The organism is Sphingomonas sp. P3_C6, from assembly GCF_056402595.1.
Genome location: NZ_JBFUHB010000002.1, coordinates 284,281 through 327,394, shown reverse-complemented (window position 1 = coordinate 327,394; position 43,114 = coordinate 284,281). Strand labels below are relative to the sequence as shown.

Below are 43,114 nucleotides of genomic sequence, written 5' to 3'. Positions count from 1 at the left end.
GGCGCAGCCGGGCGCCCCATCCATGATCTGTTCGATCCCGGTGATGAACCCGCTATGGCCAAGGTCAACGCCGCGCTCGAAGGCAAGACCGACAAGCAGAAAAACCCTCACCCACCAGGCTCGCTCGCGTTCGCCTCGTGGATCTGCGCGCGCCTCGGCGGCTGGACCGGCTATTATGGAAAACCCGGACCCGTCGTCATACTCGAAGGCCTCTTACGCCTTCAGACGATGCTACAAGGATACGCACTACACCATGTGTGAATCTCGTAGGGCGAAGGCCGGGGTCCAGTTGGGGGACGCTGGTAACTGGTGCCCCGCATTACAACGACAGCCTTCCCAACTGGGCCCCGGCCTTCGCCGGGGAACAAGTAGAGCATATGCTCGAAGGGATAACCGCCGAACACGTCCGGGTGACGTGGCGCTTGGATGGGAGCAGCACGCGCTACTCCGCGATGACAGCCTCGACCTTGCCCTTGGGTTTCTTGAGTAGCAGCACGAGCGGCACGACCGCGATCGAGATCCACGCCATCAGGTAGAAATCGTCGATATAGGCGATCATTGCCGCCTGCTGGTTGATCATGCCGTCGGCGAAGCCGAACACGCTGTCCGACAGGACACCGAACCGGTCGATCGAGCTGAGGTCGATCGCCGGGATCGTCTGGGAGGTCACGTGGCTGGCGAGATCGGCATGGCTGGTCTGGATGTTGCGGGCGAGCAGCACCGTCACCATCGAGATGCCCGCCGACTGGCCGATGCTGCGCATCAGGTTGAGCAGGCTGGCACCGTCCGTGCGGAATTCGTGGCTCAGCGTCGCGAAGGCGAGCGAGTTGAGCGGCATGAATACAAGTCCCATGCCGAGACCCTGGACGAAGCCGCTGATGATCACGGGCCAGAAATCCATCTCCAGCGTCCAACTCGCCATCTGGCGCAGCGAGAAGGAGAAGATGATCAGCCCGACCGTGATGAGGATGCGGGTGTCGATCTTGCCCATCATGCGGCCGGCGAACCACATGGTCATCAAGACGCCGACGCCGCGCGGCGCCATCATCATGCCGGTATCGACCACCGGATAGCCGAACAATTGCTGTAGCATCGGTGGCAGCAGCGCCATCGGCGCCATGGTCGAAATACCGATCACGATCATGAAGATCATGCCCATCACCAGGTTGCGGTTGGTGAACAGGGCACGCTCGAACAGCGGTTTCTCGGCCGTCGCGAGATGGACGACGCCCATCCATAACGCCGCGGCCGCGATCATCGCCTCGATGGTGATCTCCCAGCTCGAGAACCAGTCGGCCTGCTGGCCGCGGTCGAGCATGAGCTGGAAGCTGGCGACGGCGATCGAGATCATCGCAAAGCCGGTAATGTCGAAGGATCGCGTGCGCCTTGGCCGGGACGGCAGCAGGAACCACAGGATCGCGAAGGTGAGGGCACCGACGGGCACGTTCACATAGAACACCCAGCGCCAGTTATAGCTCTCGGTCAGCCAGCCGCCGATCACCGGGCCCATGATCGGGCCGACCATCACGCCCATGCCCCAGACGGACATGGCCTTGGCTGCGTCTTCCGGCCGGTTGATGTCGAGCATCGCCGTTTGCGACAGCGGGCCGATAAAGGCGGCGGTGACGCCCTGGAAGATGCGGAATGCGACCATTTCCTCCAGGCTGACGGCGGTGCCGCACAGCATCGAGGCGATGATGAAGCCGCCGACCGCGAACAGGAACAGGTTGCGCGAGCCGAACCGGTCGGCGAGCCACCCGGTCGCAGGGATCGCGATGGCCGATGCAACGATATAGCTGGTCAGCACCCAGGTGACGGTATCCATCGTCGCGCCGAGGCTGGTCTGCATGTGCGGCAGCGCGACGTTGGCGATCGTGGTGTCGAGGATCTGCATGATCATCGCACCCATGATGCCGACGGTCAGCAGGCCCCGGTTCCTGACCGGGAGCGAGGCCTGACCGGGGACGGGATCAGGCACAACGATTCTTCGTGTCGATCGAGATGTCGCTGCTGAGTCCGGCGATCATCGGGCGCGCCGGCGTGCCGTCGACCGCGATGCGGACCGGAACGCGCTGGGTGACCTTTACCCAGTTGCCATTGGCATTCTGCGCCGGCAGCACCGAGAATTCGGAACCGGTACCAGCGCCGATGCTGGCGACATGACCCCTTACCTTCAGGCCGGGATAGGCGTCGAACCTGATCTCGGCGCATTGGCCGACGGCCATATGGTTGAGGTCGGTTTCCTTGAAATTGGCTTCGATCCATGCCGCGTGGCTCGCGACGAGGCTCAGCACCGGCACGCCGCTCGGCATGATGTTGCCGACCTGCAGGCGGCTCGTCTGACTCACCACGCCATCCTCGGGCGCGTAGACCGTGGTGCGGGACAGATCGAGGGCCGCCTTGGCACGCTGCGCCATGGCGGCCTGGACTGCCGCCGGGACGCCCGAAGCGCCACCGCCGCTGCCGACCTGCTCACGCGCCTTGGCCGCGCTCGCCCGAGCCGTGGCAAGGCGGGCCTGGGCGGCAGAGACTTGCTGGGCCGCGGCGTCAAGGCTGGCGCGGGTGGTGAAGCCCTGCTTCATCAGCGCGGCCTGACGATCATAGGTCGCCTGGGCGAGCTTGATATCGGCATTGGCGCTCTGGATATCGGCACTGGCGCTGCCCGCGTCCGTGGCCAGCGTGTCGATCTGCACGCGCGCGGCGGCGATGGCGGCATCGGCCTGGGCCAGCGCAATGCGGAAAGGCTCCGGATCGATGCGGAACAGCACGTCGCCGGCCTTCACCCGTTGGTTCTCACGGACGTTGACCGAGACGATGCGGCCGGTGACATCCGGGCTGATCGAGACCATGTCCTGCTGGACATAGGCATTGTCGGTCGAGACGTAACGACCCGAGGTCAGCCAGAAATAACCGCCGAGCGCGACGAGCAGCAGCGGCACGCTGAGCATCAGTACGATGCGGCCCCAGGCGCGCTTCTTCTTCGCGGGCGGCGCGGAGACTTCCTCGGGGGTGATGGCGATGGTGTCGGCCTTGGTCCGGTCGATCTTGGGGTCTGCATCAGCCATGGGTGGCCTCGTCACTTTCGAACTGGGTGTTGAGATTGGTGCGGATGGTGGCGAGCGAGGCCATCAGCTGGGTGCGCTGGGCCTCGTCGAGACCGTAGAGCGCTGCTTCGACCATATCCTCGGCGAGCGCGCGAAGCTGATCGAGGATCGGGAGCGCCTTAGGCGTCAGGAAGATCTGCCAGGCGCGACGATCGGCCGGGTCAGGCCGGCGCTCGACCAGATTTGCTTCCTCGAGGCGGTCGATCATACGGGAGAGGGTGATCGGCTCGACCTCGAGCAGGTCGGCCATGCCACCCTGGTTGATGCCCTCGTGACGCTTTAGCGTGGTAAGCGTGCGCCACTGAGTCCGCGTCACGCCGATCAGGCGCGCGCGTTCGTCGAAACGCCGGCGCATCAGCCGCGAAACATCGCTAATCATGAAGCCCACGGAGTCACTCATGGGCGCGCATATAATAAGCATGCTTATATAATCCTAGCCCCGGCTGAGTGATAATTTTGCATTGCAGCATGCAGGAGCGGACATGCAGGAAGAAATGACCGGAGGATGCCAGTGCGGCCGGGTGCGCTACCAGGCGACGATCGGTGACCGCGATGCCTATCTCTGCCATTGCCGGATGTGCCAGCGCGCAACGGGCGGCGTGTCGATTGCGTTCAAGAGCCTGCCAAAAGCCCATGTGCGGTGGGAGAGGGAGCCTGACCGATATGCGTCTTCGCCGATTGCCGTGCGCGGCTTTTGCGCCGCATGTGGCACGCCGCTGACCTATGAAGCGCATGACAATGACCATATGGATCTGACCATCGGGAGCTTCGACGATCCTTACGGCTTCGTGCCGACCGAGCACTCTGGTGCGGAGAGCTGGCACCAAGCGTGGCTTGACACGACGGGCCTGCCCGCCGAACGGACTGACCAGAACCACCGCCTCGTGCAACGCTGGATGGACGCCATTGGCAAGCTCCCCGATTGAACCGAATTTCTTCGACAGCTTCGACGGCCAGCGCATGGCGTGGCGGGAGATGGGAGAGGGGCGGCCGGTCATATTGATCCACGGCTTCTTCTCCGACGCCTTCACCAACTGGATCCGCTACGGCCATGCCGAGAAGGTGGCGGCCAGGGGATTCCGGGTGATCATGCCCGATCTTCGTGCGCATGGATCCAGCGCAAAGCCCCACGATGCGGCAAGTTATCCGCCCGACGTGCTGGCGCAGGACCAGTTCGCGCTGATCGCGCATCTCGGTCTCACCGATTACGATCTGGGCGGTTATTCGCTGGGTGCACGCACCACGGTCCGCATGCTGATGAAGGGCGCCACGCCGGGCAAAGTCATTTTGTCGGGCATGGGCCTGTCGGGCCTGGTCGGCACTGCGCGGCGCGGCGACCATTTCCGCCATATCCTGACCAATCTCGGCAAGCATGAACGCGGCACGCCGGAGTGGCTGGCCGAGGCGTTCCTGAAGACCACCAAGGGCGATCCGGTCGCGCTGCTCCGGATCATCGACACCTTCGTCAACACCGATCAGGCCGATGTCGTGGCGATCAAGGCGCCGGTACTGGTCCTGACGGGGGACGAGGACAATGACAATGGATCGGCGGCCGAGCTGGCGGCGATCCTGCCCAACGCGATGCTGCGAACTACGCCGGGTGGGCATATGAGCGCCGTGACCAAGCCCGAACTGGGCCAGGAGATTGCAGACTTCCTCGCCGCTTGACCGCGGAGCGGGGGCGTCACAACGTGGCGCATCACCCGATTTTATCGAGGACCCCGCATGATCCGCACTGGAATCTCAACTTTCGCCCTGATGCTGTCGCTGGCGACACCAGCGCTTGCCCAGACCGAGAAGCCCGCCACCACGACGCTCACCGCGGCCGACGCCGACGCATTCGTGGCGAAGACCGAGAAGGACCTGTCCGATTTCTCGGTCACCGCGAACCAGGTCGGCTGGGTCAATGCGACCTATATCACCGACGATACCGATGCGATCGCCGCGCGGGTCAACGCGCAACAGACCGAATTGCAGGTAAAGGCGGCGCTAGAAGCGGCGAAGTTCGACAAGGTCGCCGGCCTTTCGCCCGACACGCGGCGCAAGCTCGATCTGCTCCGGAACGCCATCACCCTGCCGGCGCCGACACGACCGGGCGCTGCCGACACGCTGGCGACCCTGGTGACCGGCATGTCCTCCTCTTACGGCAAGGGCAAGGGCACGCTCGACGGCAAGCCGATCAACGGCAGCGATATCGAGGCCGCGATGGGCACCGAGCGCGACCCGGCCAAGCTGAAAGAGATGTGGGTAAGCTGGCACGACAATGTCGGCGCGCCGATGCGCGGCGACTATCAGCGGATGGTGTCGATCGCCAATGAGGGGGCGGTCGGGCTTGGTTACAAGGACACCGGGGCATTGTGGCGCTCGGGCTATGACATGGACCCGGCTGCCTTCGCCAAACTGACCGACACGCTGTGGAAGCAGGTCGAGCCGCTCTACCAGTCGCTTCACAGCTATGTCCGATGGAAGCTCAACGAGAAATATGGCGATGCGGTCCAGGCCAAAACCGGTCCGATCCGTGCCGACCTGCTCGGCAATATGTGGGCGCAGGAATGGGGTAATATCTATGACATCGTCGCACCGAAGGGGGCAGGCGATCTCGGCTTCGACACGGGCGAACTGCTCAAGGAAAAGGGCTATGATCCGGTCAAGATGGTGAAGACCGGTGAGGGTTTCTATTCCTCGGTCGGCTTCGCGCCGCTGCCCGAGACCTTCTGGACCAGATCGCAGATCGTGAAACCTGCCGACCGCGAGGTGATCTGCCATGCCTCGGCCTGGGACATCGACAACAAGGACGATATCCGCATCAAGATGTGCACCAAGGTGAATGGCGACGACTTCGTCACCATCCATCACGAGCTTGGTCATAATTATTACCAGCGGGCGTACAACAAGCAGCCCTTTCTCTACATGAACGGCGCGAATGACGGCTTCCACGAAGCGATCGGCGACTTCGTCGCGCTGTCGATCACGCCGGATTATCTCGTGCAGATCGGGCTGCTCGACCAGTCCAAGGTGCCGAGCGCCGACAAGGACATCGGCCTGTTGCTGAAGCAGGCGATGGACAAGGTCGCGTTCCTGCCGTTCGGCCTGCTGATCGACAAATGGCGCTGGGGCGTATTTTCCGGACAGATCAAGCCGGCGGATTACGAGGCATCATGGAACGCGCTGCGCTTGCAATATCAGGGGATCGTGCCGCCGGTCGATCGCGACGAGACGAAGTTCGATCCGGGCGCGAAATATCACGTGCCGGCGAGCGTGCCGTACACGCGCTATTTCCTGGCGCGATTGCTCCAGTTCCAATTCTACAAGGCGGCGTGCGACAAGGCCGGTTGGAAGGGCCCGCTGCACCGCTGTTCCTTCTACGGAAACAAGGAAGTGGGGGCGAAGCTGAATGAGATGCTCGAGATGGGGCAGTCCAAGCCATGGCCCGACGCGCTCCAAGCGTTCACGGGCACCCGTGAGATGTCGGGTGAAGCAATGGTCGAGTATTTTGCGCCGCTGAAGGCGTGGCTGGACGAGCAGAACAAGGGCAAGCCGACCGGGTGGTAAGCGTTTTCCCTTTCGCAGCGGGAGGGAGGGGCCGCGAAGAGGCGGAAGGGTGAGGGTGACTTTTGCTGCCACTCTCACCCTGGTAACCCTCATCCGGCGCTTCGCGCCACCTTCTCCCGACGGGAGAAGGATTTAGGCGGGGATGCGGTTGGGGATCGTGCCTTCGTCCGCGATCCCGGCTTCGAAGGAGGCGGAGGAGTCGGTGCCATCCGCCTGATGCGCGCCATCACGATGCAGCAGTGTATCCAGATCGGTCGGAATCCGATCGCGGAATGCGTACAGCGCTGCGGTCGCGGCAGCGCCGACTGCGGCGACGCCACCGACGATAGCAGCGGTGCCCCAATGGCTGGCGGACTTCTTGGCGGAGGTGCCGTTCTTGCCGCGAACCGGCGTTTTGCGCGTGGCCGGCTTGGCAGCGGTCTTGCTGGCCACGGTCTTGCTTGCCGCAGTGGGTTTGCGGGCCGCAGCGGGTTTGCGCGGGGCGGTCGGCGTCTTTGCGGCGGTAGCCATGTGCATGCTCCTCAAGAATATTGAGCAGCCGTAACGCACGAGACGCAAAGGGTTTCCAAGGGGCGGCCGACATCCAGCCCATGCCGGCCTGCAAAGCGCGATTTAGCGGAAAGGCGGCTCGTTGAACGCGCGCAGTTTCCGCGAGTGCAGCTTGGCCCCTTCGCGCCGCAATTCCTCGCAGGCCTGGATGCCGATGCGCATATGCTCGCTGATCGCACGCTCATAGAAGCGGTTGGCCTGCCCAGGCAATTTGAGCTCGCCGTGAAGCGGTTTGTCCGACACGCAGAGCAAGGTGCCGTAGGGGACCCGGAAGCGATAGCCCTGGGCAGCGATTGTCGCCGATTCCATGTCGATGCCCACCGCGCGCGACAGGGAGAAGCGCAAAGCAGAGCGGGCGTAGCGCAGTTCCCAGTTGCGGTCGTCGGTCGTGACGATGGTCCCGGTGCGCAGGCGGCGCTTCAGTTCCTCGCCCGACTGGCCGGACACGATTTCGGCCGCGCGGGCGAGCGCGAGCTGGACTTCGGCGATGGCGGGCACCGGGATTTCCGGCKGCAGGACATCGTCGAGCACATGGTCGTCGCGCAGATAGGCGTGCGCCAGGACATAGTCGCCGATGCGCTGGCTCGGGCGCAGGCCGCCGCAATGGCCGATCATCATCCAGGCCTCGGGCCGCACGACGGCGAGGTGATCGGTGATCGTCTTCGCGTTGGACGGACCGACCCCGATATTGACCAGCGTGATGCCGGTACGGTCGTCGGCCATCAGATGATAGGCAGGCATCTGGTGCCGGCGCCACGCGCTGCTGTCGGCCAGCATTGCCTCGACATCGTCGCCGGCGCGCATGATCGTGCCTCCGGCGCCAGACACGCCGGTGAAGCGGCTGCCCTCGCCGAGTTGTGCGCATGCCCAGCGGACGAACTCATCCACGTAACGGTGATAGTTGGTGAACAGCACATAGCGCTGGACATGCTCCGGCGGTGTGCCGGTGTAATGACGCAGGCGAGCGAGCGAGAAATCGGTGCGCAGCCCATCGAACAGGGCTAGTGGGCGCGTGCCGTCCGCGTCGGTATAGAGGCCGTCGGCGATCTCGTCACCGATATAGGCAAGCTCGGTGGCCGGGAAATGGCGCGCCAGATCGAGCGCCGAGACCTCATCCAGGCTCATCGCGTGGCCGGCGTCGAGCACATAGGGGAAGGGGATTTCCTGCCGGCCCGGTACAGCCTCGACCAGCACGTCGTAATCCTCGATCAGCAGGGTGAGCTGTTCGGTCAGATAATCGGCGAAGATGGACGGCTTGGTCACGCTGATGCGATACTCGCCCGGTGTCACGAGGCGGCCGAAGGAACGGAGTGGTGTCGGGCGATCATTGTCGCCGCGATAGCGCAGTCTGATCTCGGGATAGGCGAAGCTGCCATCATGACGCGCTTCGCTGGGTGGGACCGAACCATCGGTGAGATAGGCTGTGAGTGCCGCCTGCAGCCGCTCGACCGATGCGCGGTAGAGGGTATCCAGCTGGGCGACGATATCGGAGGCAGTCGTCATCCTCCGTGGCTAAAGCACGCGCATGACGCTGGCAAGACAGGCCCCAGGCAGGGAAATGCCCGAGGCAGGCAATGAACGAGGCGCCGCTGAAGGCGCCCCGTTCATGTAGGATCAGGATTTGTCGTCGTCGTCGCGCAGTTTGCTGATGCCATAAGCGGCACCCGCGACGGCGGCCGTGGCGCCCGCCGCGATGGCGGCGGCAGCGGCGGGATGTTCCTTCACCGCCTCAACCGTCGATTCGACTGCCGCCCCGATCGCATCCTGCGCACGTTCGAGAAAGGACTTTTCTTCCGCATTCGATGCGGTGGTATTGGTCTGGTCGGTCATGGCATGCCTCCTTGGTCGATCGCTACCCCGCAACGCCGGGGATTCCCGCGAGTTCCCGGCGGGGAGGCGGATCGTTGCCCAACCGCGCCCCGCCGAGTTTTTGACCGAGGCTCGGGCCTCAGAGTTCGTTCAGCATGTGCTCGGCGGTCGACACGTTGAATTCGCCGGGCGCCTCGACATTGAGCTGCTCGACGACGCCATCATTGACGACCATCGAATAACGCTGGCCGCGCTTGCCCAGGCCGAACTTCGACCCGTCCATGGTCAGGCCGACCGCCTCGGCGAAAGTGCCGTTGCCGTCCGCGAGCATGGTCACGGCCTCGGCATCGTTCGCCTTGCTCCAGGCACCCATCACGAACGGGTCGTTGACCGCCGTGCAGGCGATCTCGTCGATGCCCTTGGCCTTCAGTTCGGCGGCCTTGTCGAGATAGCCGGGGAGGTGCTTGGCCGAGCAGGTCGGTGTGAACGCGCCGGGTACGGAGAACAGGGCGACCTTGCGGCCGGCGAAATACTCGTCCGAGCTGACCTGCTCGGGGCCATTGGCGGTCGCCTTGACGAGGGTGGTGCTGGGCAGCCGATCGCCGACGCTGATGGTCATGTTGGAATCCTCCTGGGGCCGCCTTGGGCGCCTTGTTGTCATATTGCCGCGAGACTGCGGCGGAGCCTACCTCGTGCAGGCGCGATGGGATTTCAAGCATGGCGAGCGCGGTTGAGCGCGCTATGGTGACCGGCGATGGATAAAGCGGCGAATCTCACCGGTCAGCTCCTGCTCGCAATGCCGGGCATCGGGGATCCGCGCTTCGAGCGCGCGGTGATCGCCATCTGCGCGCATGATCCCAAGGGAGCAATCGGCATCGGGATCGGCCAGACGATTCGCGGGCTCGGCCTGCACGAAGTGCTGGCGCAGTTCGGCATCGAACCGGGTGTCGCTCCCGACGCGCCGGTCCATTCGGGCGGGCCGGTCGAGCAGCGCCGTGGCTTCGTGCTCCATTCCAACGACTGGAGCGGTCAGGATACGATCGACGTGGCTGGGCGCTGGGCGCTATCGGGGACGATCGACGCCCTGACGGCGATCGCCGACGGATCGGGGCCAAGCCGCTGGCTGGTTGCGCTCGGTTATGCCGGCTGGGGCGAGGGGCAGCTCGACGAAGAGCTGACGCGGCACGGCTGGTTCAACGTGTCGGGGGATATCGAGCAGTTCTACGACACGGAGGCGGCGACACGCTGGGAATTGGGTTTCGCCGAGGCGGGCATCGACCCGCGGCTTCTTGCGAGCAGCACCGGAACCGCCTGAACCACGGGTCATGTCAGTGGTGGGTATTGGGGATTGCGACCACCGAAAGCGAGAAACCTCCACCTTGTGAAACGGGTAGGCGCCAGTGTTCGATGTGGCGAGTCGTGGCTGGCGCCACTCAACGCTCGGGGCGCGGCGTGATCCACAAGGATAATCGAGTCGGCGTCGTTTTCATGACGCCCGGCGGCCCAGCTGGAAATCTGGCGGCAAACATATAAAGACATCTTTATATTTGATTTGCCCGCGTTCGGGCCTTATGTGGCGGCCATCCATTCGTATATCCGGAGACACCTACGTGGCCACCGCACTCGCCGACCGCGCTCAAGACTATGTCATTGCAGACATCAGCCTCGCCGATTTCGGCCGCAAGGAAATCAACATCGCCGAGACCGAGATGCCCGGCCTCATGTCGCTGCGCGAGGAATTCGGCGCGTCGCAGCCGCTGAAGGGCGCGCGCATCACCGGATCGCTCCACATGACGATTCAGACCGCGGTGCTGATCGAGACGCTGACCGCGCTCGGCGCCGACGTCCGCTGGGCGACCTGCAACATCTTCTCGACCCAGGACCATGCCGCCGCCGCTATCGCGGCGACTGGCGTGCCCGTGTTCGCGGTGAAGGGCGAGAGCCTGGCCGAATATTGGGACTATGTCGGCGACATCTTCAACTGGGGTGCGGGCACCGACGGCACCACCGCCAACATCATCCTCGATGATGGCGGCGATGCGACGATGTTCGCACTGTGGGGCGCCAAGCTCGAGGCTGGGCACACGCTGGGCGAGCCCGAGAATGACGAGGAAGTCGAGTTCCAGCGCGCGCTGAAGGCGTTCGTGGCGAAGTATCCGGGCTACCTGACCGAGACCGTCAAGAACCTGAAGGGCGTTTCGGAAGAGACCACCACCGGCGTTCACCGCCTGTACGAGATCGCGAAGAAGGGCGAACTGCCGTTCCCGGCGATCAACGTGAACGACAGCGTGACCAAGTCGAAGTTCGACAACCTCTATGGCTGCAAGGAGTCGCTGGTCGACGCGATCCGTCGCGCCACCGACGTGATGCTCGCCGGCAAGGTCGCGACCGTGGCCGGCTTCGGCGACGTGGGCAAGGGCTCGGCCCAGTCGCTCCGCAACGGCGGCGCGCGCGTGTTGGTGACTGAAGTCGATCCGATCTGCGCGCTGCAGGCGGCGATGGAGGGCTTCGAAGTCGTGACGATGGAAGAGGCGGTTGGCCGCTCGGACATCTTCGTGACGGCGACCGGCAATGCCGACGTCATCACCGCCGATCACATGAAGGCGATGAAGCCGATGTCGATCGTGTGCAATATCGGCCACTTCGACAGCGAAATCCAGATCGCGGCGCTCAGCAACTATGAGTGGACCGAAGTGAAGCCGGGCACCGACCTGGTGAAGTTCCCGGACGGCAAGCAGATCATCGTGCTGGCCAAGGGCCGCCTGGTGAACCTGGGCTGCGCGACCGGCCATCCCAGCTTCGTGATGTCGGCGAGCTTCACCAACCAGACGCTGGCGCAGATTGAGCTCTTCACCAAGGGTGAGAACTACAAGAACGACGTGTATGTTCTGCCGAAGCATCTCGACGAGAAGGTCGCGGCGCTTCACCTCGACAAGCTGGGCGTGAAGCTGTCCAAGCTCACCGACAAGCAGGCAGGCTATATCGGCGTCCCGGTCGAGGGGCCGTTCAAGCCGGACCATTATCGCTACTGATCGGTCGAGAGATCGAAAACGGAAGGGGGCCGCGGAGCGATCCGCGGCCCCTTTTTGATTCTCAGCCGGGGGCGAGCGGACCGAGCGCTGCCTTGAGGTCGTCGAGCCAGGGATCGTAGGATTTCCATAAATCGACGGCGTCACGGTTGAGCGGCCGGCGAACCTGCTCGGAACTGGCGGTGCGCACCGGGCGTGCATTCTCGTGAAAGCGCAGGCACGCCGGATCGAAGGGAAGCCCGAGATAATCGACAAGGCGGCGGATTTCCGCCTCAGGCTCGGCCAGCAGATCCTCATGCTGCACCCGGTGGATCAGGCCGGGCAGTACCTCGTCGAAATGCGCGGTCAGTCGGACATAGTCGCGATAATAGCTGCCGAGATCGGTCAGCGAATAGGCGAAATTCTGGCCGCGCGCGAAATGTTGTTTGAAGTTGGAGAAGCAGCACGCCATCGGCTCGCGCCGCGCATCCACGATCCTGGCATTGGGCAGGATCAGGTGGATAAACCCGATATACAGCCAGTTGTTCGGCAGCTTGTCGATGAAGAATGGCCGAGCGGTCTTGCGGTGATGCGCAGCCGCCTGAAGATATTTCCTGCCGAGATCGGCAAAGGCTGCGGGGGGCAGCGAGCCGGTGACGGCGGGGTAAGTGGCCTGATCGTCGCGCCAGCGATCTGCGATCAGGCCGAGCGCGAGCTGCGGAATGTCGGGCAGTTCCGACGTGCCTTCGATCTGCGGATGGCTCGACAATATCTGTTCGATCAGCGTCGATCCTGCACGTGGCATGCCGATGACGAAGATCGGATCTGGCGCCGGGTCGCCGCTGCCCGCGCGGGCAGCGAAGAAATGCCGGTCGAACAGGGCGATCGACTGGTCCACCTCGGTCGCAAGTCCCTCCCTGTCGTGCGGCGCCCCGCGCAGGCGGAGCGCATTCCCGGCGGCGTAATGATCGAAGGATAGTGCCCATTGACGGGAATCTTCAAAGGCCTTGCCCAGAGCGAAATGGAGGTGAAGGCATTGCGCATCCTTTCCCGCCAGGCGATCGAGCGCGCACTGCATTGCCGCGATATCGTCCGCGCCAAGCTGGTTCGCCTTCATATTGGACAGCGACCACCAGCCTTCAGCCAGATCGGGGTCGAGCGTCGTCGCCCGGCGATAGCTATGGATCGCGTCCTGTTGCCGGCCCATCGTCTTGAGCAAATGACCATACCACATCCACACATTGGGACTTGTGCCGGAGCGCTGTAGGAGTGCCTCGTAACAGGCTGCAGCGGCATCATATTCGCCCGTCTGGACAAGGACGGTCACCTTGGACACGGCGGCGCGCAAATGGTCCGGCTCCCGCGCGATTGCTGCATCCAGTAGCGCGATGCATTCGTCCCGACGTTTCTGCTGGAACAGGACCATCGCCAGGTTGACCTGGGCATCGACATAGGCCGGCGCGAGTGCGCAGGCGTAGCGTAGGCGTTTCTCCGCTTCTTCGTTGATCCCGATCCGTGCGGCGATATCGGCGAGCATCACATTTGCGATTACGTCTTCCGGGGCATTTGCCAGCCTGGAGCGTAGCAGCCCCTCCGCTTCGGCGAGGCGGCCGGCGGACAGCGCCTGTGCTGCGTTTCTGATCGTCGGCAGCCTGAGCGATGCATCGATCGATGCCTTTTCCGTCGCTTCGGCATCCGGGATCCGGCCGAGTGCCCGGAGTGCGGCGCCATAGAGGCTCAGGGCATCGGGCTGACCGGGAGAGATACCGAGGATTTCCGCAGCCTGCTCCGCGGCACCTCCCGGATTGGTCGCCAGGAGACGCCTGCCATTGGCCAGTGCCACTGTCAGCGAGCCTGTCCTTGTCATGATACGCGCCCTTGAGGTGCCGAAAGATCGAGCGGACGAGCCCGAATCCAGCGCGAGGCCAGAAGCTTTTCGCCACGCACGACCGGCAACCCGGCATGGAGCGACATCTCGTCGAGCGCACCATCTGCGCGGACATTGCGGAACAGCAATGCATCGCCCGCTTCTCCACGGAACGAAATGCCCACTTTCGGGAAGACAGTTTCGCCGCCTGTATAGTCGCGGTTGAGATAGATCAGCATGGTCTTGACCCGCTGGTTTCCGACATTGGCGAGGCCATCGAAATGGGCGCGATATTGCTGGCCGGGGCGATAGCGCAGGAGTTGCAATGGCTCTCCATGATTTGCCGATGTGCCGGAGCAGGATGCGATACGGCGATTGATCGCGCTGATCGCCGGACCTTCGGAAACGAGCGGAAATCCTGCCACCTCGGAGGTGCGGATCGGATTGCGGATCAACTGGCCCGTTGCCGGATCGACCACCGTCGAAGGCGCGAAGGCTGGGGTGGCCACATCAATCAGGAAACCGCATTCCTCTCGGGTAAGCAGCCGCTTGATCACAGTAAGGTGAGGCACTTCGCTAATGACCTCACCGTGCCAGGTTGCAGCAGAATCCCCCTCGGGCGTCAGCGCCATCGCCTGCACAAGTGCAAGCTCGCGTTCCGCTACTGCATTTGCGGCAGCGCGCTTTTCCAGCAGCGCCATTGCGGCGGGCCAGTCCCGCGGGCCGCCGGTGCCGGTCGCGAGAAAGCCGTTGAAGATCCGGGCTGACTCCGCGTCGCCCAGTGCGGCAGCCTGGGCGAAACAGTTACGGGATTTATCGAGGTTGCGCTGAATATGCGCTCCCGACAAATGCCAGCGGGCGAGCGCGAAGCAGGCGAGCGCGTCTCCGGCGTCCGCGCCCTGCTCAAGAAGCATGTGGCCGGCCGCGGCATCGCCGTTCCGGGCAAGCGTCTCGGCCTGCTGAACGAGATCGATCGGACTGCTCGACATCATCTATGGTGGTGCCATCAAATCGGGGGACGGGCCACAAGAAACAGGCCGGGGCTTTCACCCCGGCCTGCTTGGTACGGTATCGTTCGATCAGAACTTCGCGACAAACCCGGCGTACATGAAGCGGCCGAGATTGCTGTAGATGCCGCTGCCACCGCCGATACCGGTGAGGCCATATGGCGGCGGCGTATCGATGAGATTGTCGACGCCGATGTAGAAATTATACTTCGTGTTCACATCAACCTGTAGCCGGATGTCGTGATAGAAGGTCGACGGGTAATAGACGATGTCGGAGTAATCGGCGTCTTCCGGTTCGCGGCCCTGGACGCTGTGAGTCGCCTCCCAGTCGCCGACCGTCATCTTGCCGATATAACGCATCTTGTAGCCGAGCGTGACCGGGCCGGTTTTGAAATCAACCGTCCAGGTGAACTCGTCGAACGGGAAGCCCAGTTCGCCGAGGATCTGGTCGCGCCGGTTCGGCTCGCTCGGGTTGAGATAGGAATCATTGTTCAGGTTATGCGAGTAGAGCAATCGGGTCGAAAGATTGCCGTACCGGCCGAGGTCGTGCTGATACGCTGCCTCGACGTCGATGCCCCTGACCTGCAGCTTGGCATAGTTGAGCGGAATGACGTTGAGACTGTTTTCGAGGATTTGCCCGGGATCTTCCCCGCGTGGACCGGTACCGGCACCGGTCCCCTGATACCGTTTGAACAGCGAGCAGAACTGGTTGTTGAGGTCGGCCGCGTCATAACATGCGTCGACGATATCCTGCGCCGTCGGTGATGTGATGACGTTGTTGACGCTGATATTGTAGTAATCGACCGACAGCGACGCGCCCGGCAGGAAGGACGGCTGAAGCACGACACCCAAGGTGTAGGAGTCGGACTTCTCTGCGCGCAGATCTGGGTTGCCACCGGACTGGAAGCCGAGCGAGCCGAGATACTGGATATTGAAGGACGACCCTACTCCCGCGGCGCGGCAGTTTGCCTCACGAGTGTCGCTGCCGGCGCCGATATTATCGAGTGCGCAAGGGTCGCTGAAGCTCGGAGCGAAATTCTGACCCAGTTTCGTATAGAGGTCGACCAGGTTCGGAGCCCTGACCGCGCGTGAGTAATTGGCGCGGAAGCGGATGTCCTTGATCGGCGACCATTCCACATTGCCGTTATAGGCCAGCACGTTGCCCGTGTTTCCCTTGTAGTCGGCATAGCGAAGGGCGCCGCTGACGGTCAGTTCGTTGAAGAAGGGAACGTCCTTCAGGATCGGGAGACGAATTTCGCCGAAGATTTCCTTCACCTCGAAGGCCGGCGGGTCGAGGTCGGGGATTGCGTTATAGAAGGTCAGCCCGGCCTTGGTGTAGTCGTCCTGGCGATAGGATGCCGTCTCCCGCCGATATTCAGCACCGATCGCGAAGCCGACCGGGCCGCCGGGCAGGTTTATGAACTGGCTGGTGTCGCCGCTCATGAAGCCGTTGAGCACGAACTGCGTGATCCGGCCGTTCGCGATCGAATCCTGCAGCAGATACTTCCGCGCCGCGTCGGTGACATGCCCCTGGCCGAACAGATTGACCGGGACGCAGGCGGATACATCGCCGGCAAGCTTCGACGCAGCGAAATCCGCGGCCGAGCCGGTCAGGCCTTCGAGCGCGAGGCGCGCCGACGGATCGACCGTGGCCCGACAAACGATATTGCCGTTTGCTACGCCCGACGTCGCTTGCCCCTGGTCAACCGCGTCGATCGACAGCAGGAAGCGCTGCAAATTGACGTTGCCCAAGATTGTCGTCTTCTCGTCGAACCGGCCGTAGTTGGCCGACACTTCATAGGTCCAGTCGTCGTTGAAGGTGCCACGCACACCGCCGACGAGGCGATAGGTCTCGCGCCGCGCCCGTTCCTGGCGATTTGTAAGATCGACCGCATTCTCGTTCATGAAGAATGGCTGATCGTCATTCGGCCCGACGCCGTAATAATCCTGCAGGAAGCCTGCGGCCTGGCTCGTGAGATAGGGGTTATTAGTGTAGAAATGCTCGCGGGGCGAACCAGTCACGCCACCGTTGAAGAAGAACGGTCCGCTCGCGCTGCCCAGCGAATCGGTGCGTACATATTTAGCCTCGATGAAAGGGACGAACGCCGGCGAAATCTCGAAGTGGCCGATCAGATTCGCGCTGTAGCGATCGAGTTTCGGATAGAGGCCGAGTTGCGTCCCGTCCCGGAAATTGTCTCCATTGCCGCCGACGAAGCTGCCCTGTGGCGGCAAACCGATCCGCGTTCCGGTGGTTGGTATGAGATTGCCGCTCCGGTCGAAATGATAGGAACCGTAATAGGCGTCGCACGCCGCATTGCCACAGGTGAGGAAAGTGCCGCCATTGCTGTACGCGACGCTGCGAATGTTCCGTGTGAACACGTTGTCCGGATTACCGTCGCTGCCGTTGACGGCAGAGGGCGGATCGCTGTCGACGGCCACGAACCCGTTGTTGTTGCGCAGGGTCGGGCGATCCGGTGCGTAGAAATCCTCCTGGTGCGCATACTCCAAATTGACCGCGATATTGCCGCGCCCATCGGCGAAATTCTGGCCGAACAGGCCGCTCAGATAATAGGAGCCTGCATCGCCATAACGGCTGGCACCGCCCTGTCCGCGAAGCTGGACGCCCTGGTAATTATCCTTGAGTACGAAGTTCACCACGCCCGCGATGGCGTCGGAGCCGTAAACCGCCGAGTCACCGCCAGTGACGACATCGACCCGCTCGATGAGATCGGTCGGGATCGTGTTCACGTCCGGCGAGGCGGCGTTGTTCAGGATGTCGCCGGCGACGTGACGCCGTCCATTGACCAGCACGAGTGTACGCTGGGTGCCGAGGCCGCGAAGGTCGAGCAGGTTGAGACCCGACGTGCCAAGGAAGCGGGTCGAGTTGGACTGGCTGAAGGTGCTGGTCAGTGCTGGCAACTGGTTCAGCACGTCGCCAACCGCTGTCGTGCCGGTCTTGAAGAAGTCTTCGCCCTGAACGCTGGTCACGGGCACCGGAGAACTGAGATTCGGCCGCCGGATACGAGAGCCGGTAACGATGACTTCGCCCTGATCATCGGTCGCGTCCGAAGTTGTGTCAGCCGGCAGGGTTGTCTGGGTGGTGGCTGGAGTTGCTGTTTCCGGCGCCGTCTGTGCTGCAACGGGCGTACTCAGCATGAGTGCGCCGATAAAGGTCACCGAGCAAAGTGCGCTTGACGATTGAAAGCGGTCTTTTTGCATTTTCTGGCCCCTGTTGTGGCCCCCCGGACTCAAATCCTGCGTAAAACAACCTGTATGTTCAAGTGCCGTTCATAGAATGGGGTTTTTAAACTGGATAACTGTTTCGGAAATATCACATTCGTTCCGATTCGGCCGCGATTCCCGCGTGTTTTTCAAGCTTTTGAAATTGTGCCGATCATGCCCTAGTAGGTTTCCATGAGGCGCCTGCCTTTAGGCCGGGTGTGAAGGGGCTGTGGTGATACAGATATCCGTGGTCGGCAGCGTGGTGGCGGGGATTGTGCTTGCCGTGCTGATCGGCGGCGCCTGCTTCGCTTTATATGTCGGGCTCAGTGCCCGGCGTAGCGCTGCGGCAACGTTGCTCTCCAACGCGAGGCTCGATGCGTTGATCGGATCGGCACCCGCACTCGCAATGGTGGTGAGAGCCGATGGCCGGCTGGAGTTGCCCGATCGCCTGGCCGGCTGGCTCGGCCTCTCGCCGCCACCACGTTATCTCGACGATCTGGCGGGGCGCGATGCCGGGCTGACACCCGAGGACGCACGAGCGCTCGCGGCCGATGTCGCGGCGGCGCAGAAAGCCGGGCGGAGCTTCTCACGGGCGATCCGGGCGAGGGGATCGTCGCGCGCGCTGATGATCAAGGGATCGCGCGCGCCGCGCGACCTGCAGGCGCCCGGCGGCGTGGTATTGTGGGTTTTCGACGCGACGGAGAGCGAGGCTGAGATCGCCCGGCTCGACGAGGAGCGTGCCGAAGCGCTGGCCGCGTTCGACGCACTGACCGGGCTAATCGAGGCGGCACCCATGCCCATGTGGTATCGCGGCCCCGACCTGCGGCTGGCGATGGTCAATTCAGCCTATATCGACGCGGTCGAGGCGCCCGACGCGGCGGATGTGATCCGGCGTGGTGTGGAACTGGTCGAGGGATCGGGCGTCGGCGGCCCGCTGGCAGGTGCGGTCGTCGCGCGCGACAGCAACAAGCCGCAGATGCAGACGATGCCGGCGACGATCCGCACGATGCGGCGCATGCTGCGCGTCTATGACGTGCCCTTGCCGACGGGTGGCGTGGCGGGTTTCGCGGTCGATATCGAAGAGCTCGAACAGGCACGCAGCGGGATCAAGCGCTTTGCCGATGCGCAGCGCGCCATGCTCGACCGGCTGTCCGCCGGCGTGGTGCAGTTTGCCGCCGACCGCACACTTTCTTTCTGCAACCAGCCGTTTCGTCGACTGTTCGCGATGAAAAGCGAATGGCTCGCCGACCGGCCCGAATTCGATCGCGTATTGGAGCGGATGCGGGAGGCAAACCGCCTGCCCGAAGTGCGCGACTTCCCGCGCTGGAAGGCGGAGCGGCGCGACTGGTTCCTGGAGGCGGGTGGTGCGATCGAAGAGCAATGGCATTTGCCGGGCGGGGTGCATCTGCGCGTCGTGGCACAGCCCTTGCCCGATGGCGGACTGCTGCTGATCTTCGAAGACCGCACCGAGCAGATCCAGCTCGCCAGCGCGCGCGACACGCTGCTGCGCGTGCGGACGGCGACCTTCGACAATCTCTACGAGGCGCTTGGCGTCTTCGCCGCCGATGGGCGCCTGCAACTCTGGAACAACAAGTTCCGGGCGCTTTGGGGGTTCGAGGAAGCGTTCCTGTCGGGCCACCCGGGTGTCGATGTGCTGGCGAACGCCGCCGCGCGGCAGCTTGCCAAGCCCCGACGCTCGTCGCTGATCGGCGATCTGGTACGCGCTGCGACGGTCGAGCGTCAGCAGCGCGGCGGCGAACTCGAATTTGCCGATGGCCGCTTCTTCGAACTGGCTGCGGTGCCGCTGCCGGACGGTAACGGGCTGTTCACGATGCTCGACGTGACGGACAGCCGCCGAATGGAGCGCGTGCTGCGCGACCGTAACGAGGCACTCGAAGCAGCCGACCGTATCAAGACGGCGTTCGTCGCGAATATGAGCTATGAGCTCCGCACGCCGATCACGTCGATCAGCGGCTTCGCCGAGATGCTGGCCGAGGGCTATGCCGGCAAGCTGAGCAAGGATGCGCACGGCTATGTCGCGGCGATCCTGGAGTCGGTCGAGCGGCTGGGCTTCTTTGTCGACGAGGTACTGGATCTCACGCAGAATGAGGGCCGCACCCCGGTGCTCGAGATGATCGAGGTCGATCTCGAGGCAGTGGCGCGAGACGGGGCGGAGGCGATCCAGCCGCTGGCTGCGCGGAAGAAGCTGGATTTCGCGGTCGAGATATTGCCGTCAACGGGCGGCATGAAGGGCGATGCGAAACGTCTGCGTCAGGTGATCGAGCATCTGCTGCGCCACGCCGTTGGCGGGACCGAGCAGGGCGGGCGCATCCTGCTGCATGTCGACGGCACTGCGGCTGCCGCAAGGATCGTGGTGTCGGATGACGGAGGCGGCATGACGGCCAATGCCGTGACGCATGCGTTCGATCGTTTTGCCGAGCCTGGGGTGACCCATGGCGGGGAGCGATCCCTCGGGCTCGGCCTGCCGCTCGCCAAGCAGTTTGTCGAAGCCCATGGCGGCACGATCGAGCTGGTATCGGAACCGGGCGAGGGGACCCTCATTACCGTCAGGTTGCCGCGCCACTAGCTTGATCGTGCATGGATATGCGCATATTATATGCGCATGAAATGGAGGCCTTCCATGACGCGATCTACTCTGCGTGAATCAAAGGCGCCGTTTCGGCGTCCAACCAATATCTCGCTCGATTCCGCGATGATTGACGACGCCAAGGAGCTTGGCATCAATATCTCGCGTGCATGCGAAGAGGGGCTGGCGAAACAGATTTCCGAGGAGCGGGGACGGCGCTGGAAGGAAGAAAATCGCGAGGCGATCGCTGAATGGAACGCCCATGTTGCCGAACATGGATTGCCACTAGAGCGCTTTCGCCAGTTCTGATGGCGCGTTTCGACGTCTATCGTCCGACGGATGGCGACGAGCTTCTGCTCGACTGTCAGGCCGATGTCCTGGATGAACTGGATAGCCGCTTCGTCGTGCCGCTATTGCCGGCATCCATGTTCCGCAAGACATTCGTCCGGTTGAACCCGACATTCGAGATCGAAGGGAAAAGGGTGATCATGGCCACTCAGTCGGCCGCCACTATCCCGGCACGGATGATTGGTCGCCGTGTCACGTCGCTGGCCGACGAGCAACCCGCCATCATGAACGCCCTCGACATGCTCCTGACTGGCTATTGAAGAGATGATATTAGCTGACCCTGCGGCGACGGAGGCCTTTGGTGCGCGTCTCGCCGAACTCGCCGAACCTGGCGATGTGATCACGTTGAGCGGTCCGCTAGGGGCCGGGAAGACGAGTATCGCGCGTGGCCTGCTGGCGGCGCTTGGACTTGAGGGCGAAGCGCCAAGCCCGAGCTTTGCGATCGTGCAGCCCTATGCGCCGCCCGAGGTGCGGTTTCCGGTGCTTCATGTCGATCTTTACCGCATCGACGATCCCGACGAGATCGAGGAACTTGGGCTTGACGAAGCCTTGTCCGATTCGCTGCTGATCGTCGAATGGCCGGAACGCGCGCCCGGCATATGGCCGCATGCGCTCGCACTGACCTTGTCGATCGAGCCGGATGGCAGCCGCGCCTTGACAGCCGAGGTGCCTGCGGCTTGGAGGGCGCGATGGCAGCAGATATGACCCCGCCGGCCGCTGCGGCCGCTTTTCTTGCGTCCAATGGTTGGGGAGGGGCTGATATCCTGCCCGTGGCGGGCGATGCCTCGTTCCGCCGCTATTTTAGGGTGGTCGATGGGTCACGCAGCGCGATCCTGATGGATGCCCCGCCGCCGCACGAGGATCCGCGACCCTTTATCGAGATCGCGCGCTGGCTGGGGGAACGCGGCTTTGCCGCACCGGCGATCCAGGGTGTCGATCTGGATCAGGGGCTCGTCCTGCTCGACGATTTCGGTGATGTCCGGATGCGCGAGACGGTCGATGAGGCAGGCGACCGCGAGAATGGACTGTACGAGGCGGCGATAGATATATTGGTCAGGCTGCACGGGCATGAGGCGGGGCCCCTCGCTCCCTATGATCGCGTGGTACTCCACAGAGAGGCCAACCTGCTGACCGAGTGGTATTGCCCGGCGATCGGCATCGAGGCCGACCAGATCGGCTATGACGCGGCGTGGGACGCCGTGTTCGAGGCCGCGCTGACCGGCCCGCGCGTGACGGTGCTGCGCGACTATCATGCCGAAAACCTGATGCTGATCGGCGGCAGCGACACGCTCGGCCTGCTCGACTTCCAGGATGCGCTGGCGGGGCATCCTGCCTATGACCTCGTCTCGCTCCTGCAGGATGCGCGGCGCGACGTGGACCCCGCGCTCGAAAGCGTCATGCTGGGGCGCTACAAGCGCATTACCGGCGCCGGGGAGGATTTCGACATCGCCTATCATGTCCTCGGCGCGCAGCGGAACGCGAAGATCGTTGGCATCTTCACCCGCCTGTGGAAGCGCGACGGCAAACCGCGCTACGCGGCGCTGTGCCCACGCGTCTGGCGCTATCTCGAACGTGACCTGGCTCATCCGGCGCTGGCGCCGGTGAAGGCCTGGTTCGATGCCAATATCCCTGCCGACATGCGCGGCGACCCGATGGTGATTCCCGGCCAATGACGACCAAGCGTACTCTTGCGATCCGCCCCGACCCGGGCGGCGAGGTCCCCGAAACCGCGATGGTGATGGCCGCCGGCCTCGGCAAGCGCATGCGCCCGCTGACCGCGACACGGCCCAAGCCGCTGGTCGAGGTGGCGGGGCGGCCGCTGATCGATCATGTCTTCAACCGGCTGCGCTCGGCGGGCGTGAAGCGGGCGGTGGTCAATGTCCATTATCTGGCGGACGCGCTCGAAGCGCATCTGATGAATCGCGTGAAAGGCATTGAAATCGCTGTCTCCGACGAGCGCGGCGCGCTCCTGGAAACGGGCGGCGGCATCGTCAAGGCGCGCGACCTGATCGGCGACAAGCCGTTCATCGTCGTCAACAGCGACAATCTGTGGGTCGATGGCCCGGCCGATGCGATCCGCCTGCTCGCGGCGCGCTGGGACGATGCGACGATGGACGCGCTGCTGCTCGTCGTGCCGCTGGCCAAGGCGTATAACCATGGCGGGCAGGGCGATTTCCACCTCGCCCCCGACGGCCGCATCACCAAGCGCCGCCAGCCCGGCAGACCCGCGCCGTTCGTCTATACGGGCGTTCAGATTCTGTCGCCGCGCGTGATCAAGGATTGGCCGGAGGGACCGTTCTCGACCATGCTCTTCTGGGAGCGGGCGATTGCTGCCGGGCGCGCTTTTGGTCTGGTCCATCAGGGACTGTGGTTCGATGTCGGCACGCCAGCCGCGATAGGGCAGACCGAGGCGATCCTCGCTGATGGCTGAGGCCGTCAAACCGGCACTCTTCACCATCCCTGCGCACCGGGCCTTTGCCGACGCGCTTGCTGCCGGGCTGATCCGGCGTTTCGGCGGGGAGCCGCTCGGGCTCGCGCGCGGGCTGGTGCTGCTGCCCAACAACCGTGCCAAACGGGCGATGACCGACGCATTTGTGCGCGCGAGCGAGGGGGGGCTGTTGCTGCCCCGGCTCGTCTCGATCGGGGAACTCGACGAGGCGACGGGCGCTGCCCTCGATCCCGCCGACGACGGAGATCCGGTGCCGCCGGCGGTGCCGCCGCTCCAGCGCCGGATGATCCTGGCCCGGCTGGTCGCCGAGGAACGCCAGCGGACCGGCCAGCCGGTCGATGCGGCCGAGGCGGTTCGGCTGGCGGGTGACCTGGCACGCACGCTCGACCAGTTACTGGTCGAGGAGATACCGCCGGCGAAACTGCGCGATCTCGAATTGAGCGAGGAACTGTCTGACCATTGGCGCCGGGCGCTGACACTGTTTGGAATAGTGCTCGATCGCTGGCCGGCCGAGCTCAAGCGATTGGGTCGCATCGACCTTGCCGATCGGCGCGGGCGACTGCTCCGCCGGCTGACCGGGCGATGGAAGGATACGCCACCGCCCGGCTTCGTCTGTGCTGCCGGCATCACTGATTCAGCGCCCGCCGTCGGGCTGCTGCTGCGATGCGTGTCGGAACTGCCAAAGGGCATGGTGGTGCTGGCCGATCTGGCGACCGGCATGGACGAGGATGAGTGGCAGGCGCTTGGGCCGCATGAGCCCGATCCCGTCACCGGGTTCCGCCGCCGGTCGATCGAGACGCATCCGCAATTTCACCTGAAACTGCTGTTGAAGCGCATGGGCGTCAACCGTGGCGAGTTCCTGCCCTGGCGTGACGGTGGTGGCCATGACGCGACGGCGGCAAGGGGACGGGCCATCGCCAATGCGCTGGCACCGGCCGAATATACGGGCAAATGGACCCGGCTCGACGCCGAAGACCGGCGCCTGTCGGGTATCGCCGCCGCCGAACTCGCGACGCCGGCCGAAGAGGCGCAGGCCATCGCGCTTGCCTTGCGTGAGGTGCTCGAGATGCCGGGTCGTACCGCCGCTCTGGTGACGCCGGATCGCGGGCTTGCGCGCCGGGTGGCGGCGCACGCCGCGCGCTGGGGCATCGAGATCGACGATTCCGCCGGTCGGCCGCTGTCGATCCTGCCGTCGGGCACCTTGCTTACAGCGCTGGCCGAAGCCGCGACCCAGCGTTTTGCGCCGCTCGCGCTGCTGACCCTGCTCAAGCACCCGCTGGTACGTTTCGGCGAGACGCGTGGTGCATGGCTTGAGGGCGCGCGTGCGCTGGACCGGGTATTGCGCGGACCGCGACCTGCGGCGGGGCTGGGCGGGATCGACGATCACCTGAGCGATCCGTCCGAGCGCGAGCGGCGGCTGTTCGGCGAGGCGGCGGCATGGTGGCCCGAGGCGCGTGCGCTTCTGTCGCCGATCGAGGCCGTGTTCGAGGGTGGCGCTCAACCTTTGGCGACGCTGGTCGCGGCGCTGCGCGAGACGGCGCAGGTCCTGTGCGGGGATGCGCTGTGGAGCGGCCCGGCCGGTCGCGCCGCGTCCGAGCTTCTGGCCGATCTGGAGGCCGAGGCTGATGCCGGCCCGGCCAGTGTCGAGCCGGCGAGCCTCGCACCGCTGCTCAAGACGCTGATGGACGAGGCGGCGGTGCGGCCGCCCCAGGGCGGACATCCGCGGCTGGCGATCTACGGCCTGATCGAAGCCCGGCTGCAAACCGCCGACCTGATGATCCTGGGTGGGCTGAACGAGGGCACCTGGCCCGGGCAACCGGCACCCGATCCCTGGTTGGCACCGCGCATCCGCGCTGAACTGGGACTCCCGGGGCTCGATCGGCGTATCGGGGTCTCGGCGCACGATCTGGCCGGCGCGCTTGGGGCACCGCAGGCGCTCATCACGCGCGCCCGGCGCGATGCGAGCCAGCCGGCGATCGCCTCGCGCTTCTGGCTTCGGTTGCAGGCGCTGGCAGGCGAGCGGTTCGAGCGGGCACGGTCGCTCGAGCGATGGACAAGGGCGCTCGATCATCCGGACACGCATGAGCCGGCCGATCAGCCGGCGCCATCGCCGGCTGCCATGCTTCGGCCGAAGCGCATCGCGGTGACGGATGTCGATCGGCTGAAGGCCGACCCATATGCCTTCTATGCCAAGCGCATCCTGCGGTTGATGGCGCTCGATCCGGTCGATGCCGATCCCAGCGCGGCGTGGCGCGGTACGGCGGTACATGAAATCCTGGAGGTCTGGGCGCGCGAGGATGATTGCGCGCCGGATACGCTGCGCCGGCGGGCGCTGGCGATGCTGGCCGATGAGCGCACCCACCCGATGATGCGGGCGCTGTGGCAGCCAAGGCTGATGGAGGCGATCGACTGGATCGCGGCCGAGATCGCGCGTGGATCTGCGCTTGGCCGCAAGGTGCTTGCGGTCGAGAAGGACGGCAAGATCGACATTGCCGGCGTGACCCTGACCGGCAAGTTCGACCGGATCGACCTGCTGCCCGACGGCACGCTGTCGGTCATCGACTACAAGACGGGCAAGGCGCCATCGCCGGCTTCGGTGCGTGCCGGGTTCAGCCTTCAGCTCGGACTGCTCGGCCTGATCGCCGAGCGCGGCGGGTTCGAGGGCATCAGGGGTGAGGCGCGCGGCTTCGAATATTGGTCACTCGGCAAGCGCAACGACAGTTTCGGCTATATCACCACGCCGACCGATCCGGCGGGCAAGGGCGACAAGGTCCGCCCGGAGGATTTCCCCGCCCTGGCCGCGCATCATTTCACCGAGGCCGTCGCGGCATGGCTGACCGGCAGCGAGGCGTTCACCGCCAAGCTCCATCCGGAATATGCGCCTTATGCCGAATATGACCAGCTGATGCGTCGCGACGAATGGTATGGCCGTGAGCGGGGATAACCGGCCCCTCCCATTGCTCAAGGGCAACCAGGCCGCGGCGAGCGCGCCCGATGCGCATGTCTGGCTGTCCGCTTCGGCCGGCACCGGCAAGACCCAGGTGCTGACGGCGCGCGTGTTCCGCCTGTTGCTGCGCGGTGTCGACCCGGGCGCGATCCTGTGCCTGACTTTCACCAAGGCGGGAGCGGCGGAAATGGCCGGGCGGATCAGCGCGCGTCTCGCCGCCTGGGTACGCATGCCCGAGAACGACCTGAAAAAGGACCTGTTCGCGCTGGGCGAAGATCATCTCGATCCGCGGCGGATCGCCTATGCGCGCACGCTGTTCGCCAAGGTACTGGATGCGCCCGGGGGCGGGCTTCGTATCCAGACGATCCACAGCTTCTGCCAGGGGCTGCTCGCGGCCTTCCCGGTGGAGGCGGGGCTGGTGCCCGGTTTCCGGCCGCTGGAGGGGCGTGAAGAGTCGGTGCTGGCGCGCGAGGCGCTGGCCGAGATGCTGGTCGATGCCGATAGGGAAGGCAGGCTCAAGCCGATCGACACGATCGGGCGTCTGAGCGTCAGGCTTGGCGAAGGCGAAGCGGAGAATTTCCTGCGCGCCTGCGCCCGCGCTCCGGCTGCGATGGAGGAATTGCCGCGCGGCGACGGATTGCGTCCCTTCATCCGCCGGGCGCTCGACCTGCCGACCGGCGATATCGAGAGCGTGATCCTCAGCGCGTGCGGCGACGATGTGGTCGATCACGAGGCGCTGGATGCGCTTGGCGGCATGAACAGCGGCTGGGGCACGAAGAGCGGCATCGAACGGGCCGGGATCATCTATGGCTGGCTGGAGAAGCCGGTCGCCGAACGCGCCGCGTCGCTGACCGATCTGCACAAGGTCTGGGCCAAGGCGGATGGCGACATGCGCTCCTTCGGCAAGGGGCAGGCGCCGCAGGAGGAAGATTATGCGGACGTGGCAAGCGGGCTCTATGCCTGGTGCGCCGACCTGCTCGATCTCCGGGTCCGCGCCGTCTATGCCGATCTGCTCGCCGACGCGCTCGATGTGGGCCGCGATTATGCCGCCGCCTATGCGCGGGCCAAACGCCGGGTGGGTGGTGTCGATTTCGACGACCTGATCCGCGCCACGATCGACCTGCTCGGTCAGCCGGGCATGGGCGAATGGGTGCGCTACAAGCTCGACCAGGTGACCGAGCATATCCTGATCGACGAGGCGCAGGACACCAACCCCGAACAATGGGCGATCATTCGCGCGCTGGCCGACGAGTTCTTCGCCGGACTTGGGTCTCATGACGAGCGGCTACGGACACTGTTCACGGTCGGCGATTACAAGCAGGCGATCTTCGGCTTCCAGGGCACGCACCCGATCTATTTCCAGGCAGCCGAGCGGCATTTCGGCGGACTGGCAGACGATGCACAGGGACCGGACGGGGAGGGGCGCCGCTTCGATCGGCTGTCGCTGACCCATAGTTTCCGCTCGACGAGAGCGGTGCTCGAATTCGTCGATGCGGCGATCGAGGCGATCCCCGAGCCCGGGCTCGGCACGATTGCCGAGCGCGAGCCGCATGCGAGCGAGGTCGATGGGCCAGGCACGGTCACCCTCTGGCCACTGACCATCGCCGGCGGCAGCGAGGAGGATGAGGAAGGCTGGATCGCCGATTCCACGCGGGCGCTCGCCAGCCAGATCGCGAAACAGATCAAGGCGTGGATTGGCACTTTGGTGCTGGAGAGCAAGGGGCGGACGCTTCGTCCCGAGGATGTGATGATCCTGGTCAAGCGGCGCGGCGAGCTGGCCTCTCTGATCGTCGCGCGGCTCTATGCCGAGAATGTGCCGGTTGCCGGCGTCGACCGGCTGCGACTCAATGCCCCGCTCGCGGTGCAGGACCTGCTCGCCGCAATCCGCTTCGTGCTTCAGCCGGGCGACGATCTGTCGCTGGCCAGCCTGCTCGTCTCGCCGCTGATCGGCTGGAGCCAGGAGCGGCTGATGGACGCGGCGCCGCGCGAGAGCGGCAGCCTGTGGCGGCATCTGTCGCGCACGCAGCCGCGCGACGCGCTCGATCCGCTGCATAGCATGCTCGACCGGGCGGATATCGCCACGCCCTACCAGTTCCTGGAGGAGATGCTGTCGGGGCCGCTCGATGGTCGGCGAAAGCTGATCCGGCGGCTGGGGCAGGAGGCACGAGACCCGATCGAGGAACTGCTCAACGCGGCGCTCGACTTCGAGTCGTTGGGTACGCCATCGCTTCAGCGCTTCCTCGACTGGTTCGATCGCGGCGATGTGGAGATCAAGCGCGACCCGTCCGCGCCGCTCGATGCGGTGCGGGTGATGACGGCGCACGGCGCCAAGGGCTTGCAGGCGCCGCTGGTGATCCTGGCCGATGCCGCGGTCGACCCGACCAGGTCTCCGCGATCGACGCTCGACTGGACGCCGGAGGGCATGGCCCACGCGCTGCCGATCTTCCGGCCGCGCGCCAGCGAACGCGGCGGGCCGCTGGGCGAGGTGATCGATGCCGATGCGCAACGCGAACTGGAGGAGCATTGGCGGCTCTTCTATGTCGCGGCGACACGGGCTGAGGAGCGGCTGGTGATCGCAGGCGCATTGGGGCCGCTGGCCAGGGGCGAGCCGCCGCCGTCGAGCTGGTACGCCGCCGCCGACCGGGCGATGACCGCGCTCGATGTGCCGCCGTCGCCGGACGAACGACGTTTCACCGGACTCGTGCCGCAGCGGGCCGTGCCCGTGTCGGGCAGGAAGGCGGCCGAGATCGAGGAAGAGGCGACGCTCCCTGCCTGGACGAGCCAGCGCGCGCCGGTCGAGGCGCGGCCGCCTCGTCCGCTCGCGCCATCGTCGCTTGGCGAGGATGCGGTGGCCGATCCCCCGCCGACGCCGGCGATGCGGCTGGCGGCCGATCGCGGGCGGCTGATCCATGCGCTGTTCGAGCGCCTGCCGGCGGTAGCCCCCGACGCACGGGCCGAAGCGGCCGATCGCTGGCTTGAGCGAGTCGGTGCGGTGACCGATCCGGCTGCGCGGGCCGAGATCGGGCGGACTGTCCTCGCCGTGCTGAACGACTCTCGTTTTGCCGAGCTGTTCGGCCCTGACTCGCTGGCCGAGGCACCGATCGCGGCCGTGGTGGGAGAGGGGGTGGTCGTGTCCGGCACGGTCGACCGGCTGCTGGTGACGCCCGACCTGATCCAGGTGATCGACTTCAAGACGGGGCGGCAGATCCCGCAGACCCCGGAGGAGGTGCCGGTCTATCACGCCCGGCAGATGGCGGCCTATGTCGAGGCGCTGCGCGTGATCTTTCCCGGCCGCATGATCGAGCCGGCGCTGCTCTACACCGCCGGGCCGACCCTGATCACGCTGCCGCAAAGCCTGCTCGATACGCACAAGCCGGGCTATGCCCCGCCGCAGCAAAGCTACGACCTGCCTGCTTGAGTGCGGGCGCTGCCCTCCCTAGATTGCTTCCAACACAGGAGATTCCCATCATGGCAACCAAGCACATCACCGACGAGAGCTTCCAGAACGACGTCCTCAGCGCCGACAAGCCGGTGCTCGTCGATTTCTGGGCCGAGTGGTGCGGCCCGTGTAAAATGATCGGCCCGAGCCTGGAGGAGATTTCCGAGGAACTGGGCGAGCAGGTTACCATCGCCAAGCTGAACATCGACGATAATCCCGACGCGCCGGGCAAATATGGCGTGCGCGGCATCCCGACGATGATCCTGTTCAAGAACGGCGTTCCGGCCGCAACCAAGATCGGTGCCGAGCCCAAGGGCAAGATCAAGTCGTGGCTGGTTGGCGAACTCGGCGGCTAGTCCATGGCAGCGACCGAGGGCTGATCCGGGCACTATTTCGACGCGGTAATGAAGGGGGCGTGCAGTTTCGGCTGTGCGCCCCTTGCCGCGTTTGGGTATCCCGAGATTTCGCCGGGAGGTCGAGAGGTCGCTAACGTCACCGCTTCCCGACACTGTCGGGAATGGTCGTTAAGGTGATGTTTTATATTGATTTTCGGTACTTGTGATATGTCGCACTCTGTCACTTGTGCAACGTCCGCCCTCAGGTAAGCGGAATCATCACCTGACTGGCATACCCCTCGCGTGCCTGGAGGCCGTCATACCAGTCGGCGACATTGGGCAGGTCGGGGCGCTCGATCGGCAGGGTGAACCATGTATGGACATAGACACCCATGGGAATGTCGCCGATGCCGAAACTGTCGCCCGACAACCACTGGTTTTGTGCGAGGTGCGCGTCGAGAATGGCCATCTTCTTCGCGCATGCCGTAGCAGCCCGCTTGACCGCTTCCTGATCGCGCTGGCCTTCGGGCCGACGGATCAGATTGACGAAGGCGTCGCGCTGCGCCTCGGCGTAATCGATCTGCCAGTCCATCCAGCGATCGGCCATGGCGCGCGCCGCTGGGCTTGCCGGCCAGAACCGGGCTGGCGCGTGACGGGCCGCGAGGTAACGCACGATCGCATTGGATTCCCACAGGGTCACCTCGCCATCCTCGATCGTGGGGATCAGGGCATTGGGGTTCTTCGCGAGATAGTCGGCATCCATGCCGAACTGGCCGCCGACGTCTTGGCGGACATAGGAGAGGCCAGCCTCCTCGGCGAACCAGGTTACTTTCTTCACATTGTGTGAGTTGAGGCGGCCCCAGATCGTCAGCATTGGATCAACCTATTCGAATAATCGCTCCCCGGCGAAGGCCGGAGCCCAGTTGGGAGACGATCATGGAGAAGCGTTGCGCTCCATTATCTCCACCTTTCCAACTGGGCCCCGACCTTCGCCGGGGAACAGTAGAAGATCAGCTCCGGTAATCGGCGTTGATCGCGATATAGCCATGGGTCAGGTCGCAGGTCCAAACCGTGGCGCGGCCGTCGCCCAGGCCCAGGTCCACGCCGATATCGATCTCGCTGCCCTTGAGATGCGCGGCGACCGGGGTCTCGTCATAGCCCGTCACTGCAAGTCCATCGCGCGCGACCTGGGTCTCGCCGAAGCGGATCGACAGGCGGTCGCGCTCGGCGGGCTCACCCGCCTTGCCAACAGCCATGACAACCCGGCCCCAATTGGCATCCTCGCCGGCAATGGCAGTCTTCACGAGGGGCGAGTTGGCGATCGACATCGCGACCACGCGCGCGCTCCGATCGCTTTCGGCGCCGCTCACCTCGACGGTGATGAACTTCGACGCGCCTTCGCCGTCGCGCACGACGAGATGGGCGAGTTGCAGGCAGAGATCACCCAGTGCCGCCCGGAAGGCGTCGGCACCGGCATCGTCCGAGGAGGCGATGGGAGCATTGCCTGCCTTGCCGGTCGCGAAGGCGAGCACGGTGTCGCTGGTCGAGGTGTCGCTGTCGACGGTGATGCAGGAGAAGCTCGTGCCGTTCGCTTCGGCCAGGGCAGCCTGGAGAAAGGCGGGGTCGACGGCGGCGTCGGTGAAGATGAAGCCGAGCATGGTCGCCATGTCCGGCATGATCATGCCTGACCCCTTGATGATGCCGACCAGATTGACCGTCCGGTCGCCGATCACTGCCTGGGTGACCGCCGCCTTGGCGAAGGTGTCGGTCGTCATGATCGTCGCGGCAGCCTCTTCCCAACTGCATGGATCGGCCTGGAAGGCAGCGTCGAGGCCAGCTTCGCTCTTGTCGATCGGCAAGGGCACCCCGATGACCCCGGTGGAGGCGACGAACACGTCCGAGGGCTGGCAGCCGAGCCGGCCGGCGACGCGCGCCACCAGATTTTCCACCGCCTCGCGACCCCGGTCGCCGGTAAAGGCATTGGAGTTGCCGGCATTGACCACCAGCGCGCGCGCCTGGCCGAGGATCAACGCCTTGCGGCACCATTCGACCTCGGGAGAGGGGCAGCGGCTCTGAGTCGTCACGCCGGCAACGGTCGTGCCGGGATAGAGCGTGACGAAGGTGAGGTCGCAGCGATCCCAGGTCTTGTAGCGCGCACGCGCGATACGCGGCGTGACGCCGGGAATCGGGGGCAGATCCGGGAAGCCTTCAGGCGCGAGCGGGGAGCGGGTGGTGGACATGGGCGTTCTAATAGGGCCGGCTGTGCGGGAGGCAAATGCAATGGTCGCCAAAACCATGGTCACCGGGCCATTCGCCTGTATCATCATGCGAAAGAACATGGAGGCCGCATGATCGTCGGAGGAGGCAAGGGCATCACCCTGGCGGTGATGGCCATCATCTTTACCCTGTTCCTGCTGCTGACCGTCGTGATCGTCATCGGATTCGAGGAATATGGGCCGCGAGTCCTGGCCCTGTTCGGGGCCGATCGAGCGGCTCCGGCTGCGGCGCCCATCAACACGAGGACGTTACCGGCCGAAAGCCCCATGACGCCGCGCGTGACTGATCTCCGCAATGCCGAAACCGGCGTGCAGCATCCGCCGGCGCTGGGACCGGTCCCGCCGCCCGATCGCGCGCTGGCCGGCGCAAGGGCGACGTTCACCGAGAACCCCGCTGCCTGGTTCGGGAACGATGCCTATCAGGCGGACGCGATACGCCAGAACCAGCAGGGACGCGCGGTGGCCAGGCTCTCGATCGATGCCAGCGGCGCGCCCGCCAGATGCACCATCGTCACCAGAAGCAATTCGGCCAGCCTGGATTCGACGACCTGCTCGATCTTGATGGAGCATGCCCGGTTCACGCCGGCACGGGATCGGAACGGCGTGGCAACCGTTGGCGACTATACGGTGCCGGTACGGTGGGTATTGCCCGAGGATTGAGCGCCTTCTTCCATGATCAATCGCTGGACGCCTGCACTACGACCCACTACATCGCTCGCCGCAATGGAACTGCTTCTCATCCTCTCCGCCCTGCTGAGCGCGCTGACCGGCGCGATCTCCGGCGTGCGCGCGCCGGAGGTGCGGCTGCATCAGGCCGTGGTCGAGGCATCGGCGGTTCAGGCACGCGCGCCGGCGACCGCGCGGGTCGCGGTTCGGCAGTTCGTCCAGGCGATGCCGACGCTCGTCGCGGCTGCGTCCTTCGGCGTGAAGCCGGTCTTCGCGCTCGATACCGTCATTCCGCTCTATGCGGCGCGCCGTCGCGAATAAAGCGACCGCCTGATCCGGCCGCGGCCGGATTCCTTCATCATGTCCATTTCGCCGTCCGGCACGACCCGGCGGCCATGTTTTCTTAGATCGGGAATTCTCCATGCTCGGCGGCTTTGCCAAATCGCTTTTCGGTTCTTCGAACGACCGTTACGTCAAATCGCTCGGTACCATTGTCGCGAAGATCGGGTCGTTCGAGCCGACCATCTCGGCGATGAGCGACGCCGAACTCGCCAACCAGACAGTGATTTTCCGCGAGCGGCTGGCGAACGGCATCAAGCTCGACGACCTGCTGCCCGAAGCCTTCGCCACGGTGCGCGAGGCGGCGAAGCGGACGCTGGGCCAGCGGCATTACGATGTGCAGATGGTCGGCGGCATCGTGCTCCACCGCGGCGAGATCGCCGAAATGCGCACCGGCGAGGGCAAGACGCTGGTCGCGACGCTCGCGGTGTACCTCAACGCGCTTCCCGCGGCCGGCGTGCATGTCATCACGGTCAACGACTATCTTGCCGAGCGTGACGCTGGCTGGATGAGCCAGGTCTACAGCTTCCTCGGCCTGACCACCGGCGTGATCATCCCGAACCTGACCGACCAGCAGCGTCGCGACGCCTATCATGCGGACATCACCTACGGCACGAACAACGAGTTCGGCTTCGATTACCTGCGCGACAACATGAAGTATGAGCGCGCTTCGATGGTGCAGCGCCCCTTCGCCATGGCGATCGTCGACGAAGTCGATTCGGTCCTGATCGACGAGGCGCGCACCCCGCTGATCATCTCCGGCCCGACCGACGACAAGTCGGATCTCTACAAGAGCGTGGATGCGGTGGTGAAGCAGCTCACTGCCGAGGATTACGAGAAGGACGAGAAGCAGAAGTCGATCATCCTGACCGAGGACGGCACCGAGAAGGTCGAGCGCATGCTCGAGGCGGCCGGGCTGCTCGAAGGCGCGAACCTGTACGACTTCGAGAATACCCAGGTGGTGCACCACACCAACCAGGCGCTGCGCGCCAACATGATGTTCAAGCTCGACACCGACTATATCGTCAAGGACGGCAAGGTCATCATCATCGATGAGTTCACCGGGCGCATGATGGACGGCCGGCGCTGGTCTGACGGCCTGCACCAGGCGGTCGAGGCGAAGGAGGGCGTGCAGATCGAGCCCGAGAACCAGACTATGGCCTCGATCACCTTCCAGAATTATTTCCGCATGTACCCGAAGCTTGCGGGCATGACCGGCACTGCGGCGACCGAGGCCGCCGAATTCTACGACATCTACAAGATGAACGTCGTCACCATCCCGACCAACGTGCCGGTGCAGCGCGTCGACGAAGAGGACGAATTCTACAAGGACACCGCCGACAAGTTCCAGGCGATCGCCAAGAAGATCAAGCATCATGCCGAGCTTGGCCAGCCGGTGCTGGTCGGCACCGTCTCGATCGAGAAGTCGGAGCTGCTGTCCGACTTCCTCGTCAAGGAAGGCGTGAAGCATGAGGTGCTGAACGCCCGTCAGCATGAGCGCGAGGCGCATATCGTCGCTCAGGCCGGCCGCAAGAGCGTCGTCACCATCGCGACCAACATGGCGGGCCGCGGCACCGACATTCAGCTCGGCGGCAATCTCGAGTTCCGCGTGAACGACGAGCTGTCCGAAATGCCGGAAGGACCGGAGCGCGACGCTGCGATTGCCGCCATCAAGGCCGAGATCGCCGCCGAGAAGGCGGAAGTGCTCGCCGCGGGCGGCCTGTTCGTCCTCGGCACCGAGCGCCATGAGAGCCGCCGCATCGACAACCAGCTGCGCGGCCGTTCGGGCCGTCAGGGCGATCCCGGTCTCAGCCGCTTCTATCTGAGCCTTGACGACGATCTGCTGCGCATCTTCGGCCCGGACACGCTGTTCGCGCGCATGATGCGGTCGAACATCGGCGATGGCGAGGCGATCGGATCGAAATGGCTGTCGAAGGCGATCGAGACCGCTCAGAAGAAGGTCGAAGCGCGCAACTACGACATCCGCAAGCAGGTCGTCGAATATGACGACGTGATGAACGACCAGCGCAAGGTGATCTACGAACAGCGCGCAGACATCATGGATGCCGACACGGTCGGCGACGTCGTCGCCGATATGCGCACCGAGCTGGTCAATTCGATCGTCGGCGATGCCTGCCCGCCCAACAGCTATCCCGAGCAATGGGATGTCGAGGGTATGAAGGCCAAGCTGGCCGAGATGCTGGCGCTCGAGCCGCCGATCGACGAGTGGCTGAAGGAAGAGGCGATCGACCCCGAACTGGTCGAGGAGCGCGTTCGCGAGGCCGCCGACGCGATGGTCGCCGAAAAGGCCGCGATGCTCGATCCGGACCAGTGGATACAGGTCGAGAAATCGATCCTGCTGCAGAATCTCGACCATCACTGGAAGGAGCATCTGGCGACGCTCGACGCGCTTCGCCAGGTCGTTCATCTGCGCGCCTATGCGCAAAAGACGCCGATCAACGAATATAAGCAGGAAGCCTTTTCGCTGTTCGAGCGCATGCTCGGCAATATCCGCGAGGATGTGACCCGCACCATCGCGCACGCCCAGTTCCAGCTGGAAGAGCGGCCTGAGTTGCCTGAGCTGCCCGATTTCATCACGACTCACTTCGACCCGTTCACCGGGGACGACGACAGCGATGATATCGATGCCGGGACGCGCGGCCTGCTGACCACGACCTTGCCGCCGCTGTCGATCCCGCGCCCGATGGGTGACGAGGTCGGCGAGGACCCGGCCGAGTGGGAAGGCAAGGTAAGCCGCAACGCGCCGTGCCCGTGCGGATCGGGCCGCAAGTACAAGCACTGCCACGGCGCCATCGGCGTGGCGTAAAAGAAAGGCTCCCCCGCCCAGGCGAGGGAGCCTTTTTCCTTAGTTTTGGCGCGTTCTGTTATTTGGGCATCGTGATCGACGGGCCGAGGTTGTTCATCACCTCACGGGCGTCGAAGGCGCGGACATTGTCGCGGGGCTTCGGCCCACGGCCGAGCACGATCTCGGCATTGGCCTCATATTTGTCGACCGTGTTGATATCGACGCTGCGGTCCCAGAACGGATCGCCCCAGAAGGGATCCCAGCTGCGCCAGCCGAAGCCGCGGCCGCGATAGCGCCAGCTTGGGCCCCAATAGCCATAGGGTCCGGCGCCGAATCCACCGCCAAAGGCGCCGGGCGTAGTGTAGGTTCGGGTACGCCGGTCGGTATCGCGGTCGGCCAGGATGAAATAGTCATAGCCGTGCTGCACCGTCAGCTCGGCGGCGCGATAGAGCAGATAGCGCTCGACCGTGTCGCGCGCAGTATAGGTGTTACCGGCGAAGCTCACCATGTAGCGGTTGGCCTCGATCATCCGGTCGCTATAGCCGGTACGGGCGAAGCCTGTGCCCGTCGCCGGGCGATAGGCGGTCTCGGTCGCGCAGCCGGCTGTCATCAGGGTTGCGGCGCCCAGCACTGCGAAGAGGGCGGCCCGCGAAGTTCTTCTCGTCATTTCTACCTCCAGCACGTTTCCGATGCGACAAAGCGTGCTGCATCGGCCGTCAAATGTGGAACGTTCGACTTAGCCCAAGTGTCCGTGACAAAGGCTTCAGGTGATCGTCATCCAAGGATGATGGCAGGAACCTGAACCGTGACGCCGAACCGGACATGCCGACGTCACATGCTGAAGACGTGACGAAGCGTCCCAGCCCGTAACGCTTAGCCATTGAGCTAAGTGGTGAGTAGTGATACTTAGCCTTATGGAACAGTATCAAGAACAGCTGAACATGGTCTTCCAGGCACTTGCCGACCCGACGAGGCGGGCGGTGATCGGACGGCTGGGCGAGGGACCTGCCAGGGTCAGCGAACTGGCGCAGCCATTCGACATGGCATTGCCCTCCTTCATGAAACACATCCATCTGCTCGAGGAGAGCGGGTGTATCAGGACCCGCAAACAGGGCCGGGTGCGGACTTGCGCGATCGACAGGGCGACCTTTGTCGCGGTCGATGGCTGGCTCGCCGAGCAGCGCGCGCTCTGGGAAGCGCGCACCGACCGGCTCGAACACTTCGTCACGCAGAACCAGGAGAAACCGCAATGAACCCCGACCTCGACCTGACGATCGCGCGCATCATCAAGGCGCCGCGGTCCGCCCTGTGGGACGCCTGGACCGATCCGGTGAAGTTCGCGCAGTGGTGGATTCCGGCACCGATGCTCTGCAAGGTCGTGGCGATGGACGTGCGCCCCGGCGGCGCGCTGACGACGCTGATGAGCGAGGATGGCGGCGATTTCGTACCGCATCTCGACGCGTGCTTCCTGGCAGTGGACGATATGGAGAGGATCGTCTTCACCAACTGCCTGCTGGCGGGATGGCGGCCGGCTGAGCGCGGCTTCATGAGTGCGGTCATCACCTTCAGGGACCATGCCGACGGTACCGAATATGTCGCCAATGCGATGCACAAGAACCGGGCCGACAGGGACACGCACGAAAAGATGGGGTTCCATGATGGGTGGGGCACGGTGATCGAGCAGCTCGCCAGGCTGGTTGAATAGCTACGCTACCGCGTCTCCGCGGCGAGGTCGGGAAACGCCCCGTCGCGGAAAAGCAAATCTTCGTCGCGTCAAATCTCGTCCAGCTTTGATATCCCATCAAACTAGTGGATATTAGACTCGAGTTCCTCAGAAGGGCACGAGTAAGGCATGGGCTGTCAGAATGGGTCGCGCAGAAAATTCCGTCCGGAGGGCCGGACGCTGTTGGTCGCTATCGCGATCTATGGCGGCTGGCTCGCGGCGACCGCCTGGCACAGCGTGATCCCGGCGCCGGTGCTGATGCTGATCGGCGGCTGGATCATCGCCTGGCACGGGTCGTTGCAGCACGAGACGATCCATGGCCATCCAACCCATATTCCGGTGCTGGATCGGGCGATCGGCTTCGTACCGCTGTCACTGTGGTTGCCCTATGAACTTTATCGTCGCAGCCATATCGAGCATCACGACAGCGCGATCACCGACCCCCATGAGGATCCGGAATCGCGCTATGTCGCGCGTCGCCATAGTGCCGCGTGGCTGGCGGCCCTGGCGCAGTCGACCCTGCCGGGGCACATGATCTTCGGGCCGCCGATCGTGGTCGCCAAATTCCTGCTGGCCGAACTGCGCCGGGTCGTTTCCGAGCCTGCCCGGGTCGCTCGCGACTGGTTGCCGCATCTTGCCGCCGCGGCGCTCGTCCTGATGTGGCTCGACCATGTCGGGCTCGGGCTCGGCTATTACGTCCTGGCCTTTGTCTATCCCGGCATGGCGCTGACCATGTTGCGGTCCTTCGCCGAGCATCGTGCCGAGCTTGGCACCGCTGGTCATGCGGCGACGGTCGAGCGGGGCGGCGTGTTCGCGCTGCTGTTCCTCAACAACAACCTGCACGTCGCGCATCATGAAAGGCCGGGGCTCCCCTGGTACGAACTCCCCGCCTATCACCGCGAACATCATGCGCGGCTGACCGGCGACGGGGCGGTGGTCTATGCCGGTTATGGCCAGATCCTGCGGCAGTTCTGGGCAAGGGCGCATGATACGCTGGTCCATCCGCACTATCACGAGGAGAGGGCGTGAAAACTGGTATCGCCACGCTCGGCATGTACGATCATGCGCGTCAGCGTGACGCGAACGACCGGCTCTGGACCGAGATCGCCCGCATCCTGCGTGCTCGGGGTGTTGCCGGCGTGCCGGACCGGCTCGAGCGGCAGCGATCGGTCCAGGACAGCTGGCGCGACCCCGACCTGCTGTTCGGGCAGATCTGCGGCTATCCGCTGATCAACAATCCTTCGTTCTCGCTCAGGATATTGGGGCTACCGGTGTATGACGCGCCGGGGTGCGGCGAGGGGACACACCGGAGTTTCATCGTGGCGCGCCAGGATGATGCCGACACGGTCCACGCCTATCGCGGCCGGCGCGCGGCGATCAACGATATCGGCTCCAATACCGGTATGAACCTGTTCCGTGCGCTGATCGCCGGTATTGCCGACGCACGCCCCTTTTTCGGCGAGGTGCGCGAGACGGGCGCGCACCGGCAAAGCATCAGCGCGATCGTGATGGGGGAGGCCGACATCGCCGCGATCGACGCAGTGACCTACGCAGCGGTGGTCGGCGCCGAGCCGGAACTGACCGCATCGCTCCGCATCATCGCGACGACAGCGGAGGCAGCCACCCCGCCGTTCGTCACCTCGCGCAATACCGGGGTCGAGACTGTCGCCGCCCTGCGCATGGCGCTTGCCGATGTCGCGGCCGACCCGGGATTGGCCGATGTGCGCAAGGCCTTGTTCCTGCGCGATATCGTTCCCGCGAGCGTCGAACTCTACGCCCCGTTGCGGACCTATGAGGTCGACGCCGCCCGGGCTGGCTACCCTGACCTGCGGTGATTCGGATAAAGTCGCCATGCGATACACAATAGCCGCGACCGCGTTGCACTTCGCCGCACCGCTTTCCGCACAGATCATCGTCTTCGATCCGCATCTCGATCTGCCCGAATCGGTCTTGGCGCCAGGTTGGACTGGGCTGGCCGATCCAACGGCCAGCCAGATATGGAGCGGGCGGACGGCGTTGAAACAGTATCCGCGGTCCTATCAGTGAAGGCAGCGGGACGGCGTTTCAGCCTTTTGTCGGGGATGGCCCAGCCGACGAATAAGTAAGGGAGGCGCCGATCGCCCGTGCGGCGGGATTGATGCTCGCCACATCGGCACGAGCCGGGTCCATGAGATGGAAAACCTCGCGCCCGTGGTGGAGAAGATAGTCGGCAACGAAGCGCCGATGGCAACGCCACCAGACCGCCTCCGAACACATGATCGCCAGCCGCCGGTCCTGGCTTAGCCGGTCGAGTTGCGACAGGCCTGAGCGGAAGTCCTCAGACAGCGCATAATCGGCATAATTGTGGAAGCTCTGGTTGATCCAGAAGCCGTTGACCTCGGGCGCGATCGTCCTGGATTTCGCCCGCCTGCCACCGAGCTCCTCGATGCGGACGCAGCCGATCTGCCAGGGCAAAAGTGCTTCGGGCAAGGTATCGAGGTTGAAGTGCGGGTTGGTGCGCGACCGCGGCGTCTTGCGGATATCGACGACCATATCGACCGAACCGACCGTCAGCAGTTCGACGAACCCGGCGATGCTCCGCGTCGAGTGACCGATCGTGTAGATAGGCGGAAGATCGTCGGCCACTATGCGAGTGCGGCCCGTACGGCGCTGCGCAATTCGGGCAGCACCTCTGCTTCGAACCACGGATTCTGCGCTGCCCAGTGCCGGGAGCGCCATGACGGATGCGGAAGCGGGAAAGCATTCGGCAGATGGCGCCGGAAATCCCTGACCCGCTCGGTCATCTTGCCCATGCCGAGCGCATGATCCTGCGCGTAGGTGCCGACCAGCAGGGTCAGCCTTATATCGGGCATCTGCGCGAGCAGTCGTTGCCGCCAGCGCGGCGCACATTCGGGGCGCGGTGGTGCATCACCGGCGCCCTTCCTGCCGGGGTAGCACAGGCCCATCGGCAGGAGCGCGACCTTGCTATCGTTATAAAATTCGTCGGCCGTCATTCCCAGCCAGTCACGCAGGCGCGCGCCGGAATCATCGGTGAAGGGAATGCCGCTCGCATGCACCTTGCTGCCCGGCGCTTGGCCCACGATCAGCAGGCGGGCGCTCTCCGACACCTGGAGCACAGGCCGCGGGCCGAAGGGCAGGACATCGGCGCAGGCCCGGCATGCGCGTACTTCGGCTAGCAAGGGATCGATCGCGTTCACCGAGGGGAAATAGGTAGCCGGAGTTCCTTTTGATATGGTCGGGTCGCCTGCCGCGAAAAGGATGAGATGATGGCCCGAGACTTCCAGATCGGCGAACGGGTCCAGTGGAATTCTGAAGCCGGGCTGGTCAGCGGCACGATAATCCGGATCCATACCGGCGATTTCGACTTCAAGGGGTACTGGCACCAGGCGAGCCCGGACTCGCCGCAATATGAGATCAGGAGCAGCAAGACCGATCACATCGCCGCGCACAAGGGCTCGGCATTGACCAGGCTGGCCGACTGAGGCTGCTGCTCCCCTTCTTCCCGGCAGTATCGCTCGACATCGGAATCGTGATCGCCGGGTGCCGGTGAGTTCGGGGCGACGTGCCGCCGTCGGTCGAGTTCGACGGCGAGTGTTGCTGGCACGCGGTCAACAGGAGAAGGGCCGGATCCGGCGGGGTTGTCTTCACGAGGTGGTCTCCACCGACAAGACGATTTTCCCCTTCGGCGCATTGCGGATGCCGTCGAGCATGAAATGGGCCTCTCGCGCATCCGTAAGGGGGAGGACGGCACCCACCCGCGTCTTCAGCGCGCCGCTGCCGATCAGGTCGGCGATCTTCGTCAGATATTCGGTCGTGACATCGACGAGAAAGAAGGCCGCCTGGACCCCATGGCTGTCAGCGAGGGTCTGGTCGGGCTGGGACACCGCCGAAATCAGTTTGCCGTTGTGCTTCAGGACCCCGAACGAACGGCGTTGCGTATCGCCGCCGACCAGATCGAGAACGGCATCCACCTCTCGCACCATGTCGTCGAAACGCTCGGTGTGAAAATCGATCACGATGTCCGCCCCGAGGTCGCGCACATAGGCGAAGTCCTGGCTGGCGGCCGTGGCGATGATCTTGATGCCTGCCCATCGGGCTAGCTGCACCGCATAGGCCCCGACATTGCCGGCCGCCCCGTGGATGAGCACCGTCTGGCCGGCCACGAGCCGTGCCTGATCGAACAGCCCCTGCCAGGCCGTCACGGCGATGACGGGAACCGAGGCCGCTTCGATATGGCCGAGGGAGGCCGGCTTGCGCGCGACCATCGCCGCGGAGGCGAGCGCATGCTCGGCATAAGCTCCGGTGAATTGCGGGTTCGTCACGCCATAGACCTGATCGCCGACGCCAAAGCCGGTCACGCCGGGTCCGACAGCCTCGATTTCCCCGGACAGGTCGGAGCCGAGCGCCAGGGGCAGGGGCTGCGGCAGGGCGCTTTTTCCTGCCCTGATCCACGCATCCCATGGGCCGACCCCGGCCGCATGGACCTTGACCAGGACTTCGCCAGGGCCGGGAACGGGGCGGGCGATGGACTCGAAGACCATCGTTTCCGGCGCGCCGAATTCATGCACGCGCCACGCCATCATCGATGCGCGCTCCTGGTCCCGGACGGTGTCGTAAACACTATTGTCGGTGGTCATATCAGGCTCCTTGCAAAAAGGCTCGACGCGTCATCCCGGTCATTTGCCGGCGGCCCAGTGCGAATTGCGCATCAGGCTGCTTTCTCCTTCTGTTGGGTTACAGATGGCGAAGACTGGGCCAGAAAAAAGCACCAAGAATGCAAATAAGCTGTGCACTACGAGGGCCTGGGTAAATCAATAAAAGCCAGGTCTCGATTATACGCCGGAGGTGTCGCGAGTGGGAGCGGGGGCATCGTTCGCGCCGGGCTCCCGGTGGCCTCGCCGCGAATCACATCGAAACACATGATGCAGCGACCACGAGCGTCGGCTGAAACTAGGGGCTTCTTGATGAAGTTTTTGCGAGCGCAGGCAAGTGCGCAATCGCGGGAGGCTATACCCCATCCCGCTGCGAAAAATGGCTCCCTGAGTAGGATTCGAACCTACGGCCGCTCGATTAACAGTCGA

Annotated in this window: 39 protein-coding genes, 1 tRNA gene and 1 pseudogene (1 of these 41 cut by a window edge); 24 read left to right on the top strand and 17 right to left on the bottom strand. The window is 64.4% G+C overall.

Features of this window, described 5'->3' with window-relative positions; all coding sequences use genetic code 11:
* Nucleotides 1-261 (top strand): annotated as a pseudogene (locus AC1DT7_RS04945) (hypothetical protein); the annotation flags it as partial.
* Between the two features lie 181 nt (nt 262-442).
* On the opposite strand, the gene AC1DT7_RS04940 reads toward AC1DT7_RS04945, so the two are convergent.
* The 3 genes from AC1DT7_RS04940 to AC1DT7_RS04930 are packed head-to-tail and all read right to left on the bottom strand — an operon-like array spanning nt 443 to nt 3,504.
* Nucleotides 443-1,978 carry a DHA2 family efflux MFS transporter permease subunit gene (locus tag AC1DT7_RS04940; RefSeq protein ID WP_478034630.1) on the bottom strand — a complete coding sequence of 512 codons (1,536 nt, stop codon included), beginning with the start codon at nt 1,976-1,978 and terminating at the stop codon, nt 443-445.
* Complete coding sequence (locus tag AC1DT7_RS04935) at nt 1,971-3,065, bottom strand: HlyD family secretion protein (protein ID WP_478034628.1); 1,095 nt, start codon at nt 3,063-3,065, stop codon at nt 1,971-1,973. The genes AC1DT7_RS04940 and AC1DT7_RS04935 overlap by 8 nt, the downstream gene beginning before the upstream one ends.
* On the bottom strand, nt 3,058-3,504 hold the full coding sequence (locus AC1DT7_RS04930; RefSeq protein WP_478034627.1) for a MarR family winged helix-turn-helix transcriptional regulator: 447 nt from the start codon (nt 3,502-3,504) through the stop codon (nt 3,058-3,060). The genes AC1DT7_RS04935 and AC1DT7_RS04930 overlap by 8 nt, the downstream gene beginning before the upstream one ends.
* 82 nt (nt 3,505-3,586) lie before the next feature.
* Between AC1DT7_RS04930 and AC1DT7_RS04925 the strand changes: the two genes are divergently transcribed.
* The 3 genes from AC1DT7_RS04925 to AC1DT7_RS04915 are packed head-to-tail and all read left to right on the top strand — an operon-like array spanning nt 3,587 to nt 6,656.
* Complete coding sequence (locus AC1DT7_RS04925) at nt 3,587-4,030, top strand: GFA family protein (protein WP_478034626.1); 444 nt, start codon at nt 3,587-3,589, stop codon at nt 4,028-4,030.
* Nucleotides 4,011-4,772, top strand: coding sequence for an alpha/beta fold hydrolase (locus AC1DT7_RS04920; protein ID WP_478034625.1), 762 nt, complete (start codon nt 4,011-4,013; stop codon nt 4,770-4,772). The genes AC1DT7_RS04925 and AC1DT7_RS04920 overlap by 20 nt, the downstream gene beginning before the upstream one ends.
* Before the next feature lie 57 nt (nt 4,773-4,829).
* Nucleotides 4,830-6,656 carry a M2 family metallopeptidase gene (locus AC1DT7_RS04915; RefSeq protein WP_478034623.1) on the top strand — a complete coding sequence of 609 codons (1,827 nt, stop codon included), beginning with the start codon at nt 4,830-4,832 and terminating at the stop codon, nt 6,654-6,656.
* A gap of 132 nt (nt 6,657-6,788) precedes the next feature.
* Here the strand turns inward: AC1DT7_RS04915 and AC1DT7_RS04910 are convergent, their stop codons facing one another.
* The 4 genes from AC1DT7_RS04910 to AC1DT7_RS04895 all read right to left on the bottom strand — a co-directional run bounded on the left by AC1DT7_RS04910 (nt 6,789) and on the right by AC1DT7_RS04895 (nt 9,633).
* On the bottom strand, nt 6,789-7,166 hold the full coding sequence (locus tag AC1DT7_RS04910; protein ID WP_478034622.1) for a hypothetical protein: 378 nt from the start codon (nt 7,164-7,166) through the stop codon (nt 6,789-6,791).
* Nucleotides 7,167-7,268: 102 nt separating this feature from the next.
* Complete coding sequence (locus tag AC1DT7_RS04905) at nt 7,269-8,708, bottom strand: AMP nucleosidase (protein ID WP_478034621.1); 1,440 nt, start codon at nt 8,706-8,708, stop codon at nt 7,269-7,271.
* A gap of 111 nt (nt 8,709-8,819) precedes the next feature.
* Complete coding sequence (locus AC1DT7_RS04900) at nt 8,820-9,035, bottom strand: hypothetical protein (protein WP_478034620.1); 216 nt, start codon at nt 9,033-9,035, stop codon at nt 8,820-8,822.
* A 118-nt stretch (nt 9,036-9,153) separates the two neighbouring features.
* A complete protein-coding gene (locus AC1DT7_RS04895; protein WP_478034619.1) occupies nt 9,154-9,633 on the bottom strand; it encodes a redoxin family protein in 480 nt (159 codons plus the stop codon).
* A 135-nt stretch (nt 9,634-9,768) separates the two neighbouring features.
* On the opposite strand from AC1DT7_RS04895, the gene AC1DT7_RS04890 reads away from it, so the two are divergent.
* On the top strand, nt 9,769-10,329 hold the full coding sequence (locus tag AC1DT7_RS04890; protein WP_478034618.1) for a YqgE/AlgH family protein: 561 nt from the start codon (nt 9,769-9,771) through the stop codon (nt 10,327-10,329).
* 295 nt (nt 10,330-10,624) lie between these two features.
* Entirely contained in the window at nt 10,625-12,046 is a 1,422-nt protein-coding gene (gene ahcY / locus AC1DT7_RS04885; protein ID WP_478034616.1) for an adenosylhomocysteinase, read from the top strand.
* 61 nt (nt 12,047-12,107) lie between these two features.
* Here ahcY and AC1DT7_RS04880 read toward each other — a convergent pair whose 3' ends face one another.
* The 3 genes from AC1DT7_RS04880 to AC1DT7_RS04870 form a co-directional block, all read right to left on the bottom strand.
* Nucleotides 12,108-13,889 carry a tetratricopeptide repeat-containing sulfotransferase family protein gene (locus AC1DT7_RS04880; protein ID WP_478034615.1) on the bottom strand — a complete coding sequence of 594 codons (1,782 nt, stop codon included), beginning with the start codon at nt 13,887-13,889 and terminating at the stop codon, nt 12,108-12,110.
* Entirely contained in the window at nt 13,886-14,803 is a 918-nt protein-coding gene (locus AC1DT7_RS04875) for a 2OG-Fe(II) oxygenase (RefSeq protein WP_478034614.1), read from the bottom strand. Before AC1DT7_RS04875 ends, AC1DT7_RS04880 begins: the two co-directional genes overlap by 4 nt.
* 165 nt (nt 14,804-14,968) lie before the next feature.
* Nucleotides 14,969-18,052, bottom strand: coding sequence for a TonB-dependent receptor domain-containing protein (locus AC1DT7_RS04870; protein WP_478034613.1), 3,084 nt, complete (start codon nt 18,050-18,052; stop codon nt 14,969-14,971).
* Between the two features lie 298 nt (nt 18,053-18,350).
* Here AC1DT7_RS04870 and AC1DT7_RS04865 point away from each other — a divergent pair, with 298 nt between their 5' ends.
* The 9 genes from AC1DT7_RS04865 to trxA are packed head-to-tail and all read left to right on the top strand — an operon-like array spanning nt 18,351 to nt 30,244.
* On the top strand, nt 18,351-20,705 hold the full coding sequence (locus tag AC1DT7_RS04865) for a sensor histidine kinase (protein ID WP_478034612.1): 2,355 nt from the start codon (nt 18,351-18,353) through the stop codon (nt 20,703-20,705).
* 30 nt (nt 20,706-20,735) lie between these two features.
* Nucleotides 20,736-21,014, top strand: coding sequence for a type II toxin-antitoxin system CcdA family antitoxin (locus AC1DT7_RS04860; protein ID WP_478034611.1), 279 nt, complete (start codon nt 20,736-20,738; stop codon nt 21,012-21,014).
* Nucleotides 21,014-21,313: a CcdB family protein gene (locus AC1DT7_RS04855; RefSeq protein ID WP_478034610.1), complete on the top strand. Its 300-nt coding sequence runs from the start codon at nt 21,014-21,016 to the stop codon at nt 21,311-21,313. The genes AC1DT7_RS04860 and AC1DT7_RS04855 overlap by 1 nt, the downstream gene beginning before the upstream one ends.
* Nucleotides 21,314-21,317: 4 nt before the next feature.
* Nucleotides 21,318-21,758 (top strand): tRNA (adenosine(37)-N6)-threonylcarbamoyltransferase complex ATPase subunit type 1 TsaE, encoded by a 441-nt coding sequence (gene tsaE, locus AC1DT7_RS04850; RefSeq protein ID WP_478034609.1) that lies wholly within the window; start codon nt 21,318-21,320, stop codon nt 21,756-21,758.
* On the top strand, nt 21,755-22,726 hold the full coding sequence (locus AC1DT7_RS04845) for an aminoglycoside phosphotransferase family protein (RefSeq protein WP_478034657.1): 972 nt from the start codon (nt 21,755-21,757) through the stop codon (nt 22,724-22,726). Before tsaE ends, AC1DT7_RS04845 begins: the two co-directional genes overlap by 4 nt.
* Nucleotides 22,723-23,484 carry a nucleotidyltransferase family protein gene (locus tag AC1DT7_RS04840; RefSeq protein ID WP_478034608.1) on the top strand — a complete coding sequence of 254 codons (762 nt, stop codon included), beginning with the start codon at nt 22,723-22,725 and terminating at the stop codon, nt 23,482-23,484. The genes AC1DT7_RS04845 and AC1DT7_RS04840 overlap by 4 nt, the downstream gene beginning before the upstream one ends.
* Nucleotides 23,477-26,446 (top strand): double-strand break repair protein AddB, encoded by a 2,970-nt coding sequence (addB, locus tag AC1DT7_RS04835; RefSeq protein WP_478034607.1) that lies wholly within the window; start codon nt 23,477-23,479, stop codon nt 26,444-26,446. Before AC1DT7_RS04840 ends, addB begins: the two co-directional genes overlap by 8 nt.
* Nucleotides 26,427-29,867, top strand: coding sequence for a double-strand break repair helicase AddA (addA, locus tag AC1DT7_RS04830; protein WP_478034606.1), 3,441 nt, complete (start codon nt 26,427-26,429; stop codon nt 29,865-29,867). The genes addB and addA overlap by 20 nt, the downstream gene beginning before the upstream one ends.
* Before the next feature lie 50 nt (nt 29,868-29,917).
* Complete coding sequence (trxA, locus tag AC1DT7_RS04825; RefSeq protein ID WP_478034605.1) at nt 29,918-30,244, top strand: thioredoxin TrxA; 327 nt, start codon at nt 29,918-29,920, stop codon at nt 30,242-30,244.
* 241 nt (nt 30,245-30,485) lie between these two features.
* Here trxA and AC1DT7_RS04820 read toward each other — a convergent pair whose 3' ends face one another.
* Nucleotides 30,486-31,097 carry a glutathione S-transferase family protein gene (locus AC1DT7_RS04820; RefSeq protein WP_478034604.1) on the bottom strand — a complete coding sequence of 204 codons (612 nt, stop codon included), beginning with the start codon at nt 31,095-31,097 and terminating at the stop codon, nt 30,486-30,488.
* 136 nt (nt 31,098-31,233) lie between these two features.
* Nucleotides 31,234-32,463, bottom strand: a complete 1,230-nt coding sequence (argJ, locus tag AC1DT7_RS04815) for a bifunctional glutamate N-acetyltransferase/amino-acid acetyltransferase ArgJ (RefSeq protein ID WP_478034603.1) — start codon at nt 32,461-32,463, stop codon at nt 31,234-31,236.
* A 108-nt stretch (nt 32,464-32,571) separates the two neighbouring features.
* Here argJ and AC1DT7_RS04810 point away from each other — a divergent pair, with 108 nt between their 5' ends.
* From AC1DT7_RS04810 to secA, 3 genes are all read left to right on the top strand, one after another.
* The gene (locus tag AC1DT7_RS04810) at nt 32,572-33,159 is read left to right on the top strand and encodes an energy transducer TonB (protein WP_478034602.1); all 588 of its coding nucleotides are present in this window, start codon (nt 32,572-32,574) and stop codon (nt 33,157-33,159) included.
* A 63-nt stretch (nt 33,160-33,222) separates the two neighbouring features.
* On the top strand, nt 33,223-33,486 hold the full coding sequence (locus AC1DT7_RS04805) for a hypothetical protein (RefSeq protein ID WP_478034600.1): 264 nt from the start codon (nt 33,223-33,225) through the stop codon (nt 33,484-33,486).
* Between the two features lie 100 nt (nt 33,487-33,586).
* Nucleotides 33,587-36,331, top strand: a complete 2,745-nt coding sequence (gene secA / locus AC1DT7_RS04800) for a preprotein translocase subunit SecA (RefSeq protein ID WP_478034599.1) — start codon at nt 33,587-33,589, stop codon at nt 36,329-36,331.
* A 58-nt stretch (nt 36,332-36,389) separates the two neighbouring features.
* On the opposite strand, the gene AC1DT7_RS04795 is transcribed toward secA, so the two are convergent.
* Nucleotides 36,390-36,977: a CC0125/CC1285 family lipoprotein gene (locus tag AC1DT7_RS04795; RefSeq protein ID WP_478034598.1), complete on the bottom strand. Its 588-nt coding sequence runs from the start codon at nt 36,975-36,977 to the stop codon at nt 36,390-36,392.
* Between the two features lie 247 nt (nt 36,978-37,224).
* Here AC1DT7_RS04795 and AC1DT7_RS04790 point away from each other — a divergent pair, with 247 nt between their 5' ends.
* The 5 genes from AC1DT7_RS04790 (at nt 37,225) to AC1DT7_RS04770 (ending at nt 40,079) form a co-directional block, all read left to right on the top strand.
* A complete protein-coding gene (locus AC1DT7_RS04790; protein WP_478034597.1) occupies nt 37,225-37,563 on the top strand; it encodes an ArsR/SmtB family transcription factor in 339 nt (112 codons plus the stop codon).
* Nucleotides 37,560-38,015: an SRPBCC family protein gene (locus AC1DT7_RS04785; protein WP_478034596.1), complete on the top strand. Its 456-nt coding sequence runs from the start codon at nt 37,560-37,562 to the stop codon at nt 38,013-38,015. Before AC1DT7_RS04790 ends, AC1DT7_RS04785 begins: the two co-directional genes overlap by 4 nt.
* Before the next feature lie 201 nt (nt 38,016-38,216).
* Nucleotides 38,217-39,062, top strand: a complete 846-nt coding sequence (locus tag AC1DT7_RS04780; protein WP_478034595.1) for a fatty acid desaturase — start codon at nt 38,217-38,219, stop codon at nt 39,060-39,062.
* Entirely contained in the window at nt 39,059-39,868 is an 810-nt protein-coding gene (locus AC1DT7_RS04775; RefSeq protein WP_478034594.1) for a phosphate/phosphite/phosphonate ABC transporter substrate-binding protein, read from the top strand. The genes AC1DT7_RS04780 and AC1DT7_RS04775 overlap by 4 nt, the downstream gene beginning before the upstream one ends.
* Nucleotides 39,869-39,884: 16 nt before the next feature.
* Nucleotides 39,885-40,079, top strand: coding sequence for a hypothetical protein (locus AC1DT7_RS04770; RefSeq protein ID WP_478034592.1), 195 nt, complete (start codon nt 39,885-39,887; stop codon nt 40,077-40,079).
* 18 nt (nt 40,080-40,097) lie between these two features.
* Here AC1DT7_RS04770 and AC1DT7_RS04765 read toward each other — a convergent pair whose 3' ends face one another.
* Entirely contained in the window at nt 40,098-40,658 is a 561-nt protein-coding gene (locus AC1DT7_RS04765) for a DUF488 domain-containing protein (protein ID WP_478034591.1), read from the bottom strand.
* On the bottom strand, nt 40,658-41,212 hold the full coding sequence (locus tag AC1DT7_RS04760) for a uracil-DNA glycosylase family protein (protein ID WP_478034590.1): 555 nt from the start codon (nt 41,210-41,212) through the stop codon (nt 40,658-40,660). The genes AC1DT7_RS04765 and AC1DT7_RS04760 overlap by 1 nt, the downstream gene beginning before the upstream one ends.
* A gap of 87 nt (nt 41,213-41,299) precedes the next feature.
* Here AC1DT7_RS04760 and AC1DT7_RS04755 point away from each other — a divergent pair, with 87 nt between their 5' ends.
* Nucleotides 41,300-41,515 carry a hypervirulence associated TUDOR domain-containing protein gene (locus AC1DT7_RS04755; protein ID WP_478034589.1) on the top strand — a complete coding sequence of 72 codons (216 nt, stop codon included), beginning with the start codon at nt 41,300-41,302 and terminating at the stop codon, nt 41,513-41,515.
* 162 nt (nt 41,516-41,677) lie between these two features.
* Here AC1DT7_RS04755 and AC1DT7_RS04750 read toward each other — a convergent pair whose 3' ends face one another.
* The gene (locus AC1DT7_RS04750; protein ID WP_478034588.1) at nt 41,678-42,670 is read right to left on the bottom strand and encodes an NADP-dependent oxidoreductase; all 993 of its coding nucleotides are present in this window, start codon (nt 42,668-42,670) and stop codon (nt 41,678-41,680) included.
* 395 nt (nt 42,671-43,065) lie between these two features.
* Nucleotides 43,066-43,114 (bottom strand) — tRNA-Asn (locus tag AC1DT7_RS04745) (it continues 26 nt past the right edge of the window).

Bases quoted from the DNA above. Each gene is read 5' to 3' on its own strand.
- AC1DT7_RS04935 (WP_478034628.1), bottom strand. From the start codon at position 3,065: ATGGCTGATGCAGACCCCAAGATCGACCGGACCAAGGCCGACACCATC.
- AC1DT7_RS04930 (WP_478034627.1), bottom strand. From the start codon at position 3,504: ATGAGTGACTCCGTGGGCTTCATGATTAGCGATGTTTCGCGGCTGATG.
- AC1DT7_RS04925 (WP_478034626.1), top strand. From the start codon at position 3,587: ATGCAGGAAGAAATGACCGGAGGATGCCAGTGCGGCCGGGTGCGCTAC.
- AC1DT7_RS04915 (WP_478034623.1), top strand. From the start codon at position 4,830: ATGATCCGCACTGGAATCTCAACTTTCGCCCTGATGCTGTCGCTGGCG.
- AC1DT7_RS04910 (WP_478034622.1), bottom strand. From the start codon at position 7,166: ATGGCTACCGCCGCAAAGACGCCGACCGCCCCGCGCAAACCCGCTGCG.
- AC1DT7_RS04900 (WP_478034620.1), bottom strand. From the start codon at position 9,035: ATGACCGACCAGACCAATACCACCGCATCGAATGCGGAAGAAAAGTCC.
- AC1DT7_RS04895 (WP_478034619.1), bottom strand. From the start codon at position 9,633: ATGACCATCAGCGTCGGCGATCGGCTGCCCAGCACCACCCTCGTCAAG.
- AC1DT7_RS04890 (WP_478034618.1), top strand. From the start codon at position 9,769: ATGGATAAAGCGGCGAATCTCACCGGTCAGCTCCTGCTCGCAATGCCG.
- AC1DT7_RS04880 (WP_478034615.1), bottom strand. From the start codon at position 13,889: ATGACAAGGACAGGCTCGCTGACAGTGGCACTGGCCAATGGCAGGCGT.
- AC1DT7_RS04875 (WP_478034614.1), bottom strand. From the start codon at position 14,803: ATGCTTCTTGAGCAGGGCGCGGACGCCGGAGACGCGCTCGCCTGCTTC.
- AC1DT7_RS04870 (WP_478034613.1), bottom strand. From the start codon at position 18,052: ATGCTGAGTACGCCCGTTGCAGCACAGACGGCGCCGGAAACAGCAACT.
- AC1DT7_RS04860 (WP_478034611.1), top strand. From the start codon at position 20,736: ATGCGCATGAAATGGAGGCCTTCCATGACGCGATCTACTCTGCGTGAA.
- AC1DT7_RS04855 (WP_478034610.1), top strand. From the start codon at position 21,014: ATGGCGCGTTTCGACGTCTATCGTCCGACGGATGGCGACGAGCTTCTG.
- tsaE (WP_478034609.1), top strand. From the start codon at position 21,318: ATGATATTAGCTGACCCTGCGGCGACGGAGGCCTTTGGTGCGCGTCTC.
- AC1DT7_RS04845 (WP_478034657.1), top strand. From the start codon at position 21,755: ATGACCCCGCCGGCCGCTGCGGCCGCTTTTCTTGCGTCCAATGGTTGG.
- AC1DT7_RS04840 (WP_478034608.1), top strand. From the start codon at position 22,723: ATGACGACCAAGCGTACTCTTGCGATCCGCCCCGACCCGGGCGGCGAG.
- addB (WP_478034607.1), top strand. From the start codon at position 23,477: ATGGCTGAGGCCGTCAAACCGGCACTCTTCACCATCCCTGCGCACCGG.
- addA (WP_478034606.1), top strand. From the start codon at position 26,427: ATGGCCGTGAGCGGGGATAACCGGCCCCTCCCATTGCTCAAGGGCAAC.
- trxA (WP_478034605.1), top strand. From the start codon at position 29,918: ATGGCAACCAAGCACATCACCGACGAGAGCTTCCAGAACGACGTCCTC.
- AC1DT7_RS04820 (WP_478034604.1), bottom strand. From the start codon at position 31,097: ATGCTGACGATCTGGGGCCGCCTCAACTCACACAATGTGAAGAAAGTA.
- argJ (WP_478034603.1), bottom strand. From the start codon at position 32,463: ATGTCCACCACCCGCTCCCCGCTCGCGCCTGAAGGCTTCCCGGATCTG.
- AC1DT7_RS04810 (WP_478034602.1), top strand. From the start codon at position 32,572: ATGATCGTCGGAGGAGGCAAGGGCATCACCCTGGCGGTGATGGCCATC.
- AC1DT7_RS04805 (WP_478034600.1), top strand. From the start codon at position 33,223: ATGGAACTGCTTCTCATCCTCTCCGCCCTGCTGAGCGCGCTGACCGGC.
- secA (WP_478034599.1), top strand. From the start codon at position 33,587: ATGCTCGGCGGCTTTGCCAAATCGCTTTTCGGTTCTTCGAACGACCGT.
- AC1DT7_RS04795 (WP_478034598.1), bottom strand. From the start codon at position 36,977: ATGACGAGAAGAACTTCGCGGGCCGCCCTCTTCGCAGTGCTGGGCGCC.
- AC1DT7_RS04790 (WP_478034597.1), top strand. From the start codon at position 37,225: ATGGAACAGTATCAAGAACAGCTGAACATGGTCTTCCAGGCACTTGCC.
- AC1DT7_RS04785 (WP_478034596.1), top strand. From the start codon at position 37,560: ATGAACCCCGACCTCGACCTGACGATCGCGCGCATCATCAAGGCGCCG.
- AC1DT7_RS04770 (WP_478034592.1), top strand. From the start codon at position 39,885: ATGCGATACACAATAGCCGCGACCGCGTTGCACTTCGCCGCACCGCTT.
- AC1DT7_RS04755 (WP_478034589.1), top strand. From the start codon at position 41,300: ATGGCCCGAGACTTCCAGATCGGCGAACGGGTCCAGTGGAATTCTGAA.
- AC1DT7_RS04750 (WP_478034588.1), bottom strand. From the start codon at position 42,670: ATGACCACCGACAATAGTGTTTACGACACCGTCCGGGACCAGGAGCGC.